Consider the following 57,500-nt stretch of genomic DNA (forward strand, 5'->3'; position numbering starts at 1 on the left):
CGCGCGGGCGACGAACAAGGCCGCCTCCAGCCTGTTCGCCGCGCTGGGCTTCGGCCTGTCGGGCGCGGCCTTCACCCTGGGCATGCTGCTGCTGGCGCGGGAGCTGCCGGTGGAGGCTTATGGCCGCTTCACCCTGGCCGTCGCCCTGTTCAATATCTTCGGCCTGCTGACGCCGCTGGGCGTCGATCAGTTGTTCCTGCGCGGGCCGATGCGCGCGGGTAAAGGATTGCTGGCTTTCCTGATCCTCTCCGGCCTTGTGGTGGGCGGACTGGTGGGCATGGTGGCAGGCCTGCTGGGCGGACTGCATCCGGCGGAGGCATGGCTGACCGCGCTGGCGATTGCCGGCGGCGGGCTGGTCGCGGCGACCAGCACCGGCCTTCGCGCGCGGGCCGTGCCCGGCGCCTCCATGCTGCTTGCGATTTCGGCCAGTTTCGTCCTGTTGCTGGCCGGGACCGCGGCCGTCGCCTTCGGCCTGAAGGACGGGACGGCGCCTCTTGCCATATTCGCCGCCGGAAACATCGTCTTCGGCGCGATCGGCTGGGGCCTTCTGCGCCGCAGGGCGAAGGACGGCGATGCCGTCCACCCGGCCCGCCGCTGGCGCGAGGCGGGATCGATGCTGGGCCTCGTCGCCCTCGGCACGGTGTCGCTTCAGGTCGAACGGATCATCATCCCGATCCCGCTGGACCTGAAGGAACTGGCGCTGTTCGGCGTGCTGGCGTCGGTCGCGATCTTCCCCTTCCGCCTGCTCGCGTCCGGCGTCGGCTTCACCCTCGCCCCGCGCCTGATCGGTGCGCAGCGGGCGCGCCGACAGGCCATCGTGCTGGCGGAGGCCAGGCCGCTGCTGGCGGTGATCGTCGCGGCGACGGCGGGCCTTGTCGCCTGCGGCCCGTGGATCGCCGCCATGGTGACCGGCGGCCTCTATGCCATCGGCCCGGCGCTGATCCTCGCCGCCTGCGCCAACGGCGTGGGGAAGGTCGCCATGGCCTTCCCCCGGGCGATGCTCACGGCGGCGGGATCGCCCGCCGATCTGGTGCTGCTCAACGGATGGGGCGTGGTGGGTCTGGCGCTCACGGTCTGCGGCGCGCTGGCCGGGGCCGCCTGCGGAATCAGCGGGCTTCTATGGGGCGCGACGCTGGGCGGCGCGATCCCGACGCTGTTCACCCTGCACCTCGCCTGGCGTCGGCTTGGAAAGGATTGAGAAATGACCACCCAGATGGGCTTTGCTGAGATGATGCAGTCGCTGCACGCCGGATCGGCGGCGCTCGACTACCGCAAGACCGGCCGGCTGCTGCGCGAGATGGAGGCGCAGGCCGGCGTGCACGTTGCATTGATGGGCAATGTCACGCTGGACCTTCTCACCCCCTTCCTGCGCGTGGAGGCGGCGAAGGTCGGCCAGATGTCTGCATTCCATGTCAGCCCGTTCGGCCAATATATGCAGGCCCTGCATGCCGAGGCGCTCCAGCGCTTCGACCCCCACGTCATCGTCCTGCTGCTGTCGGCGGAGGCGATGCGGCCCGACGCCTTCGAACGGTTCCACCAGCTTTCCGTTGAGGACCGTCATCGCCTGCGCGACGACATGATGGCGGAGGTCGAGGGCTGGATCGACAGCGCGGTCATGCGCACCGCGGCGACGCTCATGGTCGCCAATTTCCCCTGTCCTGCGAGTGCGCTGGGCGTCGCGGACCTCAGCAGCGATTATGGCGAGCGCGAATTCTTCCTGGACCTGAACCTGGCGCTGCTCCGCGCGGTGCGGGCGCGCCCCAGGGCCATGATGCTCGACGTGGTCGCAGCGATGGGCCGGGTCGGCACGCGCCAGGCGGTGGACCGCCGGATGCACTATGTCGCCGGACTGGGCTGGACGGAAGCGATGATGCGGGAATTCGGGGCGGTCTTCGCCCATGCGCTGGTCGGCGCGCTCGGCGCCGCGCGCAAATGCCTGGTGCTGGACCTCGACAACAGCCTGTGGGGCGGGGTGGCGGGCGAGGACGGCCCCCATGGCATCCGCGTCGGGCGCGGCGACATGGTGGGGGAGGCGTTCCGCGCCTTCCAGCTCAGGATCAAGGCGCTGAAGGAACGCGGCATCCTGCTCGCATTGTGCAGCAAGAACAATCCGGAAGATGTCGAGGAAGTGTTCCGCCTGCGTGACGACATGCCGCTGCAATTGTCGGACATGGCGGCGACGGCGATAGGCTGGGACAGCAAATATGCGGGTATCGGGAAGATCGCAAGGCAGCTCAACATCGGTCTGGACGCGTTGGTGTTCCTCGACGACAACGCGGCGGAGATTGCGGCCGTGCGGCAATATTGCCCGGAAGTCCATGCCGTGCTGCTGCCGTCCGACCCATCCGACTATGTCGACATATTGGACGCGCTGCCCTGGTTCGAAAAAAGCCGCTTGACGGCGGAGGACAGGGCCAGGACCGAACATTATGCGCTGGCCGCCAGGCGGGATGGGCTGTGCGCTTCCTGCGACCCGATGGACTATCTGCGCGACCTCGACATGCGCGCGGCGGTCCGCGACGCAGGACCGGCAGACCTGTTGAGAGTGCATCAGCTTTTCAACAAGACCAACCAGTTCAACCTGACCACCGCCCGCCCCACCATGGGGGAGGTGGAGGCGATGATGACCGATCCGGCATGGCAGCTTATCGTGGCGGATCTGCGCGACCGCTTCGGGCAATTGGGCACGGTCGGGATCTGCGCCCTGAGGCGGGAGGGCGCGGCGCTCCATATCGGGCATTTCCTGATGAGTTGCCGCGCCATGGGCCGGGGCCTGGAGCATGCCATGATGAACGAGGTCAAGCGCCGCTTTCTGGAAAGCGACGCCGCATCCCTGCACGGCACCTATGTTCCGACGGCCAAGAATGGCCCGGTGCGCGGCTTTTTCGACGATCAGGGCTTTGCCGCCAGCGATGGCGGCGACCGCACCGACTATGCGCTTTGCCGGGCGGATGTCGCGTTCAAGGATTGCGACTGGATCATGCTGGAGACGGAATAATGGCTGTGAACATGGACGACCTGCTGAACCTTGTCGGCGACATCATCGAAGTCGATCCGTCCCGGATCGGCCTGCGCCTCGACCGGGACGAGGTTCCGGGCTGGGATTCGCTGGCCCATCTGCGGATCATCACGGCGTTCGAGGCGCAATATGGTGTGCGCCTCAGCATGGATCAGATCGCCGAGATCCGCACGGTGGAACAATTGTCGCGGACATTGGGCGGGGCGTGACGCCATGCGCATGGGTGTCGCCATACGCCGCTTCGCCATTCCGGGCTTCGTGCACAGCCTCTACCATCTGTTCGCCGGGCGCGCGATCGTCAGCCCGCGCGCGGAAGTGGAATGGAGCAGGCTGCTGAAGATCGGCCGCAAGTCTCAGATCAGTTCCTTCGTGAAGATCAAGGCGAGCGAAGGGCCGGTGCGGATCGGGGAGCGGACCGACATAGGCTGCGGCGTGTTCATCGCCGGGCACAGCCATGGCATCGTCATCGGCGACGACTGCCTGATCAGCCCGAACGTCTCCATCATCGGCGTCAATTACCGCTATGACCGCGCCGACCAGCTGATTCGCGAACAGGGGTTGCAGTCGGGCGGCCCGACCAGCATCGGCAACAATGTCTGGATCGGCGCGGGCGCGGTGATCCTGGACAACAGCCAGATAGAGGATGGCGCGATCATCGCGCCCAATGCGGTGGTATCAGGCCGGGTGCCCGCCATGTCGATCATGTCGGGCAATCCCGCCAAGCTGGTGTTCACGCGCCGATGAGACTGTTCGTCACCGCCCGGCTCGACGACCTTTATGCACGGTGGACCCGCTGGCGCCTGCGGGCGGCGGGCGGCAAGGCGGGCCGGGCCTTGCGGGTGCGCGGCGGCGTGCCCTATCTCGCCGGACAACTGATCCTGGGGGAGGCTGTGCGCCTGCGCAACGAGCCCGTCCGCATCAGGCTGAAGACCGCCGGAAGCGGCCGGATCGTCCTGGGCGATCAGGTGTCACTCAACAGCGGCGTCACCATCTTCAGCGCCGCCAGCGTGGAGATCGGCGCCTTCAGCCGCATCGGGGATCATGCCAGCCTGTTCGACACCAGCTTTCATGCCGTGCATGAAGGGCATGCCGCCCGGCCCCGGCCGATCCGCATCGGCCGCAATGTCTGGATCGGGCGCAACGCCACGATCCTGCCGGGCGTGTCGATCGGGGATCACAGCGTCATCGCCGCGGGCGCCGTGGTGTTCCAGGATGTTCCCTCCCGCCAGCTCTGGCGCGGCAATCCGGCCAGTTTCGTCAAGCATGTCCGCGCGGGCGACGATTTCATAAGACAATAAGGGAAGCATCATGTCCGCAACCGCTGGCGGCATAGCCGGGAAAATCCGATCGGGCATGGCCTGGTCGCTGGTCGAAAGCTGGAGCGTGCAGGCGCTTCAGTTCCTCGCCTTCATGATCGTCGCCCGCTATGTCGACGCCGCGGCGCTGGGGGTGGTCGCCATGGCGCTGCTGGCGGGGCAGTTCTTCCAGATGACCGTGCTGTCGGGCATCAGCGCCCCTATGGTCAGCGCCGGGCGCGACGATCCCGACCTGGACGATACCGCCTTCTGGATCGCCTTCGCCCTGGGCGCGCTGATGCTGCTGCTCACCCTGGCCTGCGCCGGCGTTGCAGAGCGGGCGCTGGACCAGCCGGGCCTGGCATGGGTGCTGCGCTGGCTCAGCATCGCCAATTTCCTTTCCGCGCTGAACGTCGTGCCGCAGGCCTGGCTGACGCGGGCGCTGATGATGCGGCCGCTGGCGGTGCGATCCACCCTGTCGACCATGGCGGGCGCGCTGGTCGGCATTCCCATGGCCATGGCAGGCTATGGGCTGACGGCGCTGGTGATGCAGAATCTGGCGACCGCGCTGGTCGGCGCCGCGATCCTCTGGGCGGCGTGCCCCCGGCGGCCGCGCTTCCGCTTCGCGCGGCAGAAGGGACGGGAAATCTTCTTCTACAGCCGCCATGTGACGCTGACGGGCATCGCCAATTTCTTCAATTCCAACTCCGACGTGCTGATCGTGGGCGTCGTGCTGGGCGCGGCGGCGGCGGGCGTCTACACGGTCGGCAAGCGCGCGCTGCTGGCCGCCAACCTGCTGCTGGCGCGGGCCCTCTCCCGCGTGGCCTTCCCGGCCTTCTCCCAGCTCAAGCATGATCCGCCGCGACTGGCGGCGGCCTTCCTCAAGCTCGTATCCGCGACATCGCTGATCACCACCCCGGCCTTTGTCGGCATGGCGCTGGTGGCCGATCCCTTCATCCATCTCGTCTTCGGATCGCGCTGGGCGGGGGCGGTGCCGGTGATGCAATATCTCAGCCTCTTCGGCGCGCTCCAGGCGATCGGCATCTATAACCAGTCGCTCATGCTCGCCCTTGGCAAGCCGCAATGGCAGACGTGGCTCGCCGCGCTCTATGCCGTGGTGAACTGCACCCTCTTCTTCGTGACGGCGGATCAGGGGCCGGGCGCGATCGCCGCCGCCTTCACCCTGCGCGCCTGGCTGCTCTATCCGCTCTCCGTCCTGGGCGTGGTCCTGCTGCTGCCGATCGGCTGGGGCGATTATTGGCGCGCCGTTCGGCTGGGATTGTTCGCTTCCGCGGCCATGGCGGGATGCGTTCTGGGCGCGCGGCCCTTTCTCGTTCAGATGGCCCCGGCGGAAGTCCTGACCGTCACCATCCTTACCGGAGCGCTGGCCTATGGCGTTGCGCTCCTGTTGCTTGGGCGAAACGCCCTGGCGCAGCTCCTGATGTTCGCCCGGGGGCGCTATGGCGCGGCATAATCTATGTTAATATATTGCTCTTGCGCGGTTTTATTGCCGTAATGATGTAAAATTCCGTAGCAATACCTACTAGGCAATCCGTAACCATGCTGTTACCACTGTTGCAACGCAGCAATTCCCCTTAAGCTATTTCCCTTAGGAAGGGCTGGCTTAGGGGGATAAAGCATGAGCTGAGTCGGGCTGATCCCGGCGGCTCCAATAAAATAGGGTAAGCCAGGGTCGCAAGAAATAGTTCTGGGCTATAAGCGCGGAGTCAAAAGCTATGCTTGCAACCGATGCCGGGGAGCGCCTTCAACGGCGCTTCTCGCTGGCATTCCTGCGTAATGCGTCGCGGCGGTTCGCCCCCGCCGCGTGGATTGCCCCCGCCGCGTGGATGGGCGAAGTGCGCTGGAGCGGCGTCGGCAAATATATCGCATCGCTGCTCATTGTCTTCCTCGCCTCCTCGTGGATTTTCCGCAACGGCGTCGCGTCGCTGACTGCCGGGGACTATGCCGTCCTGACCCTGATCGTGATTTTCGTCGCGACCCTGATGGGGATCGGCCCGGGCGCGGTCACCACCACCGGCCTGCTGACGGTCATCTATGCCATTGTCGACGTGAATATCAGGGGCGGAAGCGGCGAGGACGGCCTGGCCTTCCTGCTGGTCATGGTGGCGGCCAATGGGGTGGCGCTGAAATCCACCTTCTGGCGTGCGCGGGCGGAGCGGCAGGGCGCCTATGTCAACCGCCTGACCGAGCAGTTGAAGCTGCTCACGGACGGATCGGTCAACTATGCCCTCTACATGACCGACGTGGAGGGGCGGGTCGTCCACTGGAACCGGGGCGCCGAACGCTTCACCGGCTGGGACAGCCGCGACATCCTGAATCGCCCGGTATCGCTGCTCTATTCCCAGCATCCCGACATGGAAGACAATATGGCCGAAGCCTTCGCCCTGGCCAAGGAGCATGGCAGTTGCGAATTCGACTGCCATTTCATCAGGAACGACCGCACCGGCTTCATGCAGAACTGCGTGGTGACGGCGCTGCGCGACAACAAGGGCCGGCTTCAGGGCTTCGCCAAGCTGGTGCGCGACGTGACGGCGGAACGGGCGCAGGAAGTCGCCCTGCAGGAACGCGAAGCGGAATTGCGGTCCATCCTGGAAACCGCGCCGGACGCGGTGTTCGTCGTCGATATTTCAGGGCGGATCGACTATATGAACAGCACCGCCCGCCGCATGTTCGGCTATAGCCTGTGCGAACTGGAAGGGGCGGAGTTCGACCATCTGCTGACCGGAGCGCAGCCGCCGCGAGAGGTTCGCGACGAGCCTCTCCATGTAGAGAGCGACAGGCCGCTATCCTATCCGCGCAGGCTAATCGGACGGCGCCGCAACGGCTCCAACTTTCCCATCGAGATGAGCTTCGTGAAGATGGAGGGCGCGCATGAGACGCACTATACCGCCTTCATCCGCGACCTCACCGAACAGGATGCGACCAAGGCGCGGCTGGAACTGCTCCAGACAGAGATGCTGCACGGCACCCGCTACAGCGCGATGGGCGCGATGGCGTCGATGCTGGCGCATGAGCTGAACCAGCCGCTGACCGCGCTCGCAGCCTATATGGAGGGCAGTTCGATCCTGCTGATGCGTGGGCAGGAGGCGGACCGACCGAAGCTGAACCGCATCTTCCGCTCCGCCGCGCAGGAGGCGGTGCGCGCCGGCGCGATCATGCGCCGCCTGCGCGATTTCGCCAGCGACGGCGAGGCGCAGCTGGAAATCCACGACGCGCAGGATGTGGTGCGCAGCAGCCTGGCGCTGATCGCCGCGATGGCGGAGGCGGCGGACGTCACCGTGGACATGGACGTTGCGCCGGGCACCGGATCGATCTTTGCCGATCCGATCCAGATTCAGCAGGTGATCGGCAATCTCTGCCGCAATGCCATCGACGCCATGCGCGAGGAGCCGGAACGGCGGCTGACCGTGCGGGTCGCGGCGGCGGACGAACTCACCACGCATTTTCTGGTTTCCGATACCGGATCGGGCATTCCGCCCGCGATCAGGGACCGGATTTTCGATGCCTTTGTCAGCAGCAAGGAAGAGGGGACCGGCGTCGGCCTTTCCATCTGTCGCACCATTGTCGAAGCCCATGGCGGACGGATCTGGCTGGAGCCGAGCGTCACGGGAAGCTGCTTCGGTTTCAGTCTCAGACGCAAGAAGGGAAACGCCATTGGAACCCACTAAGCTGATCCACATCGTGGATGACGAGGATTCGGTCCGCGCCGCGACGGCCTTCCTGCTGGAACTGGAGGGCTATACGGTCCGCACCTGGCAGCGCGGCACGCATTTTCTGGCGGCCGCCGCGAACGAGCCGCTGGGTTGCGTGATCATGGACCTGCGCATGCCGGAAATGGACGGGATAGAGGTGCAGCGGCGACTGAACGAGGCGGAACTCTATTTCCCCATCATCATGCTGACCGGCCATGGCGACATCGCCTCCACCGTGACGGCGATGAAGATGGGCGCGGTCGATTTCCTGGTGAAGCCGTTTGAGCGGGAGACGCTGCTGCGCGCGGTCGAAAATTGCTGGATGCTGTTCCAGGATACCGGGGCGCGCCGCCAGCGGGCAGTGCGCGCAGGGGCCATGGTGGAAAAGCTCACCCCCAGGGAGCGCGACGTGCTGTCGGGGCTGACCATGGGCCTGCCGAACAAGCATATCGCGCTGCAATTGGGCATCAGCCCGCGCACCGTGGAAATCCACCGCGCCAATCTGATGTCCAAGCTGGAGACGCGAAGCTTGTCCGATGCCTTGCGCGTGGCCTTTGCCGCCGGGATCGGCCGGCAACTGGATTGCTGAGAAACGCCGGCCGGCGATTGGCGGGCCGTTGCTTCCGCCCCGGATCGGGCAATCCCCCGAATGGATCGCCTTCAGCCGCCTTCTTCGGTCGGATGAGTCATTGGAGCGGTTCGACCGGCAATAGTCCCGGTCGAACCGCTCCACCGCGCCTGGATGCGAAGCCTTCGTCCTCCGATCCCTGGCGCGTCGACGCCTTTCCCACTCTCTCCTGAAACTTCAGCGCCGCCGTCCTGCCGGCGATCTGATCGTGAACAGGGCATCCTCGGGCGCCGCCCTGCTCTTGACGACCTGCAATTGCGATCCGCCATAGGGGGGGTGCGGCAGGCCCGCTTGCCTGTCCTGGCCCTCCATCCGGGCGGATGATTTCACCAGCCGCAGCGATGCCCGTTTCGCGCCCTGCGTCGACCGGCGCCATGTGCGTCCTCTCCGCTTTCGCCTGATAAGATCCCAGGTGAGATAGGGCAGCGAAATGACCAGAAGATAAAGCGATACCGGCAACCACAGGAGCGCGAATAGCCGATCCCGCCACCCGATCCTTACAATATTCCGCGACTTGTCCTGCAATCGCCAGAGATTACAGGACCCAAGCACCCATATCCCGGAGACGACCGCCATCGCGATAATCATTGCCATCCTGTTCCATCATCCAATCGCAGCTCTTTCGGCTGCGTCGCGAAGCTGTCCTGGATGAACTATAGATGAAAGGCGTCATCTGTCATCTACGCAGGAATACGCACCGGCCGGTATTTCGCGCTATCCCTCAACCCTCTGTATTCTCCCGGATTGCACGTAAAGCGACAATATGTCTGATTTGGCGCGGATAAGGATCAGGTCGCCGGAACAGATATTCTGCAACAACTGCGTTTCGATCGAATGCGTGCAACGGCACGGAGCATCCTCCAGGCGCGCAAAATGAGGTGTGCATGTCGAGAATTGACCTGGCGATGGCGACCCGTCCTGCCGGCGGACGGGGCCCTGCCGCGGCGCATCGCGCCGTGCGGATCTGTCTTTGCCTTGCCCTGGCGCTGTGGGACATGGTGGCGTTGACATGCGGGCTGAGCGTCGGGCTGGCGCTCGCGCCGGTGGATGCGGGGCTTCGCGACAGCGGCGCCTCCGTCGCGGCGCTGCTCATGGCCTATCTCATCATCGCCTTTCACAATCAGGCCTATGATCCCCGCGGCCTGACCAATGCGACGACCAGTTGCCGCAATGCCGCAAGGGCCTTTGCCGGCACGGTGCTGATCTTCTTCCTCGTGCTGTTCGCGGTGAAATCGACCTCGACCTTCTCGCGCAGCGCGGTGCTGGCGGGCCTGGGTTGCGCGGGCGGGCTGCTGCTGGCGCAACGGCTGTTGCTGAGCCGCCTTATCGAACGTTATTTCGGGGAGCGGCTGTTTGCCGAACTGTTGATCGTGGACGACTGTCCGATCCCGGAAAATCCGGGCCATATGGCCCTGGTGGACGCGCAGGCCATCGGCCTTCGCGCCGATCTGGACGACCCCTATATGCTGCACCGGCTGGGCATGTTGCTGCGCGATCACGACAGGGTGGTCGTCGCATGCCCTGCCGAGCGGCGGGTGACCTGGGCGCAGATGCTGAAGGGCGGCAATATATTGGGCGAGATCGTCTCTCCCGAAGTCGAATCCATGGCGCCGCTGACGGTCGGGCGCTGGCAGGACATGGCCACGCTGGTGGTGGCGCGAGGGCCGCTGAACCTCGCGAACCGGGCGACGAAGCGGCTTCTGGACCTGTTCGTCACCGTGCCTCTGCTGATCGGGCTGATGCCGCTGATGATCGCCGTTGCCGTTGCGATCAAGCTGGATTCGCCCGGCCCCGTCTTTTTCCGTCAGCAGCGGATCGGGCGGGGCAACACCCTGTTCAGCATCCTCAAATTCCGCAGCATGAAGGTGGAGCGATGCGACATGGACGGCGTACGCTCGGCCAGCCGGACGGACGACAGGATCACGCGGGTCGGCCGGTTCATCCGCCGGACCAGCATCGATGAATTGCCGCAGCTCATCAATGTCCTTCTGGGGGAGATGAGCCTTGTCGGACCAAGGCCTCATGCCATTGGATCGACGGCGGAGGACATATTGTTCTGGCGCGTCGACCGCCAATATTGGAAACGGCATGCGCTGAAACCCGGAATAACGGGTCTCGCGCAGATTCGCGGTTTCAGGGGCGCCACGGAAACCAGGGCGGATATTTTGCAGAGGGTGGAAGCCGATCTTGAATATATGAATGGATGGAGCCTGATGCGCGACATCGTGATCCTGTTCGGCACCGTCCAGATTCTGGTGCACAGAAACGCCTTCTGATCCCTTGGCAAGACTGCATTTCGGATCAATATCCCTCATTCAGCCGGAACTGGGACAAGGCGCGGCATGGCCTCGGCGCATCGCGGTGCGGGACGGGGCGACGGGGCACCTGCAATGAAGGCTCGACCATGTTCGATCTGATTGAATCAGATTGCCGCTCCGGATTTCTTGTTTTCCGCGGCTACTTGATCGGCGGATCAGCCCCTCCATTCCTAGGCAGCGTGGACAAATTAGAAAATGTTGTGAAATGGCCATGAGCGGACGTCATTTACCGTCACCCCGGACTTGGTCCGGGGTCCCGCTTTCTTTCTGAGTCCGCGCCCAGCCCAAGGCAGCGGGACCCCGGGTCAAGCCCGGGGTGACGAATAGGGGGGAGGGGTGACGAATAGGGGAATGACGGCTCCCCACCCAAATCACTCAGTCCGGCAAGTCTTGAATTTGTCCACGCTAGAATGGAGGGGCTGATCCGACGGTATGAGATCAACTCCTCCACTCCACTATGTTACCGCACCTTCTTGAGCATGCCGTGCATGTCGACCCACCGCACGAAGGCGTCGAACCAGCCGGTGCTGGTGGTCGCCTTGGGATACATGCCGAAGCCGTGGCCGCCCTGCTCGTATAGGTGGAATTCCACCGGCCGACGCGCCGTGCGCCAGTCGTCGATCAGCTTGAAGTCGCGATTGCCGAACAGCGGATCGTCGGCGGCGATGGCGGCGAACATCGGCGGCGCGTCCTGCGGCACGGTCATGCTGCCCAGCGGACCGTAGATATTGCCGATGAAGGCGGGCTTCGCTTCCGTGGCCGACAGCGTCGTCGCCATGGTCAGCATCGCGCCGGCGGAAAAGCCGATCATGCCGATCCGGTCGGGGTCGACATGCCATTGCGCAGCGCGGGCGCGGATCAGGCGGAAGGCTGCGGTGGAATCCGCCAGTTGCGGGGCAAGGTCTGTCGCCGCCGATGCGGGGGCGGGCAGCGGCGCCCTGGCCGCGCCGGAGAACATCTCCTGCATCGACCGTTCGAAACCCGCCATGTCGGCGGGCGTCTGGCGCAGCCGATATTTCAGCACGAAGGCGGCGACTCCCTTGGCCGCCAGCGCCCGCGCGACGTCATAGCCCTCATTGTCCATGGAAAGCGTGCGGAAGCCTCCGCCCGGCGCGACGACGACCGCCGCCCCCGACGCCTTGGCGGGATCGGGCAGGAAGGGGGTCAGCGTCGCGACGGTGACGTTGCGGGCAAAACGGCTGCCATATTGGCGGTGCCAGCTTTCCTTCGCCGTGGCGCCGGGGAGTGCGCCGGTGCCCAGTTCGATCGCGTCGGGCTGGGCCGGGGCGGCGATGGGCGTCATCCTGTCGTCCTGCGCCTGCCCCAGCGCCGGGGCGGCAAGCGCGCAGGCGGCGATGCCGATGGCGAGGGCGCGGGCCGCCGGGAAGCGGAACGGGCGGCGCGATGCCTTGCGGGCCGATAGATGCTTCATCTCATCCTCCTCTGATCATCATTTCCTATTGCAGGTCGAGCACGACCACCGACTTGGGCGGCAGCGCCACCCTCAGCGTGCCGCCGCTCACCTGCGCGCCGGTGAAGGCTGCAGGCTTCACCACCTCCGGCGCGTCGAAGCTGTTATGCGAATTGATCGCGGGGGCGGTCAGGATGCGGCCCGACACGTTCGCGGCGTTCAGCCCGTCCAGCTTCACCGTCACTGTATTCGTCTGGTTGGGATCGAGGTTGGACAGGCCGACATGGACCTTGCCGTCCCTGGCCCTGACCGCCGATCCGCTGACCGCCGGCATGACGAACCTGTCCTTGTTGTACCAGGGCGTGTCGATGTCGATCGGCAGCACCGTCGCATCCTGCCAGGGCTTGTACATTTCGAAGACATGATAGGTGGGGGTGAGCACCATCTTCCTGCCTTCGGTCAGGATCATCGCCTGCAGGACGTTCACCATCTGCGCGATGGCGGTCATGCGCACCCGGTCGGCATGTTTGGCGAAGATGTCGAGGTTGACGGAGGCGACCAGCGCGTCGCGCAGCGTGTTCTGCTGCCGCAGGAAGCCGGGATTGGTGCCGGGATCGGGCGCATACCATGTGCCCCATTCGTCCACCGCCAGGAAGACGCGCTTCTGCGGGTCATATTTGTCCATCACCTTGCTGTGCCCGGCGATCAGCTCGTCCATCTTCCAGGTGGCGGCCAGCGTGTCGGCCCAGCCGGTCTCGTCGAAATTGACCGGGTCGGCCTTGGGGGGCCAGCCGCCCTGGGGCAAAGTGTAGTAATGGAGCGACAGCGCATCCAGTTGCTTGGCCGCGTCGCGCATCATCACTTCGGTCCAGTTATAGTCGCCGCCGTTCGCGCCCGACGCGATCCGCACCAGCGTCTTGCCCGCGGGAACCTTCAGGAAGGTCGAATAGCGCTTCGTCACGTCGGCGGCATATTCGGCGCGCATGTTGCCGCCGCAGCCCCACAGCTCATTGCCGATGCCGAAGGCGGGCAGCGCCCAAGGCTGCTTGTGCCCGTTCTTCGCGCGCTCATCGGCCAGGCTGCCGGCGGGCGCGGTGATATATTCGACCCACTCCGCCATTTCCTGCGGCGTGCCGTTGCCGACATTGCCGGAAATATAGGCTTCCGCGCCGACCTGCCGCAGCAGTTCGAAATATTCATGCGTGCCAACGCTGTTGGGCTCGGTCACGCCGCCCCAATTGGTGTTGACCTTGACCGGGCGCTTGCCCTTGGGGCCGATCCCCTCCCGCCAGTGATATTCGTCGGCGAAGCAGCCGCCCGGCCAGCGGATCACCGGGACGGACAGGTTGCGCAGCGCCGCCACCACGTCGTTGCGGAAACCGTTGGTGTTGGGGATCGACCGATCGTTGCCGACCCACAGTCCGCCATAGATGCCATGGCCCAGATGCTCGGCGAATTGCGTGAAGATGCGGCGGTCATAGACCGGGCCGGGCCGGTCGGCATGGATGGTGGCGGTGGTCGGCCTGCCGTCGGTATCGGCGCTGGCGGTCGTCGCCGCCAATGCGCTGGCGCAGAGAAGCAAGGCGGCGGTCGTGCGGCGCAGGGTCTTGATCATGGTCGTCCTCTTCGGAAAATGGCGGCGGAACGGGCGAAACCTATTTGGGCAGCGGGATCATCCGGGCGATGCTGTAGCGGGCCTGCTGGACCTGCGCGCCGTCGTCCGGCTGGCCGCTGCCGATGCTGAGGCCATAATCGCCCGGTATCAGCCCGCGCTCCCCCGCCATGGTGACGAAGCTGAGGTCGCGGGGGCTCAAGGTGAATTCCACATTCCGGGTCTCGCCGGGCTTCAGCGTCACGCGCTGGAAGCCGCGCAGGGCAAGGTTGGGCGCGCCCTCGAACCGTGGCGGCGTGATGTAGAGTTGCGCGACATCGTCGCCCGCCCTTGCGCCCGTGTTCGTGATGGTGGTGCGGACCTTGAGGCCTTTCTCGACCGAACCGTCCACCGGCTCGACCGTCAGCGGCGCATAGCGGAAGCTGGTATAGCTGAGGCCGTGGCCGAAGGGGTAGACGGGCTTCCCCCTGAAATAGCGATAGGTGCGACCTTCCATTCCATAGTCGGTGAAGGGCGGCAGGTCATTGACGCTCCTGTAGAAGGTGACGGGCAGCCGTCCGCCCGGATCGGCCCTGCCCGACAGGACATTGCCGACCGCAAGCCCGCCCGACTGGCCCGGATACCAGGCTTCGACGATGGCGGCGGCATTCTCCTTCGCCCAGGACAGGTCGATGGCGCTGCCGTTCATGGCGACGATCACCAGCGGCTTGCCCAGCGCCCTGGCCTTTTCCAGGAAGGCGCGCTGGTCCGCGGGCAGGTCCAGCGTCGTCCTGTCGCCGCCGTCGAAACCCTCCACCTTGACGGGCATCTCCTCGCCCTCCAGGTCGGAGGTGAGGCCGACCACGGCGACCACGACGTCCGCATCCTTCGCGCCGGCCGTCAGATCACGGTCGAGATCGTCGGTGACGCGTTTCCAGAAGATCGCCGGGCTGGCGGCGACGCCGCTCTCGCCCTGCAGGCGGATGGCGTAGCGCTCGCCCTTGGTCATGCGCACGTCGACCAGCTTGAGCGGTTCCGCCCAGCGCGAATAGTCGCTGGCGGAGACGACGGGCTTGCCGTTCAGCGAGACGTCGCCCTTCACTCCTGTCAGGGCCAGCCGATAGAGGCCGGTTTCGGGCGCGACCAGATAGCCGCTCCAGCGGACCCGATGCTGGTCTGACACCTGTTTGAACTCGGCCGCCCGCGACACGATGCTGGTTTCGGTCCGCGTCAGCACCGGCCGGGCAGCAAACTGGTCCTTGCCCGCGGCGTTGAAATATTCGGCCTTGATCCCCGGCTTGCCGTCCGGCGTCAGCAGCGCGGTGCCGGGGACGAGGTCGCCGTCCGTGATCGATGGGCTGAAGGGGATCACGGTCACGGCACCCGCGCCCATGACCTGCTTCAGGCCCTCCGCGACCGAAATGGGCGGCGCGCTCTTGGCGGAGGAATAATTGCCGCGCAGCACGCGGGTCGCATCCGCCAAAGGCCCGGCCAGCGCGATCTTCGCGCCGGGCCTGAGCGGCAGGATGCCGTCATTCTTGAGCAGCACCAGGCTCTTTTCCGCGGTGTTCAGCGCCAGCGCCTGATGATCGGGCGTGCCGATCGCGCTCGGCGGGGTCGCGTTGGGCTTGCGGGAGGACAGGCCCGGCAGGTCGCCATTGCGGTATCGCGCGGAAAAGAGCCGGACGAGGGCGGCGTCGATGTCGCCCATGGCGATATGGCCCCGCGCCAGCGATTCCTTGTACCGATCGCCCAGGTCGGCGCGCCCGCCCAGCGTGGCGTTGTTGCATTCGCTGTCGACCCCGTGGCGCAGCGCGACGGCGACGCCGGTGGCGGCGTCGGGCGCATATTTGTGATGTTCGTAAATGTCGACCACGGCGTCGCAGTCGGACACGACATAGCCCTTGAAGCCCCATGCGCCCCGCAGATAATCCTTGAGCAGCATGTGGCTGCCGCAGGCCGGCTGCCCGTCGACGCGATTATAGGCGCACATGATCGACCCGGCCTTGCCCTCGACAATCGCGGCGCGGAAGGCGGGCAGGTAGGTGTCCTCCAGATCGCGGGGCGTGGCGAAGATATTGTCGGTATGGCGGCTGGGTTCCGGGCCGCTATGGACCGCGAAATGCTTGGGCGTGGCGACGACCAGGGGCAGGTCCGGATCGTCCCCCTGCATTCCCTGGACGAAGGCGACGCCGATCCGCGCCGTCAGATAGGGGTCTTCGCCATAGGTTTCCTGCCCCCGGCCCCAGCGCGGATCGCGGAAGATGTTGATGTTGGGCGACCATGTGTCGAGGCCCGTGCCGATCCGGCCGAGATGTCCCGTCCGCCGCCCCAGCGTATGCAGCGCGCGGACCTCCGTGCCGATGGCGGCGGCGACCTGCTGGATCAAGGGCGCGTCGAAGGTCGCGGCGAGGCCGATGGGTTCAGGGAAATTGGTCGTGGGCACCGCGCCGATCGCGCCGTGCAGGGACTCGGTCCACCAGTTATAGGCCGGGATGCCCAGGCGCGGAATGGCGGGCGCGACGTTCAGGAGCTGCCCGACCTTCTCGTCCAGCGTCAGCCTGTCGACGATGGCCCGTGCCTTGCCGTCGGCCTCCGCCCATATGTCGCTGGCCTGGGCATGGGCGATTGCCGAGGTCGCAAGGCACAATATTGCGCCGGCCGCGCGCAACGCGAAAGCGGTCTTCATGATCGTTTCCCCAAGGAGCGCGCCGTTTTCAGCGTCGCCTGGTAGTTCTTGCCCTGGTCGGTAGGGCGCGGGGGATGGCACTTCCCCCGCGCCCGGCGCGCTCAATGGGCCGCGCTGTCCTTCGCCGCCTTGGCGACGAAGGGATTGATGGTCCGGATCGTGCCGTCGGGATTGTAATGCAGTTCGGTCACCTTCACGTTGCGCAGGCGGGTCTGGCCCGACAACTGGCTGTCGGCATAGAACAGCCACCATTTCCCGTTCCATTCGACGATGGAATGATGGGTGGTCCAGCCTTCCACCGGCTCCAGGATGCGGCCCTTGTAGGTGAAGGGGCCATAGGGCGAATCGCCGACGGCATAGACCAGATAGTGGGTGTCGCCGGTCGAATAGCTGAAATAATATTTGCCCTTGTATTTGTGCATCCACGACGCCTCGAAGAAGCGGCGGTCATGGTCGCCGCCCAGCAGCGGCTTGCCCTTGTCGTCCAGGATCTGGATCGCGCGGGGCGTTTCGCTGAATTCCAGCATGTCGCTGGTCAGCTTCGCGACGCGGGGCGCCAGCGCGGGCTTGTCGTCCTGTCCCAAGTCGGTCTTCGACCCGTTGGGATCATATTTGCCGTCGACATTGCGCTGAAGCTGCCCGCCCCAGATGCCGCCGAAATAGATGTAGCTCGATCCGTCGTCATCGGTGAAGACGGCGGGATCGATCGAATAGCTGCCCTTGATCGGCTGCGGCTGCGCCTTGAACGGACCCATCGGGTCCTTCGACGTGGCGACGCCGATGCGGAAGGCGCCCGCCTTGTCCTTGGCGGGGAAGTAGAGATAATAGGTGCCGTTCTTGTACGCGGCGTCCGGCGCCCACATCTGCTTGTCGGCCCAGGGCACGTCCTTCACGTCCAGCGCCACCGGGCCGACCGTCACGGGGCCGCCGATCCTGTCCATCGACAGGATGCGATAGTCGCGCATCTCGAAATGGCCGCCCAGATCGTCCTCCGGCGTCGGCCCGTCGATGTCGTGGCTGGGATAGACGTAGATCTTCCCGTTCCACACATGGGCGGAGGGGTCGGCGGTGTAGATGTCCGTGACCAGCGGCTGCGACAGATATTCGGACGCATCGCGCTTCGCTGCGGCCTTCGGCTCGGCCTCGTTCGCCGTCTGCGGCTGCTGGCATCCGGCGGCGAGCAACAGGGCGGCGAGCGGCAGGACTTCCAATGGGCGCAACTTGATGGGCATGCTGATCCTCTCCGGTTATTGCTATTACGATAGCGCTACCATTTTGTGAAGGCAATCTTGTACGACAAATTATATGGCCGATGGCCATGCCGACGTCCAGCAGGCGGGCCGGTCAGACCGGCTGCAACCCATGGGTCACGATCTTGTCGATCAGGTCGCGATGGCGCGGCAGGCCGGCGCGCAGCTTCGCCGTCATGGCGGCGTTTTCCCGCCGCGCGCGATCCGCCAGATGGGCGTCGCGCGCCAGGGCGGGCCGGTCGACCTCCGTGCGGAAGCCCATGCCGTAGAGCACATATTGGTAGCTCGCCGCCGGGAAGACCTCCTCCACCCGGTCGAACTCGTCGAGGAACCAGGGCGATTGATAGCGCCACAGCAGCATCAGTTCCTGCAAACGATCGGGAATCGTCTCCTCCCGGACATTGTCACGCCAGAAATCGCTGTCTGTGCGCTTCGTCAGCACATAATGCAGCTTCAGGAAATCGATGATCCGGCCCCAGCGATAATGGGTCGTCGCGTTGAAGCGGGACGCGACGATGTCCATCACCTCGCGGCAGGCGGGCATCTGTTCGGCGATGATCTTGGCCGACAGTTCGATGAGGACGATGGCCGACGCCTCCAGCGGTTCGAGGAAGCCGGCCGCCAGCCCGACGGCGACGCAATTGCCCTTCCAGAAGGTTTCGCGATGGCCCGAACGGATCGGGATCTTCCGCGCGCTCAGCCCTTCGGCCGGCGGGCCGATATAGGCGCGCAGTTCCCGTTCCGCCTCTTCGTCCGAGATATGGTTGCTGGAATAGACATGGCCGATGCCGCGCCGGGTCGGCAGGCCGATGTCCCAGATCCAGCCCGCGCTCTGCGCGGTGGAAATGGTGTGGGACGCCATGGGGCTGTCGGGCCGATCATAGGGCACCTGCATCGCGAGCGCGGTGTCGCAGAACAGCACGTCGTTGCAGTCCCTGAACGGCACCTTCATCGCGCCTTCGATCAGCAGCGCCTTGAATCCGGTGCAGTCGACGAACAGGTCGCCTTCGATCTCGCCGGCCTGGGTGGTGCGGATGGCGCGGATGTCGCCATCCTCCTTCATCAGCACCTGCTCCACATCGGCCTGGACATGGCGCACGCCCAGCTTTTCGGTGCAATGGCGTTGCAGGAAGGGCGCGAACTTGCCCGCATCGAGATGATAGGCATAGTTGGCCAGCGCGTCATATTCGGCGGTGGCGATCGTCTTGGGCGCCAGGCCGTCGTCGCAGATGCGGCCCTGCGAACAGACGCTGTCGCAGAAACTTTCGTCTCCGTCGCCCGCCAGCCAATGGGGCGCCAGGTTCACCTGCCCGAAATTCTGGGGCAGCATCAGCGGGTGGTAATAGCCGTCGTCGGGCGTTCCCGTCGTCCATCGGGCGAAGCGCGCCCCTTGCTTGAACGCGGCGTCGCACTCGCGGAACAGGTCGGTTTCGGAAATGCCCATGCGCGACAGGGTGGTGCGCAGCGTCGGCCATGTCCCTTCGCCCACGCCGATGATCGGGGTGTTGGGGGATTCGACCAGGGTCACGGTGAAGCCGTTGCCGATGCGGCTGCGATGGCGGGCGGCGATCACGCCGGCGGTCAGCCATCCGGCGGTCCCGCCGCCGACGATCACGATGTTGCGGACGGGATGGATCATGTCGAAATTACCCATGAAAAGGGAGGGGATGTCAACCGACATCCCCTCCAGGGCGAGACAGGTTAGAAGCGGTAACGAACGCCTGCGGTGTACCGCCGGCCATAGGCATAGACGTCCAGCAACTGGTTGCTGAACCGACCATGGGTGCTGACCGTCTCATTGGTGAGGTTCAGCGCCTCGCCGAAGATGGTCAGTTGCTTCGTGATGTCGAAGCTGGTGCTGAGGTCGACCTGCAGCGCCTCGTTCACGAAGGTCGGTTCGGCGCCGAAGGCAGAATTGTTCTGCGCCTGGCCGAAGGCCTGCAGATACTTGTCGCGCCAGTTGACGGCGGCACGGATCTGAAAGCCGTTCTTGTCGTAGAAACCCACGAAGTTCGCGCTGTTGGCAAGGCCGGTCACCGCGAAACCGCTCTGCGACAGGTCGGTCCTGTCATAGGGCTTGTTCGTGTCGACGAAGGTGGCGTTGGCATTGAAACCGAAGCCGCTGTCGCCGAAGACATGCTGCCATGCCAGTTCCACGCCCTTGATCGTCGCGGACGGGCCGTTGACGCGCTGCGACACGGTGAAGACGGCCGGCTGGCCCGTCGTCGGATCGACCACGCCGTTGATGGTCTGGCGCTGCGTACCGGCAACGATGAAGTTCGACACGTCCTTGATGAAGAAGTTGACCGCCGCATAGGAGTTGCGCTGATAATACCATTCCGCCGCGAAGTCGAAATTGTCCGCAAGGAAAGGCTGCAATCTTGGATTGCCGCCGGTCGCGGTCAGCGCGCCGACGCGTTGGCCCACGCCGACGTTCAGCACGGGCGTCAGGGTGTTGAGCGAAGGACGGGTCAATGTGCGCGATGCGTCGAAGCGAAGGTGGAAATTGTCCGTCACCTCCAGCTTCAGGTCCAGACTGGGAAGCAGATAGGAATAGCTGCTCTTGGTCGAGATCGGCTGACTTTCGGAGAAGGTGACGTTGAGGAGCGTCGGGTCGGCGGCGCTGCCCGTAAGGGCAATGGGCAGGCGACCGACGCCGCTGGACGTCAGGTTGGTGATCTCCTCGCGAACGCCCGCATTGAAGCGGAACGGCATCCCCGCAATCTCATGTTCGAAATTCACGCTGACATAGGCGGACCAGGTTCGTTCCCTGATGTCCTGGACGCTGCCGGGATCGAGCGCGAGGTCGAAGGCTCCCGTGAAATTCGGCCCGACCGTGGGGTCGGCATAGTTGAAGCCCGGGATGTTCGTCGTCTGCGGATTGCCCAGGCCTTCCAGATATTCCTGATAGGCGCGGGGGTCATAGGCCAGCAGTTCCGGCGGCAGATTGCCGGAGAAGCCCGGAATCCAGTTGTTCAGGCTGATCGGACGACCATAGAGGCTGGTCGGGATCGGCACGCCCGTATTCCGGCCCGAAGGTGTGCCGTAGCCTGCATAGGCCTGCCAGAAATTATTGGCGAAGGTGTTGCGGTTCTCCAGCCTGAAGCGGTCCTCCATATAGCGGCCGCCGAACTTCACGCGGAAGCTGTCGTCCTCCCAGGTGCCGCCGAGACGGAATTGCTTGATCTCATCGGAGTTCTTCTGGACCGACCGCACGGTGACGTGCGAACCGATGATGGTGGGATCGCTCCAGCGCGACTGATCGCCGGCCGGGCCATAGGTCGTCAGTTCGGGGAAGCTGTTCTTGCTGTCGCCGGTCACGCGGACGCCCAGCGCCGTGCCGAGCAGGCCGCCATAGCCGATGTCGCCATTCTCGCTGCCGATGCGGTTGCCGGGGTTCTGCCGGCTCTTGGCGTAGGAGGCGTCGGCTTCGAACTTCAGATTGTCGGTCGCATCCCACTTCAGGTTGACGCCCACCTGATTGGTTTCCAGCAGACGGCTGTCGCGACCGGCCGTGAAGTCGGTCGGCGTGCCCGCCTGGATGAAATTGATCGTCGTGCCGTTCTCGTCCTGCTCCACATTGCGCAGGTCGCCCTGGTTGAACCACATGCCGAAACCGGAAATGTCGGTCACGATCTTCTGGCGCGAATAATTGTCGTCGATGGTCAGCAGCACGTCGTCCGAAGGCTGCCACTGGAAGGCGATGCGGCCGTCGATGCGTTCATCCTTGGTATAGCGCTGGTCGGCGCCATATTGCTGCTGATACCAGCCGACGACATTCTGCCGGTTGGTCGGGGTCGCCCAGGCGGCGGATTCAGTATCCGACGTCGGCGAACAGCTTGCGGCGGTGCTGCCTGCAAGCTGGCACGGCGCGAACCGGCCGCCCTGCCAACCCGAAACATAGACGCGGTTCACCTGGGTGTCGCGACGGGTATAGACCGCGTCGACAAGGATGCCCATGGTGTCGTCGGCAAAGGTGGTGCTGAACAGGCCGCCGATCGTCGGCACGATCTTGCCGGCATCATCCTGCACCGATCCGGCCGCACTCATCGCGACGCGAGTGCCGGGGCGATCGAAGGGCTTGGGGTAGGAAATATTGACGGTGGCGCCGATAGAACTGCTCGACAAGGAAACGTCGGGCGTCTTGAGGACTGCCAACTGACCCACGAAGTCCGATCCGACAGTGGTGAAGTCGACCGAGCGACCGCCGGTAGCCGTCGAAATCCTGCGGCCGTCGATAAGGGTTTCGTTGAAGTCTCCCGCGAAACCGCGAACGGTGATGCCGTCCGGCTCGCCGCGCGAACCGGCGCGATTGATCGACACGCCCGGCAGGCGCTGGAGCGACGCTGCGACGTTCGAATCCGGGAATTTGCCGATGTCCTCGGCCGAGATGACGTCGACGACGCCCGATGATTCGCGCTTGATGTCGAGGTTGCGCTGCAACGAGCCGCGAATGCCCGTGACGATGATGTCGGCCTCGCTCGCCGATGGGGCAGCGGCATCCTGCGCTGCCTCCTGCGCATGGACCGGCGTCGCGATGGCCAGGACCAGCAGGCTTGCCGTCGCGGCCAGCGCGGCACGGCCACGCCCCTGCTCGGCTTTGTTCATTCTATACGTCATGATCCTCCCCTTGTTCAGACAATCTCGCCCAAACGCCGCAGCACTATTGCCGCGGCGATCATGTTTTCTTGATCAGGGTGATTTGCCCCGCTTTTCTAAGCGGATTCGATCATCCTCACCCAGGTCTTCTTTTTGTCCGAGGAAAATGGTAGCGCTATCTAAACGCGTGATCAAGCGGAATTGTATGCGTAATCATAATAGGCCAGGATGCGGCCTCCGCATGGGGAAAAAGCCGTCCGAAGCGACAGGCCGGGCACGGCGACAGGATGGGAGAGGATATGGAAACGGTGGAATTGCTGAACAGCGAGCTTCACGCGGCCCTGCGGATGCGGCCCGCGCATCAGGGGGCCGATCCCTTCGTCAGGATCGTGGTAGGCGAATTTCCGGCGGCGGCCGTCGCCTGCCCGCTGCTGTTTTCCAAGCATGCGGAGACCGGCGCCTTCTATGCCGGCGCGCTCATGGGCTTCAGGAAGGGGGAATGGCTGATCGATTCGCCCGACGGTCGGCCGGCATTCCGGCCGCTGGAGGCGGACCGGGAGGGTTTCTTCGCCTTGGGGGAGAGCATCGCCTTCGACCCCGGCCATGACCGTTTCGCGGACCGTTTCGCCGGGCAGGAGGGCGAATCGCTGTTCGATGCGCAGGGGGCGCCGACCGCATCGCTCAAGGCGGTGCAGAGCGCGCTCGGCCGCCTGATGGCGAACGCGGAGGCGACCGACGCCTTCATCGCGGAGATGCTGGCCCATCGCCTGATCGAGCCGATCGACATCTCGCTCAACTTCGACGACGGGGAGCGGCTGCGACTCGACGGGCTCTATACGATCAGCCTCGACGCGCTCGGCGATCTCGACGACGCGGCGGCGCTCAAGCTGTTCCGCGCCGGCCATATGCAAAGCGCCTATGCGATGATCGGGTCGCTGCGGCATATCGCGCTGATGGCCCGCCGCCGCAACGAGCGGCTGGCCGTGCCGGCCTGAACATGGGCGACGCGGCGCCATCGGTCGAAGAGTTCGCCTCGGAGGACATGGGGTCGGCGGACGATCTTCGCGCGTTCGCCGCGCTGTGCAGGCCGGCCGTGATCCGGGGCAGGTTCAGCGACTGGCCGGCGGTGGCGGCGGGCCGGCAGGGCGGGGCGGCCGCGCTGTCCCATATCGCCCGGTTCGCCGCGGGATCGAGCGCCGAATATTTCACCGCCGGCGCCGAGCTTGGCGGGCGTTATCATTATGGCGAGGGGCCGGGCGGATTCAACTTCACGCGGGAGACGGCAAGCATCGGCGACGCGCTGGCGCGGATCGCCGCCAATGCGGAAAGCGGCGGCGAAACCGCCTATCTGGGATCGCTGCCGGCGGATTCCCATTTCCCCGGTTTCGCGGAGGAGAATCCCTGCGGCCTGCTGGGCACGGGCGTCCATCCGCGCCTGTGGATCGGCAACCGATCGACGGTCGCCTGCCATTATGACGGTTACGACAATCTTGCCTGCGTGGTGGCTGGACGGCGGCGCTTCACCCTCTATCCGCCGGACGCCATCGGCGATCTTTATGTCGGGCCGGTGGACCATACGCTGTCCGGCCAGCCCGTTTCCATGGCGGCCAGCGCGCCCGACGCGGCGACCGCCTATCCCCGTTTCGCGGCCGCGCGGGCGAGGGCCGTCGTCGTCGATCTCGCGCCGGGCGACGCGCTCTATCTGCCCAAGCTCTGGTGGCACCAGGTCGAGGCGCTGGATCATGTCAACATCCTCGCCAATTATTGGTGGGATGGATTCGCGGCGGGGCCGGACGCCCCCTATGCGGCGATGCTGCTGGCGATGATCGCCATTGCCGAGCGGCCAGGGCCCGAACGCGCCGCTTGGCGGGCCTATTTCGACCATTATGTCTTCCGCCCGGACGGGCATCCGCTGGCGCATTTGCCGGAGGAACGCCATGGCGTGCTGGGGCCGCTGGCGAAGGGCAATTACGGCCGCATCCGCACATTGGTCATGCGGATGCTGCGCGGCGGCTGAACCTGATCCCGCCCTTTCCCGTCCGTCTCGATTTCCGGAGCGGCGAAATGAACGGCTTTATGATGGTAGCGATAACAAAATAGGTTGCCGCCGCGGGAAAATGGATTATCCCTGCGTCCAACGGTCCGGCACAGGGCCGCGACAGGGAGGAGCGAACGGCCTATGTTTTCCCGCCATATCATCCGCGATTTGGGCTTGACCGTCAGCCTGGCCGCGCTGGGCGCGGCTCCGGTGTCGGCGGCGCCGCGTTTCGACCCGATGTTCGGCGATCATGCGGTGATCCAGCGCGATCATCCGGTGACGGTGACGGGCAGGTCAGATCCCGGCGAAGCCGTTTCGGTCACGCTGGCGGGTGAGGTCCGTCAGGTCCGCGCCGACAGGGAAGGCCGCTTCACGGCGCAGTTCGGCCCGCTCGCCACCGCAGGGCCGGTGACGCTGGACGCCCGTGCTCCCTCAGGCAGCGTGGTTGCGCAGGATGTCGCCGTGGGCGATGTCTTCCTCTGTTCGGGCCAGTCGAACATGGAACTGGAGGTCCGCAACGCGCAGGACGCGGTGGGGCAGATCCGCGCTTCGGCCGACGATCAGTTGCGCCTGATGCTGGTGCCGCGCGCCGTCGCCGACGATCCGTTGCGCGATTTCCGGCAGGCGCCGTCCTGGCGCCCGGCCGGACCCGACAGCGTCGCCGATTTTTCGGCGGCCTGCTATTATATGGCGCGGGAATTGCGCAAGACGGCGGGCGTGCCCATCGGCGCCATCGCCAGCAGTTGGGGCGGATCGCGGATCAGCCCGTGGATGGGGGCGCGGGCGCAGGCAGCCGTCGGCCAGGCGGCGCAGTCCGCGCTGGTATCGCTGCACGGGCGCGATCCCTTCGCGGCGGAGCGGGCGGCGAGCGCCGAATGGGAAAAATGGTGGCGCGGGGCGACCGGCGATGCCGTCGGCAAGGAACCCTGGCAGCCCGGCAGCGCCATCGCCTGGCAGGACGTGCCCCGCATCGGCCCTTGGGAGGAATGGGGCGTCCCAGCGCTGGCGGACTATAATGGCATGGTCTGGTTCCGCCGGGAGATCGAACTGACGGCGGCGCAGGCGAAGCAGCCTGCCACGCTTTCCCTGGGGCTGCTGGACGATGTCGGGCGGGTGTGGATCAACGGCAAGCCGGTGGCGATGAGCGCGCGAAGCTGGCAGCCGAGCAGCTTCGACGTGCCGCCCGGCGTGCTGAAGGCAGGGCGCAACGTGCTGATCGTCAATGTGCAGGACAATTATGCCAATGGCGGCCTGTCCGGCCCGGCGGAGGCCATGAAACTGGGGCTGGGGCAGGGCGGCGAACTGCCGCTGGGCGGGGGATGGCGCTATGCGGTCCCGGCGAGTTCGCCCGCGGGCGCGCCGCGCGTGCCCTGGGGCGACACGACCGGCTCCGGCACGCTCTATAACGGCATGATCGCGCCGCTTGGGTCGATAGGGCTGAAGGGCGTCGCCTGGTATCAGGGCGAATCGGATGTCGACCTGCCCGGCTATGCCGAGCGCATGAAGGCGATGATGGAGGATTGGCGGCGGCAGTTCGGCGCGCCGGACCTTGCCTTCGTCGCCGTCCAGCTCGCCGCTTACGGCCCGCCGGCGACGCAGCCGGTGGAAAGCGGTTGGGCGGCGATGCGCCAGGTGCAATATCAGGCGATGGCGTGGGATGCGCATGGCGGCCTTGCCACAGCCATCGACCTGGGCGACCCGTTCGACATCCATCCGGGCGAGAAGCAGGAGGTCGGCCGCCGCCTGGCACGGGCGATGCGCGCCGTCGCCTATGGCGATCCGGTGTCGCGCAGCGGGCCGCAGGCGGCGCGGGCAATGGCGACGACGGACGGCGGCGCGGCGGTGGAGTTCACCGGGCTGACGGGCGGGCTGCACATGCGCAGCGCGCGTCAGGCGATCGGCTTCGAACTGTGCGGAGCGGAGGCGGGAAGCTGCCGCTTCGTGCCCGGCCGGGTGGAAGGGACGCGCATCATGCTGGCGGGCGATGGCCGTCCGGCGACGCGTGTCCGCCATGCCTGGGCGGAATCGCCGGTCGTCAACCTCTATGACGAAGCGCCGCTGCCGGTCGGATCGTTCGAGCTGCCGATCACGCGCTGACGGGCGAAGGGGGATCAGCGCAGCAACGCCGCGTCCCCCCAGCTCACCGGCACGGCATTGCCCCTCACGCCGTCGGCGCGGGCGACCAGTTCCAGCAGCTTGATCCCCTTCACGTCCGCGGCGATGGCCTGGGCCGGCGCGCCCCGGCGCATGGGCGGCGTGCTGGCCAGCGGCCTGCCGTCGCCATAGAGGAAGAAGCGCACCGCCTGATCCCCGTCGAGCGCGCTGTCGTCCACGCCCACCTGCGCCGCGAAACGGGCGAAACCGGCGTTGCGCACTTCAAGCCGGCTGTTGGCGAGAATGCCGATGCCGGAGCCATAGGTCTTGCCCGCGATGACCAGCGGCTGGTTATAGGGGGTGAAGTCCGCCATCGCGCCGCCCCATCCGGCGTACATCGGCCGCTCGCCGATGCCGCGCGTGCCGCGCCAGTTGGGGATCGAACGATAGATGGTGGGATCGGGTTCGGGCTGGACCACGCCGTCCGCCGCCGGATTCACCATGCCGGGCTGTTCGGACAGGTAGAGGCCGTCGGCAAGCGTCCGGTCGCCCCTTGCCCGGAACACGACCGTTTCGCGGGGAGCGACGCGCAGCTTCATGTCGCGCATGAAGCTGCTCCTTTCCCCGGTCCAGAGATTGGCGAGCGCGATGGGGCGGTCGGCGCGGAACTTCAGGTGATCGGCGGTCAGGATCGCGTCCACCGGCGCAAGGCCGCGATTGAACAGGGCGACCGCCTTTTCGCCATTGGCCAGCGTCTTGACCAGGATCTGGAAGCCGTCCGCGTCGAAAGCCATGACCGCCTGGTTGCCGGCCTGGTCCTGGTTGAGCGCGATGATGTCGGCATTGCCGAAAATGTCGATCAGCGGCTGGGGCGTGGTGCGCAGGTCCGCGCCGATCAGCAGCGGCGCGTTCATCATCGCCCAGAGCGAGAAATGGGACTTCGCCTCGATCAGGTGGTTCGCGTCGAAATCGCCCTTGCCGATGAACAGCATGTCGGGATCGTTCCAGCTTCCCGGATGCGCGTACAGGGCACGGCGGGCGGCGCTGTCGTAATTGGTGAGCATTCGTCCCCAGTCCGGCGAAATGTCGTCGCTGGTGCGCGAGATGTTGCCGACATCCTTGCCCCAGCTCCGGACATTGGCGCTGCCCCAGATGCAGAGCGAGAGCATATAGTCGCCATCGGGATTATGCCTGGCGAGCGACTGGTTGATCTCGGCGAACAGCGCCTTGACCGCCGGGATGTTCGAACGGCTGATGCTGTGCTGGTCGATCAGCGGCGCGAGGGCGCGATATTGCCCGCTGCGCACCCGTTCGGCGTCTGGCGCATAGGCGCGGATGCCGCAACCGTCGACCTTGATAGCGTCGAAGCCCCAGTCGGCGAAGAAGAGGCGGATGTCCTGGTCCGTATGGCCGTAGAGGCCGACTTCGCGCTCGGCCACGCTGCCTTCGGGAAGCTGCTCGCTGCCGTCGGCATAGGCCTGTGAACAGATGTTGCGGCCGAGGTCGGAATAGATGCCGGCCTTGAACCCCATGGCGTGCAGGCGGTCTGTCAGCGGACGGAAACTGGGGTCGCCCTTGACCCGCGCGGAGGGGAATTTGTCGGTGCGGATCATCAGCCTGCCGTCGCTCGCCCGGCGCCTGATCCACCATCCATCGTCGATGTTGATGTAGCGATAGCCCTTGCGCGCGAGTCCGGCATCGCGGATGCGCTGCGCCGATCCCATCAGCTTTTCCTCGTCCACATGGGTGAAAAAGGCGTTCCAACTGTTCCAGCCCATGGGCGGCAGTTGCGCGCTGCCGGCCTGATAGGCGCTCCAGCGGCCGGTGGGGGCGAGCGGGTCCGCCATTTGGGCGGAGAGGGAGGTGCCGGCGCAGAGCGCGGCGAGCGGCAGGAGGAAGCGGTGCAGGGTCATGCGAAATCCTTGGGCGTCAGCGTGACCGGCGTTCCGGCCTTCAGGACAAGGGTGCGGCTCCCGGCGCCGAGGCGAAGGGTGCGGGGGCCGCCAAGTTCGGGGCGAAGGATGGCATGGTCGAGCCGCCCTTCGCGCCAGTGGAGGTCGACGGCGCAGCGGCCCCGCGCCCGCAGGCCGGCGACGCGGCCGGCAGGCCAGGCCCTGGGCAGCGCGGGGAGCAGGTCGATGATGTCGCCATGGCTGTCCATCAGCATTTCGACGATCCCTGCAGCGCCGCCGAAATTGCCGTCGATCTGGAAGGGCGGATGGGCGTCGAACATGTTGGGATAGGTGCGTTCCGGTCCCAGGAGGAAGCGCAATATGTCATGCGCGCGGTCCCCCTCGCGCAGCCGCGCCCAGAGGTTGATGCGCCAGGCCGTCGCCCAGCCGGTGGCGCGGTCGCCGCGTATCTCCAGCGTGCGGCGGGCCGCGGCCGCCAGGGCTGGCGTGCCGTCCGGCGTGATCTGGCGCGAGGGGTGGAGGCCGTATAGGTGGGAGACGTGCCGATGGTTCTGCTCCGGCGCGTCCGCATCCCAATCCTGCTGCCATTCCTGAAGCTGGCCCTGCCGCCCGATCCTGTATGGGGCCAGCCGGTCGCGCGCCGCCCGCATTTCGGCGACGAGCGAAGCGTCCCGGTCCAGGATCGCCGCGGCTTCCATCGTCCGGGTGAAAAGATCGCGCAATATCGCCATGTCCATCGTCGGCCCGGCGCAGATCGTGCCGCCATGGCCATGCGGATTTTCCGGACTCATCGACGGATTGGTGACGAGGAAGCCGCTGGCCGGGTCGCGCTGGAGCGTGTCGAGGAAGAAGCGCGCCGCGCCCGCCATCAGCGGGTAGACGGAGGCGAGATAGGCGCGGTCGCGATGATAGTCATAATGGTCCCAGAGATGCATGCACAGCCACGCGCCGCCGGTGGGCCACAGGCCGAATTGCGCGCCGTCGATGGGCGCTGTGGCGCGCCACAGGTCGGTATTGTGATGGGCCACCCAGCCGCGCGCGCCATACATGCTCCGCGCGGTGCGTTCGCCCGTGACGGCAAGGTCGCGCACCATTTCCACCAAGGGGACCACGCATTCGCCGAGCGCGGCCGGTTCGGCGGGCCAATAGTTCATCTGGGTGTTGATGTTGATCGTATATTTGGAGCCCCAGGGCGGGTCGAGGCTGTCGTTCCATAGCCCTTGCAGGTTGGCCGGCTGGCCGCCGGGACGCGACGAGCAGATCAGCAGATAGCGGGCATAGTGGAAATAGAGGGCGGCCAGCGCGGGATCGTCGCTGGTCTGTGAATCGGCGATGCGCCTGTCTGTGGGAAGCTGCGCCGCTGGCGCGCTGCCGAGGTCGAGGGTGACGCGGCGGAAGAGGCGCCGGTGCGCGTCGGCGGCGTCGGCTGCAATGGTTGCGAAGGAACGGTCCCTCGCCCTGGCCAGGGTCGCTGCGGTGCTGGCGACGGGATCGCCGCCGACATCGTCGAACCGCCTGAAGCCGGTCGCCATCGCGAGGAGGAGAGTGACCGACTTCGCACCCCTGATGCTGAGGCTTCCGTCGGCGCTGTGGGTGGCGTGGCCGCCCTCCACGCGGGCGGCCAGGCGGGCGGCGAAGCGGAGATTGCCATCTATCCCCTTGGAGGCGCCGTTGCGGCCAGTGAGCAGAAGGCCGTTGGCGCCGTCCGCCGCGACCTGAACGCCGCTCTGGGACGAGCGGAGGGAAATATCGACGTCGAGCCGGCCGGTCGAGGACAAGTGGACAGCAATCACATTGTCGGCGGGAGAGGCGATCGCCTGACGGACATGCGCGACGCCGCCGGCGGTGAAGCGGGTGGTCGCCGTCGCGCTGTCCAGATCGAGTTCGCGGTGATAGGCGGTCGCCTGCCCAACGCCCGGAAAGTCGAGGATCAGGTCGCCCAGCGTCTGATAGGGCATTTGCGCCAGCGGCTTTGCCATCAGCGTCTTGTCGGCCAGCGCTTCGGCCTCCGCGATCCTGCCCGCGAAGATGAGTTCGCGCACCTGGGGCAGGTTCGCCTTCGCCTCTGGATTGACCGGATCATAGGGTTGGCCAGCCCAGAGCGTGCCTTCGTTGAGTTGCAGCCTTTCCCGCGCCACTCCGCCGAACAGCATCGCGCCAAGGCGTCCGTTCCCGATCGGGAGCGCTTCCGTCCACGTCGCGGCGGGCTGCCGATACCAGAGCGTCAGCGGATGCGGCGCTGCGGGTTCGGCGTCTGCCCGTCGGGCGGCGGCAAGCGCGGCGGTGCCGGCGGCCATCGCCATCATGGTTTCGCGCCGGCTGAGGCTCATGGCCGCACGCCCTGCGGAAGCGGCATGAGGGTGAAGCTGTCGACATCGAGATAGCCGCCAGCCGGCGCGGGATTGTAGCAGGAAAGCGCGATCTGCTGCCCCTGGAAGGTGCCGGTGCGCCAGTCGAAGGCCAGCGGGAAGCTGCCGCCCACCTCCGTCCATTTCCGGTTGTCGAGGCTGTAGGCGACGCGGCCGACTTTTGCGTCGAAATCCATGTCGGTGCGCAGCCAGAGCATGCGGCCGGCGATGGACAGGGACGGGACGCGCACCTCCGTCCGGGGACCGCCCGTCGTGCTTTCGGTCAGCATCATGCGGAGCGACCGAGCGCCTTTCGCGCCGCCGACGACGGAGAGCTGGGCGCTATATTTGCCGAAGCTGCCCAGCCCGCAGACATCGCCCGCCCTGATGCCGGCCGTGTCCAGCTTCGCGACGGCGCGCATCTTGGGCCCCTGCGCCTTTTGCGTCAGCGTGTTGCGCGCGGTCCAGATGCCGTCGGCCTGCGTAGCGTGGAGGCGCAGGAAGCCGGGACGTTCCTTCAACGACCATTTGCCGTCGTCGGGATTATGGTTCCACTGCCACTGCAGGCCGAGCTTGCGGGACGAGAAATCGTCGGAAGAGGGCGGTTCGGCGAAGGGGTAGCCGGCGATCGGCTTGGGCGAGCGTTCCGGGACATGATCGGGCCGGTCGGGCGTGCCCCACCAGGGCCAGCCGTCCTTCCAGAAGATCGGGCTGATGTTCGTCATGCGGCCGATGGCGCCGGCGTCCACCATGACGAAGCCGTACCAGCTGCCGTCGGGCATATCCACGATCGCCCCCTGGTGGCCGCCGGTCCTGTCGTCGATGGAGGCCTTGGTCTCCCATGGTCCCCAGAGGCTGCGCGAGCGCGATACGGTCATCGCCAGCTTGCCGGGAATGGCGTTGAACAGATAGTACCAGCCATCGTGGCGGATGATCTTCGATCCTTCCGCGCCCTTGTTGTAATAGGCGACCTTCGCGGCGGTAACGGCCGTCAGGTCGTCGTTCAGCGTCAGCAGCGTCACCGTGCCGTCGCTGCCGATGGAGGTGCCGAGATAGGCGGTGCCGTCCGCGTCGATGAACAAGGCGGGATCGAAGGCCTCCCGGTCGAGTTCGCTGTAGGTCCACGGGTCCTCGATCTTCGCCGAGCGGTAGATCCGCGTCCTGTGCCCGACCGGCGTCACCGCGAGGTAGAACATGCCGTTGTGGCGACGCAGGCTCGCCGCATAGAAGCCGCGGCGATAGTCGCCGCCATCCTTCAAGTCATAGCGCGGGTCGCCGTCGAGCCGGTTCACGACATGGCTGGCGATCCGCCAGTTCACCAGATCCTTCGAGTGCAGGATGGTGATGCCCGGCGCATTGGCGAATGTCGTCGAGACGAAGTAGAAATCCTCCCCCACGCGGATGATGTCGGGGTCGGGATAATCGGCGAAGAGGACCGGGTTTCGATAGGTGCCGTCACCCTGGTCCGACCGCCAGACCTGCGCGGGCGCGGCGGCGGCGAGGCTGGCGGCAAGGGCCAGGGCGGCGGCACGGAACATGACCGGCCCTCTCACGACGCCGGCGTGTAGCGATAGGGGCCGACCACCGTTCCGACGAAACCGCCGGCTTTCCTGGTGCTGAGCAGCGTCGCGTCGAGACCCTCCTTGAGCGTCGCCTTCCGCCCGCCGACGGCATAGTCGAACGCCATCGTCCCGCCGGTCACGCGCATGGTGAGGGTGATGGGTCCGTTCGTGGCGACGGGGGCGGAGGCGACCAGCGTGTCGGCGTCGGCGGCGTCGCGGGTGTAGAGCGCGACCGCCGGCTTGCCGGCGATGCGGGTCAGGCCGAAGAAGAGGTTGCTGCGGTCGCTCTGCACCGCGGCGAGGCCGGCGCGGTCGCCGTCCTTTGTCGGCCTGTAGCGCAGCGTGGTCGAAAAAGTGGCGTTGGAATGCTGCTGGCGGCGGCCGATGAAGGCGGGGACGCCGCCAAGGTCGCCGACCGCCGCGCCGCTCTCCAGTTCCAGCGCCCCGCCCCTTAGCCGGTAGAAGGGCTTTCGCGGCGTGCGAATGCCGATCCATTGCATGGGCAGCGACTGGCCGTCGAATTCCTCGACATAGGAAAAGTCGCCGCTGGTGGGCAGCGGCGGTTTCGGCTGGGCGGGCAGGGCGGGGGCCTTGAGCGCATGCGGGATCGCCCGGCCCCTGGGCAGGATGATCGGCCAGCCGTCCTTCCATTCGACCGGCAGCAGGAAAGTCTCCCGCCCGATATTGTAATGATCGTCGGCGTCATAGGGACGCACGGCAAGGAACGTCGCCCACCAGTCGCCCTTCTGCGTTTGCACCAGTTCGGCATGGCCGGCCGATCCGATCATGTCCGGCCGGGCGGGGTCCAGGTCGCGCTGGGTCAGGATAGGGTTGCCCTCATAGGGGGTGTAGGGGCCGCGAAGTTCCTTTGCGCGGAACACGACCTGCGAATGGTTGACGCTGGTGCCGCCTTCGGCAGCGGTCAGGTAATAATAGCCGTCCTTGCGGAAGATATGCGGCCCCTCGATCCAGACGGGCTTTTTGCCGATGTCGACGCCGCCGTTGACGATCTGCGTGCTCTCCCCAACCATCCTGCCGGCGCGCCAGTCGAATTCCTGGATCCAGATGGCGCGATGGCCGTCATAGCGGGGCGGCTCGTCGGGGGCGCGGTTGTTGACGATATAGGCCTTGTCCCCTTCCCAGTAGATGGACGGGTCTATGCCCTCGAACGGCAGCCAGACCGGGTTAGACCAGGGCCCCGCCGGGTCTTTCGCCGTGATGACGAAATTGCCGCCGCATTCGACGCAGGTGTTGACGATGTAGAAGGTGCCGTCATGATGGCTGATGTCCGGCGCGAACACCGCCTGGGAAATGCGGCGGCCGTTGAAGTCCAATTGTTCCGGCCGGTCGATGGCGTTGCCGATCTGCGTCCAGTTCACCAGGTCTTTCGACTTGAAGATCGGCAGGCCCGGATAATGGGCGAAGGACGAATTCACGAGATAATAATCATCGCCCACCCGCATGACCGAAGGGTCCGGATAATAGCCGGTCAGGATCGGATTGCGATATTCGCCGGGCCTGACCGCGACCTGCTCCATCGATGTCCCCTCATAGGTGAAGCGGTCGAACCGGGCGGGGGCGGCCATCGCGGCGGTGGCGGCGGCCGGGAAAAGGGACAGCAGCGCGAAGGGCAGGGCCGAAAAGCGCGAGGTCCGGTGCGTCACGATCAATCTCTCCTCGAAGCGCCGGCCATGGGGCACGGTCGCGTGCATCCAGTTATGATAACGCTACCATACACATGTGTCGAGCGGAATGCCGGCCTTCGCGCATCGCCGCTTGCATCATGCCGCGCCTTTGTCAGCCCAGGATGATGCGCCGCGCCGTCCCTTCGGGATCGTCGACCATGCGGCATTGATTGTCGAAGATCATCGTCCGGCACCGGACGGCGTCGGTGGGCGTCCAGGCAAGTCCGGGCTGGCTGGGATTGCCGGTTCGGGCGAAATTGGCCCAGGCGGTGGCCATGGTGCGGGCCAGCTTCCGCGCTTCGGGCGTGTTGCCCGTGCCCTGGTCGCACAGCGCGCTATTGTCGAACACGAAGGCGAGATCGGCGGTGTGCCACGCGCCCGCGACGCCGTCCAGTTGGGGCGATTGCCACTGGAACAGATATTGGAACATGGGCGCGCTGCCCGGCCGCTTGTCGCGCAGGGCGACCATGGACTGGATGCGGTTGCGATAGCCGAGCGAAGCCACGCCGTAGGACAGGGTGCGGATCGCTTTCTCAGGATGGTCGCGCTTCATCTGGGCGATGAGCGCGTCGGCCCTTTGCGCGCCATATTGGCCGGCCAGTTCGGCGCGCCATTCGGCCTCGGTCGGGTTCTGGCCGAAGCGCATGCCTTCCTCGCTGGTGTTGCCGATCAGCATCGGCACGTCGCGCGACGCGTCCGGCGCGGCGTCGAAGAAGGAACGGACGGTTATGACCCGGCCGTCCAGGGTCGGGTTCCAGCCGACGCGGGGGCTGACGGAAGGGCCGCCGGCCGCGCGGGGACCGTTGATCTGGTCCGCCGCCTTGTTGCCTGCGGCGAACAGCGTCGCCCAGTCCATCTTCTGCAAGGCGCCGATGTCGCGGGGACCGACCCCCAGTTCCCTGACGACGCGGCGGGAGAATTCGCGCGATTGTTCCACCGTGGGGATATTGCCGCCGCCGCCCGACTGCGCCGCGGCGCGGTGGATCAGGCCCTTGCCCGACGGCATGCCCATCAGCGTCGTCACCTTCGACGCGCCGCCCGACTGGCCATAGATCATGATCCGGTCGGGATTGCCGCCGAAGGCCGCGATATTTTCCTGCACCCAGCGCAGCGCGGCGATGCAGTCGGTCATGCTGACATTGACCGACTCCGCATAGGGATCGCCCCCGACTTCGGTGAGGTCGAGGAAGCCCAGCACGTTGAGGCGATGGTTGATCGACACCTGCACCACATCATGGTGTCGCGCCATCTGCGCGCCGTCATGCGATGCAAGTTCGTAGGAGGAACCGAAGGCGAAGCCGCCGCCGTGGAAATAGACCATGACGGGCCGATTGCCCGACAAGGAGGGCGTCCAGATATTGAGCTTCAGCATGTCCTCGCCCAGGAAGCCGTCCGTCCATTGCTGGAGGAAGGTGTGTTCCTTCGCGCGAAAGCTGTGCAGCGTCTGGGGACAGTTCGCGCCATAGGCGAGCGCGGGATAGGGATCGGTCCACGCCTTGGGCGGCCTGGCGGGCAGCCAACGGTTCTCGCCCCCGGTATCGTCGCCATAGGGTATCCCCTTGAAGGTGAAGACGTCCCCGGCGACATAGCCGCGCACCGGCCCGTATCGCGTCCTTGCAATGGCATTGCGCGGCGTGGCGCAGCTTCCGGAACTGCCCGAAGCGCCGGCCGCGCGCGTGGCGGCAGCGGCTTCCCCGGCCAGCAGCGCGGCCGTGCCGCCCAGCGACGACGCCAACAGCGCCTGACGTCGATCGAAAAGCATGGCCCGTCCGGTCATCCTGCATCCCCTTGTCGATTATGATGCCGGCACTTTTCTGACCGGCGGCAAAATCCTATACGATCCGGGCGGCTCGTCAATAACTCCCACAAATAATTTCCAAGGCGCGTGTCCTTCCCGCTAATCCGTCGGATCGCGGAGCCTCAGTCCAGCGGGGCGTCGAACTCCTCCTCCCGATAGACGAAGCTGGCGAAGTCCGCCGGAGTGCCCCCGCCCGACAGATCCTGGCACGCCATGCCGATGAACGCGCCGGTGAAATTGGGCAGGCCGGGCAGGGTCACTTCGTCCGACAGGATGCTGGCGTCGTGGACATCCGGAAGCCTATGCCAGTCGGCCTCTCCATCGGCCCGCCAGGCGAAGGTCAGCCGGTCGCCGTCCACGTCGGCGCGCAGATCGATCGGATCGGGGGGCAATGCGTCCACCATGATGTCCAGGCTGTTGCCGGCCGGATTTTCCGGCGAGGCGCTCACGAGCTGAAGCTGCCGCCGGCCGTCCTCCGCGCTGACGCACAGATAATAGAATTTGGTGCTGTTGTAGTAATGGATGAGGCCGGCCGCCTGCTGGAAGCTGCGCGGCGCGAAGGAGAGGGAAGTCGTCGCGGTGAAGCGGAAAGCGGTTTGCCGTCGCGCCACGAGCGCCTGTTCGAACAGGCTGCCCACCGTTTCGCGGCCATAGAGGCGCAGGAAGCCGGGCCGCTCCCTCAGGCTGAAAAGCCTTTCGGGGGTCGGGCTGCGCAGCCATTGCAGATCCTGAGGCAGGTGGGGATCGTCGAAGCGGCCGTCCCAGGGTGCGGCGTTCCAGGAGGCGGGCGGCAGATTCGGCGCGGGCGGCGACGGATCGGGCCGCGCGTCCCCGGCAACGGTGCGCAACCAGCCATCCTCGCCCCACAGCATCGGCTGTATCGCGGTTTCGCGCCCCATGATGCAGCGTTCGCGCCCCGGCAAGGGACGGCCGCACAGATAGGCGAGCCAGGTGCTGCCGTCCGCCAGTTCCACCAGATCGCCATGGCCGGCGCGGGCGATGGGCACGTCCCTGCGGCCCGCGCTGGTCAGCACCGCCCCGTCCGGATGCACTTCATAGGGGCCGAGCAGGTCGGGCGAGCGGGCCATGACGACGGCATGGTCCCAGCCCGTTCCCCCTTCGGCGACGAGCAGATGATAGAAGCCGCCCCGCTTGTAGATATGCGGTCCTTCGGTAAAGCCGCGCTCCGTGCCCTTGAAGATCAGCGTCGGCTCGCCGACCAGTTTCAGCGTGGCGCGGTCCAGTTGCTGCGCCTGGATGCCGGCGAACCGGCCACGGCCGGGCCGGTGGTCCCACAGCATGTTGAGCATCCAGCTACGCCCGTCATCGTCGTGAAAGAGCGCCGGGTCGAAACCGCTGCTGTTGATGTGCGCCGCGTCCGACCATATGCCATCGATCGTCTCGCAGGTGACGACATGATTGGGGAAGTCGCGCAGCGACATGCCCTTCGCCCCATGGACCGTGGTTGCGCCGTAACGCTTGACGTCGGTGAAGACCAGCCAGAACCGGCCATCGGCATGGCTGAGGTCCGGGGCCCAGACACCGCAGCCGTCGGGATCGCCGCGCATGTCGAGTTGCCCGGCGCGTTCCAGCGGGCGGGCGACGAGCCGCCAGTTCACCAGGTCGCGGCTGTGGTGGATCTGCACGCCCGGATACCATTCGAAGGTGGACGTCGCGATGTAGAAATCCTCGCCCACGCGCAGGATCGAGGGATCGGGATTGAAGCCCCGCAAAATGGGGTTGGAAATGTTCGTCATCGCGGCTTGCGCACCATTGTCCACAAAATGGCGGCGCCGACCAGGTCGAGCACGCCGAGCAGGATGAAAAAGGGTTCATAGCCGACCCGGTCGACCATCTGCCCCAGCGAAAGGGAAAAGATCAGCACGCCCAGATTTCCGGCCAGCCCGGCCATGCCGGCCGCGGTCGCCACCTCGTTCCGGGCGAACAGGTCGGACGCCATGGTGATGACGGTCACGGACAGCGTCTGATGGGCGAAGCCGCCAAGGCAGAGCAAGGCGATCGCGGCATAGGGATTGGTGGCTAGGCCGACGAAGGCCATGCCCGTCATCAGCACGGCGCCCAGCGTGAAGGCCGCGCGGCGCGCATCGACAAGGTCGATCCCCCTGCGCTGGAGGAAGGCGACGACGGCCGGGCCGAACAGGCATCCAAGGTCCGCGGCCAGGAAGGGGAGCCAGGCGAACAGCGCGATCTGCCCCAGATCGAAGCCGCGCACGCGGGCAAGGTAAAGCGGCATCCAGAAGGACAGCATGCCCCAGACCGGATCGGCCAGCAGGCGGGGAAGCGCTATGCCCCAAAGGTCGCGCCGCCGCGCAAGGGCAAGCACGGAGGGCTTCTCCGGGCGCGCGGCCAGGCGCGCTTCCTGATTGTTCAGGATATAGTCGCGTTCCGCTTGGCCCAGGCGACGGTGCCGCGTCGGGCTGTTGTAATGGGCGAACCAGAGGACCGCCCAGATGAGGCCGATGCCGCCCGCCACGACGAAGGCCAGCCGCCAGCTATGCACCATCACCGCCCAGGCGACGAGGGGCGGGGCGAAGACCGCGCCGAAGGAAGCGCCGATATTGTAGATGCCGCCCGCGACGCCGCGCTCCCTGGCGGGGAACCATTCCGCCACCAGCTTCTGTCCGGCGGGCTGGGCCGATCCTTCCGCCAGGCCCAGCAGCCCGCGCAACGCGGCGAAGCCGAACCAGCCGTTCACCAGGCCGTGCGCCATGGTGATGACCGACCAGGCCGCGACGCAGATCGCGAACCCGACGCGCAGCCCAATGCTGTCGAGGAAATAGCCGGCCGCCGGCTGGAGCATCACGCCCAACTGGAACGCGCCGGTGATCCAGCCATATTCGACGCTGCTGATCTTCTGTTCGGTAAGGATCACGGGGGCGGCGACGCCCAGCACGGAACGCGAGAGATAGTTGATCACCATCGCGCCCACGAACAGGCCGATGATCGTCCAGCGGAATTTGCCGATCAGCGTAAGCATGGCGCCCAGCTTCTCAGCAAGCCACGGAATTGCCGCGTTTTTCGGGCAAGCAAGGCCGAACGGTCATCGTTCGACACCGCGCAATGCCGGCGTCCATGGTTCGAAGGCAACATCCTCTCCCGATAATCTTGCAGGGTTATTGGTGACGCGATGGCGGCATTGTTAGCGCTAACTAACAAACAGTCGAGTCTTTGTTGCGATCCGGCGTGGGCGAGGCGCCACGGCGGGCAGCCCCTTCCTTCCGTGGGCAGAATGTGGTAGCGCTCCCAAAACAAAAGGCGAGAGGGTTGGATGGCTGGGGAGGTTCTTTCTTCGCTGACGAGCATATTGGCACCCCACGGGCCGCCGGTCGGCGCGAAACTGTCGAGCTACGCGCCCGGCGACTACAGCATTCATTTCTTCCTGCAACTCGCGCTGATCGTCGTCGCGTGCAGGGGGGTGGGCTGGTTCTGCCGCAAGTTCCTGGCGCAACCCCAGGTGGTCGGGGAAATGATCGCCGGCGTGATCCTGGGGCCCTCGCTCTTCGGCCTCCTCGCGCCAGACCTGCAGGCGATGGTCTTCCCCAGGGAAACCGGCAATGTGCTTTACGCCGGGGCGCAATTCGGCGTGGCGCTCTACATGTTCCTCGTGGGCCTGACCCTGCGCCTGGATCATTTCCAGTCGAAGGTCCGGAACGCGGCGATGGTGTCGGGCGCGGGACTGTTCGCTCCCTTCGTCATGGCGATCCTGATCACGCCCTGGCTCCTGACCGTGCCCGGTCTCTTCGCGGAGGGCCTGGGCCGGGGTGGCGCGACCCTCTTCATGGGCGCATGCATTGCCCTGACCGCCTTTCCGATGCTGGCGCGCATCATCAACGAACGCGGCCTTGCCGACAGTCCTCTCGGCACGCTTTCGCTGACGGCCGGGGCGTTCGACGACGCGGCATCCTGGTGCGTGCTGGCCGTGGTCCTCGCCCTGTTCGGCGGCGGCAGCGGTGTGGCGGTGCTGGCGATCGTCGGCGCCTTCCTCTATGTCGGTTTCCTGCTGCTGTTCGGACGGCGCCTGTTCGCGCCGCTGGGCCGAGCGGTGGAAATGCAGGGCGAGATGAGCGCGACCGTGCTGGCGATCACGCTGGCGCTGTTCTGCCTGTCCGCCTTCATCATGGACGCGATCGGCATTCACGGCATATTCGGCGGCTTCATCCTGGGCGTGTTCATGCCGCGCGGCTTGTTCGTGGAGGAATTGAAGAGGAAGGTCGAACCGCTCGCCGTCGTCATATTGCTGCCGATGTTCTTCACCTATTCCGGGTTGAACACGCGGCTCGACATGGTGAACTCGTTTCCCTTCCTGCTCATTGCGATCGGCATATTGGTCGCGTCCATCCTCGCCAAGTTCGGCGCCTGCTACGCCGCGGCGCGCCTGTCGGGGGAGGACAATCGGACGGCCCTGGGGATCGGCGCGCTGATGAATTCGCGGGGGCTGATGGAACTCATCATCATCAATATCGGCATCCAGAAGGGCATTATCGAACCCGCCCTGTTCTCCATGCTGGTGTTGATGGCAATCGTCACCACCATGATGGCCGGGCCGCTGTTCGAGATAGTCTATGGAAGACGCGCGCGCGCGGAGGGAGAATTGGGGCGGCTGGGCGCCGCGACCTGATAGTCCCGTCGCTCGTCGCCGGAATCCATTCGACGTGCCGCGAAGTCATGCCCTTATGACGACTTCTCTCCGCTCGGCCGCCGAGCGATAGATCGCTTCGATCACGCGCATGTCGGCCAGGCCTTCCTCGCCCGGCACGATGGGGGTCGTGCCGCTGACGATGCATTCGGCCATATGGTCGAGCTGCCCGGCAAACTGGTTCTTGGCCGCGGCCGGCAGTGTGCGCGGGGTCGTGACGCCGTCCTTGCGGATCGACATGCGCTGCCCCTCATAGGGCGTTGCCGGTTCCATGTCGATCCAGCCCTGCGTGCCGATGACGCGATAGCCGTTATGGGAGGAGCTGTAGCTGGAGATGCAGTTGGCGACGATGCCGGAAGGAAAGCGCAGCAGGAAGCCGATGCGGTCCTCCACGGTCTTGAAGCGGGGATCGGATCTGTCGGTGGTTTCGACGGCGCTGACCGAAACCGGATCTTCCCCGGTCAGGTAACGGGCCGCGTTCAGGCTGTAGATGCCGATGTCCATCAACGATCCGCCGCCCGACAGCGGCCGGTCCAGCCGCCACTGGCCCGGCCGGGCCGGGAAACCATGTTCGGCGGTGATCAGGCGGGTGGGGCCGACATGGCCGCTGCGCGCCAGCTCGATGGCCAGCCGGTTATAGGGTTCGAAGCGCGAACGATAGCCGATCATCAGCTTCGTCCCCGCCTTGCGGCATGCGGCGATCATCGCCTCGCACTCCGCGACGGATACGGCCATCGGCTTCTCGCACATCACATGCTTGCCCGCCTGCGCGGCGCGGATGCTGTATTCGGCATGCATGCTGTTGGGCAGCACCACATAGACGACGTCGATGTCCGGATTGTCCCGGATGCGGTCGAAATCGGCATAGCTGTAGCGGTGGGTCGCCGCGATGCCATATTGCGCGCCATATTGGTCCAGCTTGGCCGGAGTGCCGCTGACCAGCGCCACCAGCCTCGCATGCTCGCAACCGGCGAAGTTCGGCATGATCTGGCGCGTGGCGTAGGAGCCTAGCCCGACAATGGCATAGCCGATCCTGCGCGTCGGCGCGGCGCCGGCACGCGTTCCCACGCCGGCCAGGACCATTCCGGCGCCAAGGCCGCCCAGAATTTCACGACGGGAAGTGGTCACGCGGCTCTCCCATGTCCTTTGGAGGGTGAATGCGGATTAACATCGGCGGTCGCGGCAACGAGTAGGGGGGCGACCGCCATGTTGGATTCGATAGCGCTAACATATCGGAATCGGTCGGACGGCTTCAAGCAAAATGCGATACTTCCCCGCCATTGGGGAAGAGGAAGGGCGGCGTTAACGGCGGCGATGGTTCCTCATCCCGTCGCGCCATGGCCTCCATGCGGTGAAGCCAGGATGCGGGGAACAGGGTCCGGTGCGCCGCGCCCGTGGAGCCGCGCAAAGCTGCCGGGCGGACAGCCCATCCGCTTGCGGAAGGCAGTGCTGAAGGCGCTGGCGGAGTCATAGCCGATTTCCTCCGCGATCCGGCCGAGGGGCTTGTCGCCCCGCAGCAAGGCCTGTTTGGCGACCGCCATGCGCCATCGCGCAAGATATTCTATCGGCCCGCAACCCAGCGCCTCGCCGAAGCGCGCGGCAAAGGCCGAACGCGACATGCCCGCCACGCTTGCGAGCCGCGCCACGGTCCAGGGGGCGGGAACATCCTGATGCATCGCCTGCAGGGCACGGGCCAGCGCGGGATCGCGCATCGCGCCGAGCAGGCCTGATTCCCCACCGACGCGCCGCCAGCGAAGCGCCTCCACCAGCAACATCTCCAGCAGGCGGCGGATGATCAGTTCCTTGCCGGGATGGCTGGACAGGCACTCGTCGGACAGCATGTCGACCAACTGGCCGAAACGCGTGGCGCGGCCTTGCGCGGCGGGGATATGGATCAGATCGGGAAGCAGCGACAGCAGGAGCGGGGCGTTGGCCCGCTCGAAGGCGAAACTGCCGCCCAGCGCGACGAAGTCCGGATCGCCTGACCGATCCCCGTGCCGCACCGCTTCGCTGCGGGGTTCCACCAAAATGCAGGGAAGACCCGGTTCGCTGCTCAAGGAAAAGGGCGGGGTGCTCGGCATCAGCAGGAAGTCGCCCTGCGCGAGCCGAAGCGGTGCGCGCCCTTCGAAAGCGACCCATGCTTCCCCCGCAAGGATGATCGTGAAGCCGGGCGCGTCATGCGCGTCATAGCGGACGCCCCATTGCCCGCGCGCCGTGATCGGCTTGGAGATGGCGGCGCTGGGCTGAAGCAGGGCGATGATGTCGCTCAGGGGATCCATGTTCTGGACGATCCGTAATTAGATATGGATCAGGAATTATAGATCGTCTTGTCCCGCCTGTCTATGAACGCGCATCGACATCAAGGAAGCAGGCAAATGAGCAAGACGATCCTGATCACCGGCACTTCGTCGGGCTATGGCAAGGCCACGGCGCTTCATTTCCTTTCTCGCGGATGGAATGTCATCGCGACCATGCGACGGCCCGATCCCGCCCTGTTCGGCCAGCATGCCGAACGCCTGCGGCTGCTGCCGCTGGACGTCACCAGCGAGGACAGCATAGCCGCGCTGGTCGAGGCCGCCGGACCCGTCGACATTGTGGTCAACAATGCGGGGATAGGCGGCGTCGGCGCTTTCGAAGCCATGCCGATGAGCCTGATCCGCCAGCTTTTCGAAACCAACAGCATCGGCGCCATGGCAATGTGCCGCGCATTCATACCGCAGATGCGCGAGCGCGGGGCGGGCGCGATCGTCAACGTGACGTCCACCGTCGCGCTGGGCGCCTTCCCGCTCGCGGCGGCCTATAGCGCGACCAAGCATGCCGTGGAGGGATTCACGGCCTCCCTGGCGCATGAACTCGCCTATTTCGGCGTCCGGGTGAAACTCGTCGAGCCGGGCTATGCGCCGACCACCCGCTTCGGGGCGAACGCCATCATTCCCGTGACCGACCTGCTGCCCGGCCGCTACGCCGATTTCGCGCAACCGGTCCTCGCGGCCTTCGCCGCGCCTGCGCTGACGACCAGGGAGAGCGACGTCGCCGAAGCCGTCTGGAACGCCGTCCACGACAGGACGGGTCAGCTCCGCTTCCCGGCCGGAGCCGATGCGGTGGCGCTGGCGGAGGGGCGCTGATCCCCTGCCTGCGGCCGCGCTCCCCAACTCAGCAACACGCCGCCCAGGATCAGGGCCATGCCGGCCAGATGATAGCCGAACAGCGGTTCCCCCAAGATCAGGGCGGCCAGCACGGCGCCGAACAGCGGCAACAGGCTGATCGTCTGCCCGGCCGCGCCGGCGCCCACATGGCTGACCGCGGCGTTGAACGACATATAGGCGATGATCGAGGGGAAGATCGCGACATAGGCGATGGCGGCCGCCACGCTTCCGCTCCAGTGCATCCGCGCAATCGCCTGCGCTTCGCCCAGGGCGCCGATGCCCATCGCCAGCGCGCCGATGGCGAAGGTCACGAACAGGAAGGCCAGGGGGTCGATCGCCGGACGCAGGCGCAGGCAGGCGGTATAGACCGCCCATGCGCCGCAGCCGCACAGCACCAGCAGATCCCCCATGCCCAGGCGCAGCCGCAGGATTTCCGCCAACTCGCCCTTGAACACGATGAACGTCACCCCCAGCGTCGACAGCGCTATGCCCGCGACCTGGCGCAATGGCGCCCTGTCGCCGAAGGCGATGCGGCTGATGATGACGACGAATGTCGGGATCAGCCCCTGCAGCAGCAGGCCGTTGGCCGCCGTCGTATGGCGCAGCCCCGAATAGAGGAAGCCGTTGAACGCGGCGACGCCCGCCAGCCCCAGGAACAGGATCGCGCCCCAATGGCGGCGGATCAACGCGCGCTGCGCCATGACGCGGCGCCATGCGAAGGGGGCGATGATCAGCAGCGCCAGCATCCAGCGGCTGAAGGCCAGTGTCAGCGGCGGAATCTCTCCCCGCATGGCCCGGCCGACTATCGCATTGCCCGCCCACAGCGCCATGGTCATGCCCAGCATGGCATAGGCCCGCATCTGCGAACTCAAGTCCGGCCGCCTTTTCCTTCAGCGTTCGTCGCCCGGCTCCCCGACATGTATCCACATTGGGAAGATGACGAACCGAAGCTGGCGGTTCTTCGTGAGCATTGGAAGCAGTTGAGCACCCGAAGCGCGAATAAACGCCATTTGCAGGTCGTCAAGGCGCAATGTCGATAAGGGCTTCAGATTGCGGAGAGGAAATGAAAGGGACGGCAGCGCCATGGCGCCGCCGTCCCTTCCTCGGTCTGGTTCAGCAACTGGAATTGCGGTCGATGGCGCGGCCGGCCAGGGCGCCGGCGCCCGCGCCGATGATGGTGCCGGGCGCCCGGTCCCCGCGGGTATCGATCGCGCGGCCCAGCAGAGCCCCGGCGACGCCGCCCAGTAGCAGGCCGGTCGTGCCGCCCGACTTGCGGCAGCGATAGCCCCGGTCGTCGCGATAGGAACGATAGTCGCGGCGGTCGGAATAGCGAACCCGATCATGCCGGTCATAGCGGTGCCAGCCGCCGTCGCGGGCGAAGGAAGTGGCCGGAACCGCGGCGGAAAGGGTCGCGGCGGCGGCGGCGATGGCGAGCATGGTCTTGCGAATGGTCATGACTGGTCTCCTCTTGCCTTGTCGTTGACCGCCTTATTCCATGCCGCGCATGCGCCAATGCTGAACCGCTTTGTTATCAAAGGTTAAGCTGGCGATCCGATGTCATGCCGGCCCGGTGCTGCCGCGCACGACCAGGGCGTGGGGCAGCATCAGGCGGGATTCCGGCCCGGCGCTTTTCTTTCGGAAGGATGGGTCGACCAATATGTCGACCGCGGCGGCGGCCATTTCCGCCTTGGGCTGGCGGATGGTCGTGATCTGCGGCCAGGCCGCGCGCGAAGAGGCCGAATCGTCGAAGCCAGCGACGGACAGCGATTGCGGCACGGCAATGCCCAGTTTCATCGCGGTGATGAGGACGCCCAGCGCCATGTCGTCATTGCAGGCGAAGATCGCGCTCGGGCGGTCGGCGCGGTCCAGCAACGCTTCCCCCAGTTCCAGCCCCGAACGGAAACTGAAGTCGCCGCGCAGCACCGCATCTTCATCGACCGCAATCCCCGCCTGCGCCATCGCCGCGCGAAAGCCCTTCTCCCGCCGGGCGGACGCGCTGTGGCTGATCGGCCCCTGGACCAGGCCAATATGGCGATGGCCCAGGCCGATCAGATAGTCCGTCATTTCCCGCGCAGCGCCGCAATCGTCCATGCGCACCGCGCCCGAATCGGGCGGCTCGGCGGAAGGAGCGATCAGCACATGGGGCACGCCGGATTCGCGGAACAGGTCGATCAGTTCCGCAGAATCGCAGATGGGCGGGGCGACGATCGCGCCGTCCAGCCTCAGGCTGGCGATGCTGGCGCGGACATGATCCTTCCAGTCCGGCTGGTTCAGTTCGACCGGCTCCACCACCAGATGATAGCTGCGCTCCCGGCATCGCAGCAGCGCCCCATGCTGCACGTCGGCGGCATAGCCCGACACGGGATCGTCGATGAACAGGCCCAGCAGGTAGGAGCGGGAGCTGGAAAGGCTGCGGGCGAAGGCGTTGGGCCGGTAATTGAGTTCCGCCACCACGCGCTGCACCGCTTCCCTGATTTCGGGACGGACATGATCCTCCCCATTGATCACGCGCGATACGGTCTTGGGGGAAACGCCGGCGCGGGCCGCGACGTCCTTGATCGTGACGGTAGTCATGGGCGGGTCTCCTGCGGCCGCGCGCACAGGGCGGCGAACCGGGCGATGAAGGCGTAGCAGGCGGCGGGCAGGACCAGCGCGGGCAGCAATGCCGTCGCATCCGCCAGCGCCCCCGTCAGCAGCGGAACGATGGCGCCGCCGACCACCGCCATGCACAGCCACATGGAGGCGACGGGCGCCTGCCGCTCGTCCTCGGGCAGGGCGAGCGCGTAGATCGTAGGGTACATGACGGCATTGCACAGGCCGACGGCCAGCAGGGCGCCCGCGCCCGCGACGCCGGGCAGGGCGATGGCCGCCATGGTAAGGATGACCGCGCCCAGGGAGACGGCGGTCAGCAGCCGAGCCTCCGCGATCCGCCGCATCGCCCAGGCGCCCAGGAAGCGCCCCGCCATCGCGCCGCCCCAATAGAGGCTGACCAGTTGCCCGGCGAGGACAGGCGCGGCGTCCAGCCGGTCGGGCCGCATCAGCACGGCGGGCAGCAGCGCCCCTATCGCCACTTCCGCCCCGACATAGACGAAGATCGCCGCCGTGCCCCAGCGCAGGCGGGGGGACCGCATCACCCGGAACATCTGCCCGATGGCGGCGAAGCGGCGCGGCCCGTCCCCCTCCAGCAAGGTGCGATTGCGGAAATAGGCGAAGGCCAGCAGCCCCGTGACCAGCGCCGTTCCGGTGAAGGGCAGGGTCGCGCCGACATGCCGCGCCGCCTGCGCGTCCAGTTCGCCGAGCAGCAGCGGCGCGCTCAGCAGCGGACCCAATACGGTGCCCAATGAATTGAAGCCCTGGAGCAGCGTCAGCCGGCGCGCCGCGCCCCGCGATGGTCCGATCACGGCGACGACGGTGTTGGACGCGATCTGGAGGAAGGTCTGCCCCGCCGAAACCAGAAGCAGCGCCCCCAGCACCATGGCGAAGGACAAGGCGTTCTGCGCCAGGGTGAGCGCAAGGCATCCCGCCGTGATCACGGCCAGCCCCGCGACGATGGCGCGCATGTAACCGGCGCGCACGATGGCCCAGGTGATCGGCAGCGCGAAAAGCATGTAGCTGGAATGGAAGGCGAGCTGGACCAGCAGCGCCCCTTTGTAATCCAGATCCAGCATCAGCTTGAGCCGCGGCACCAGCAGGCTGACGGACGAGGTCAGGAAGCCGCCGATGAAGAACACGCCGATGGACAGCCGGAAAAGCCGGGCGGCGACCTGTTCAGGTCCGGAAAGGGGCGAGGATGACGTAACGGCCACCATGGGAAAGAGGCTTCGATTGAACCTTTGTGGAAGGAGAGTGAAGCCGCAAAGCCGTTCCGGCGCAACATGGCAATATATGACAACGATGTCAAAAATCATGTTGACATCGTTGTCAGGCTTGGGTCAATAGGCGCCCACAAACCATGTGGATCCAGGGAGAGAGATGATGAAAAGCATTGCGCTGGCCGCAGGCACCGCGCTTGCATCCGCAACCTTGTGGATGACCCCCGCTTTCGCGCAGGAAGCAGCCGCCCCCCAGGCGGCGGCCCAGCCCGATTATGGCAGCGATATCATCGTGACGGCCACCCGCCGCGAAACCACGCTGCAATCCACCCCCATCGCCGTGTCCGCCTTCGGCCAGGCGCAGCTCGACCGGCAGCAGGTGAAGGACGTCACCGACCTCGCCCGATTCGTCCCCTCGCTCCAGTTCAACCAGCAGGGCGACCAGTCGGCGGTGCTGCTGACGCTGCGCGGCATCGGCAATGACAGCGCCTATACCGAAGTGGCCGACCCCGAAGTCGCCATCTATGTCGACGGCATCTATTCGCCCCGTTCGCAGGGCGCCTCCGTGCTGATGTACGACATGGAGCGCGTCGAAGTGCTGCGCGGCCCGCAGGGCACGCTGTTCGGCCGCAACGCGACGGTCGGCGCATTGAGCCTCATCTCCGCCAAGCCGAAGCTGGGCGAATTCGGCGGCAATGTGGAGGTCGTCGCGGGCAATTACGACCGTCTGGGCGTGCGCGGCGCGATCAACATCCCCGTCACCGACACGCTGGCCTTCCGCGTCGCCTTCGTCACCGACCGGCATGACGGCTATGCCGATTTCCAGCCCGCGCCCGACGTTCCGGGCATCAACCGCTCGGCCTTCGTCACCACCGGCAAGAAATATTATGCCGCCGACCAGCAGTCGGGCCGCGTCTCCATGCTCTGGCAGCCCGGCGAACGCTTTAGCTGGAACCTGTCGGCGGAAGGTTTCCTGGACAATGGCGCGCCGGTCATCGGCCTGCTTCAGACGCCGCGCCCCGGCACGAAGCGCTGGTCGACGCTCAGCGACACCGCGCCCGACACGGACCGCTATTCGGTCGCCGTCCGCAGCACGATGAACTATGACGTCACCGACGGCATCCAGTTGAGCTATATCGCGGGCTGGTCGCGCATCGGCGGATCGACTCAGACGGACGCCGACGCGGGCGCGCTGCCCCCGACGGGGCAGGTCGACGCGGACGGCAACGACCTGCCGCTCGGCGCCTTCGGGGAAAACCGCACGCTTTCCTCCCGCTATGATTTCCAGAGCCATGAGCTTCAGGTGAAGTCGACCGGCGAACAGGCCATCGACTGGATATTGGGCGCCTATTACAGCCATGAAAAGAACCGCATCCGCTTCGACATCGACCAGCGGAACGGCTATCGCGACGGCAGCTTCAGTTGGGCGGGCAGCTTCATCCAGGCCAATCGCCAGATCGACAGCCGCGCCGTCTTCGGCCAGGCGGTCGGGCACGTCAGCGACGCGATCCGCGTCACCGGCGGCCTGCGCTACACCTCCGACAAGAAGGAGGATATCGGCGGCCGCAACGTGACCTTCTCCGGCTGCCCCGCGACCCTGCCCCCCGGCGCGTGCCAGGGCGGCATCTTCGGCGCCTATCCGAATGCCACGGCGGACGAACTGGTGACGCTGCTGCCCGGCTTCTCCATCTCCAGCAACGACGTGAAGGGCAAGTGGGACAAGCTCACCTATCTCGCCCGCGTCGACGCCGACCTGGCGGAAGATGTGCTGGGCTATGCCAGCATCTCCACCGGCTTCAAGTCCGGCAATATCCAGGACAATGCCGGTCTCACCGATCCGGAAACGCTCACCAACTATGAAGTCGGCCTGAAGTCGCGCTTCCTCGACCGCCGCGTCACGCTGAACCTCGCCGCTTATTACAGCGACTTCAAGGGCTATCAGGTGAACCAGGCCGTCACCTTCCGCGACGATCAGGGCAATGTGGTGCGCAGCCAGATGATCACCCAGAATGCGAAGGGCGCGAAGGCCTATGGCCTGGAGGCCGAATTGTCGGCGAACCTCACCGACAATGACCGGCTGCAATTCTCCGGCACGCTCCAGAAGACCAAGCTGGAGGAACTGGAGAGCGTCGACGGCCGCCTCTATGACGGCGGCAAGCTGTCCTCCATCGCGCAGCTCAAGGGCAATGAACTGGCGCACGCTCCCCGCTTCTCGGCCACGCTCAGCTATGAGCATGACTTCGAACTGGCGAGCGGCGCGAAGATCACCCCGCGCTTCACCACCCATTATGAGACGAAGAGCTGGCTGAGCTACTTCAACGGCGACGCCAACCCCTTCGTCAATCCCAACGATCCCGCCGACAATATGCCGAATCGCGGCACCAACGGCACCGATTGGGACCGGCAGAAGGCCTATTTCCGCTCCGACGCATCGATCCGCTTCGTGTCGCCGGACCAGAAATATTCGGTGGAGGCCTTCGTCCAGAATATCGAGAATGGAAAGATCCGCACCGGCGCCGGAGCCTTCGGCGCGCCGCGCTACGACCCGGTGTTCCTCTCCAACCTCCAGCCCCCGCGCACCTGGGGCGTCCGGGCCCGCGCCAACTTCTAGAGACGGCCTTTCGATGATGACCGGCATGCCCCCCTGGCCGGATCGTCATCACGGGCGGCGGATGGCCCGACGGCCCTCCGCCGCCCCCATATACCCAAATCGAAGAGTATCCCGATGACGCGCAAGCTGCTGATCGCCTCCCTCCTGCTGGGCGTAGCGGGCATGGCCCACGCCCGGACGCCTCCCTCCACCGTCGCGGGCAGCAACCGCGCCCTGCCGGCGGAGGCGCGCGCGCAGGCGCTGGTCGCCGCCATGACGCGGGAGGAGAAGCTGGCGATCATCCACGGCTATTTCCCGCCACTGGCCAAGCCCGCCGAACCCATCGCCATGATCCCGTCGGCGGGGCACATCCCCGGCATCCCGCGCCTTGGCATCCCCACCCTGCGGGAAAGCGACGCCAGCCTGGGCGTCGCCAACCAGGTCGAGCAGCGGAAGGGCGACACGGCGACCGCGCTGCCCGCCAGCCTCGCCACCGCCGCGACCTTCAACCCGGCGCTCGCCTATGCTGGCGGCGCGATGATCGGGGCGGAGGCGCGGGCCAAGAGCTTCAACATCCTGCTCGCGGGCGGCGTCAACCTGACCCGCGATCCGTGGAACGGCCGCAATTTCGAATATCTGGGCGAAGACCCGCTGCTGGCCGGGGTGATGGCGGGCGAACATATTCGCGGCGTCCAGAGCAACCATATCGTCTCCACCATCAAGCATTTCGCGCTGAATTCGCAGGAAACCGGCCGCACCGTGCTGGACGCCCGCATCGGCAAGGCGGCGCTGCGCGAAAGCGACCTGCTCGCCTTCCAGATCGCGACGGAGATCGGCGATCCCGCCTCCGTCATGTGCGCCTATAACAAGGTGAACGGCGACTATGCCTGCGAAAATGACTGGCTGCTCAACAGCGTCCTGAAACAGGATTGGGGTTATAAGGGCTGGGTCATGTCCGACTGGGGCGCGGTCCATTCGACGGAAAAGGCGGCGCTCGCCGGTCTGGACCAGGAATCCGGGCAGGAACTGGACGACGCCATCTATTTCGGCCAGCCGTTCGCGGATGCGCTGGCCGCAGGCCGCATCCCGGCGGGGCGACTGGACGACATGGTGCGGCGCATCCTCTACGGCGTCATCGCCAGCGGCCTGATGGACGACCCGGTGCCGGAAAGCCCGCGCCAGATCGACTATGCCACCCATGCCGACATCGCCCAGCGCGCGGCGGAGGAGGGCATCGTCCTGTTGAAGAATGAGGGCGACCTGCTGCCGCTCGCGAAGAGCGCGCGGCGGATCGTCCTGATCGGTGGCCATGCCGATGTGGGAGTGCTGTCGGGCGGCGGATCGTCACAGGTCCGCTCCGTCGGCGGGGCGCCGGTCGAAATTCCGCTGACGAAGGGGGCGGCGGCCTCCTTCGCCCGCATGACGTGGCACGCTTCCTCGCCGCTGAACGCGATCCGCGCCCTCGCCCCGCAGGCGGAGGTCAGCTATGTCGACGGCAGCGACCCACGCGCAGCGGCGGAGGCGGCGCGGCGCGCCGACCTCGCCATCGTCTTCGGCTGGCAATGGCAGACCGAGGCGCAAGACCCCGAAACCATGCGCCTGCCCGGCAATCAGGACGCGCTGATCGACGCGGTCGCCACCGCCAACCGCAGGACCATCGTCGTGCTGGAAACCGGCGGCCCGGTGGAGATGCCCTGGATCGCCAGGGTTCCGGCGCTGGTGCAGGCCTGGTATCCCGGCCAGCGCGGTGGCGAAGCCATCGCCAACATCCTCTTCGGCGACGTCGCGCCTTCGGGCCGCCTGCCGATCACCTTCCCGGTGCGCGCCGATCAGGCGCCGCGCCCGGAACCGGCGGGCCTTGCCGAACTGCACGCGGCAGAGGCCCGCCGGGACGCGGGGGACAAGACCAATTACGGCATGACCGGCGGCGTCGCCCCCTTCGCCGTCGACTATCCCGAAGGGGCGGAGGTCGGCTATCGCTGGTATGCGATGAAGGGCATGAAGCCGCTTTTCCCCTTCGGCCATGGCCTGACCTATACCCGCTTCGCCTACGCCAATCTTCAGGTGCAGGACGGCGCGGCCCTGACCGTCAGCTTCGACGTGACCAATGCGGGCAGCCGCGCGGGCGCGGACGTGCCGCAACTCTATGTGCAGGCGCGGGGCAGCGCGGGCATCGCCGCCTGGCGGCTGGCGGGCTTCGACAAGCTCAGCCTGTCCCCCGGCGAAACCCGCCGCGTCACCATGACCGTCGACCCGCGCCTGATCGCCCGGTTCGAGGAAGTGAAGGGCTGGCGGCTGGACGGTGGCGACTATGCGCTGGCGGTCGGCCATCATGCAGGCGACGCGACGCTCAAGGGCGTGGCGAAACTCGATGCCATGAGCCTGAAACCGTGATGAGGCACAGCCCCATCGCATTACGTGCTCCTGCGAAGGCAGGAGCCCAGTTGCGACGGCAGAACTGGGTTCCTGCCTTCGCAGGAACACTCTGTACCTTGCCTCTTGCGTAATCCGCGCGAATAAGCGCCTTCATAACAGGAGACGACATGACCACCGGCCTTTCGCCCGTTTCCCTGACCGCGCTGACGCTCCTGCTCGCCACCGCCGCCACCGCGCAGCAGCCCGCCGCCTCCATCGCGCACCCCCAGCTCTGGCCGAAGGTCGCCGCCCAACCCAAACGCGACCCCGCCGTCGAACGCCGCGTCGAAGCCCTGCTGAAATCCATGTCGGTGGAGGACAAGGTCGGCCAGATCATTCAGGTCGACATCGGCTCCATCACCCCCGCCGACGTGCGGACATACAAGATCGGCTCGGTCCTGAACGGCGGCAATAGCGGCCCCTATGGCGACGAATATGCCTCCCCCGCCAAATGGCTCCAACTGGCCGACGAATATTATGACGCCTCCATGGCGCGCGCGGACAAAGGCCCGAAAATCCCGATCATCTGGGGCACCGACTCCGTCCACGGCAACAACAACATCGTCGGCGCCACGCTCTTCCCCCACAATATCGGCCTGGGCGCCGCCCGCGACCCCGATCTGATCCGCGAAATCGGCCGCATCACCGCGCTGGAGACGGCGGCGGCGGGCCTCGACTGGACCTTCGCCCCGACGCTGGCGGTGGTGCAGGACGACCGCTGGGGCCGCACCTATGAAAGCTATGGCGAAGAACCCCGGATCGCCGCCGACTATGCCGGCGCGATGATAGAGGGCGTGCAGGGCAGGGTCGGCACCAAGGACTTCCTCGCCCCCGACCATCTCATCGCCACCACCAAGCATTTCCTGGGCGACGGCGGCACCGGCGGCCGCGACCAGGGCGACACCAAAGTGCCCGAAGAGGTGCTGCGCGACGTCCATCTGGGCGGCTACCCCGCCGCGATCGAGGCGGGCACCCAATCGGTCATGGCCAGCTTCTCAAGCTGGAACGGCGAGAAGATGAGTGGCAACGCATCGCTGCTGACCGGCGTGCTGAAGGACCGCATGGGTTTCGACGGCTTCGTCGTCGGCGACTGGAACAGCCATGGCCAGGTGCCGGGCTGCTCCAATGAGGATTGCCCGCAGGCGATCAACGCCGGGCTGGACATGTTCATGTATTCCGGCCCCGGCTGGAAACAGCTTTACGACAATACGCTGCGCGAAGCGAAGGACGGCACGATCCCGGCGGCGCGGCTCGACGATGCGGTGCGCCGCATCCTGCGCGTCAAGGTCCGCGCCGGAACCTTCGACCGGGGTCGCCCCTCCGCCCGCGCCTTCGCGGGCAAATTCGACGCCATCGGCTCCCCCGGCCACCGCGCCGTCGCCCGCCGCGCCGTGCGCGAATCGCTGGTGCTGCTCAAGAATGAGGGCGTCCTGCCGCTCAAGCCCAATGCCAATATCCTCGTCGCGGGGGAGGCGGCCGACAGCATCAGCCAGCAGGCGGGCGGCTGGTCGATCACCTGGCAGGGGATCGACGTCCCCAATTCCGCCTTCCCCAACGCCCAGTCGATCTGGAAGGGGATAGAGGAGACGGTGAAGGCAGGCGGCGGCACGGCGCGCTACGCCCCCGACGGCCGCTTCACGCAGAGGCCGGATGCCGCCATCCTCGTCTTCGGCGAAAAACCCTATGCCGAATTCAAGGGCGACGTGCCCAATCTGGAATATAGCCCCGGCGACAAGCGCGACCTGGAGACGCTGCGCCGCTTCAAGGCGGCGGGCGTGCCGGTCGTGGCGGTGTTCCTGTCGGGCCGCCCGCTCTGGGTGAATGCGGAACTCAATGCGTCGGACGCCTTCGTCGTCGCCTTCCTGCCCGGCAGCGAGGGCGGCGGCGTGGCCGACCTGCTGTTCGCCGGACCCGACGGCAAGCCGCGCCACGATTTCCGGGGCAAGCTCAGCTTCTCCTGGCCCAAGCGCCCCGACCAATATGCGCTGAACCGCCGCGACGCGGGCTATGACCCGCTCTTCCCCTTCGGCTACGGCCTCAGCTACGCCCGGCCGGGTAAGGTCGGCAAGCTGGACGAGAGCCGCCCCGCGGGCATGGCGGCCGCCACCCCCGGCACCTTCTACGGTCGCGGCCAGACGCCGCCGGGCTGGTCCATAGAGGCGGAGGGCGTCACCCAGAGCGGCGTCGACCGCCGCGCGCAGGAGGACAGCCGCCGCTTCGTCTGGAAGGGGGCGGGGCAGGTCGCCTTCGCCGCCCCCCGCGCCGTCGACCTCTCCCGCGAGAGCAACGGCGAAATCAGCCTGGTGGTCGAATATAAGGTGGACGCCAAACCGGCGGGCAAGCTGACCGCTGGCCTGCAAGGCGGCGGCAAGACCGTCGAACTGCCGATAACAAACAGTATTGCCGCCGCCAGGGCAGGGGAGTGGACCCGGCTCGCCGTCCCGCTGCAATGTTTCGCCAAGCGCGGCGCGGACATGCGGGCCGTCACCGCGCCGCTGGTGCTGCGATCCGACGGCGCGGCCGACATCAGCATTTCCGACGTGAAGCTGGACTATGTCAGCATGCCGATGGACGCCTGCGGCGACGCGGTGCCGGGCGGAGAGTAAGGAACGCCGTCGATAAGACAGGTTAGGCCCGACCTCTTTGCACAGGATACCCTCCGAAGATCGCGCGTTGACGCCATCGTAAGAGGAGATCGACATGCAGAATGATGGACAGCGCGACGAATCGTCCCAGGACCCGGCGGAGGGCCGCAACGATGTGCCACCGCCGGAAAAGGGCTCGCCCCGCGGCGAAGCGGATCAGGCCGACGATGAAGCTGCGGAGCGCGTCGAGAAAGCCGAGGACGGCGACCCCAATCCCTTGGCCCCGCCGGTCAACACCGAAGCCGGAAGCTAAGGCAGCGCGGACAAATTCGGAATGTCGGGAAATGGCACTTCCCGTCACCCCGGACTTGATCCGGAATCCCGCTGCCTTGACCAGGCGCGGACTCAGAAAGAAAGCGGAACCCCGGGTCAAGCCCGGGGTGACGAATAGGCGAATGGCCGCTTCTCGCCCCAGATCACTCCGGCGACTCATGCATTTGTCCGCGCCTCCCGACGCCTGATCCGGTCAACCGGAGAGCAACGGGTAACGCAGGCGCCAATCGTCCAGCAGGGTTTCGATCGCGGCGATTTCCTGAAAGGTTCCGATCGGCGCGGCGGCCCAGTTGCAATGCGGATGCGTCGCGCGGCTGTAGAGCCGGATCGGCCCCACCAGCCGGCGCCAATGATGCTTGCTGCGTCCGTGATCGCGCACCAGGCGGGCGACGATCAACTCGACGAGTTTGTCAGCCGTCATTTTCTTTTCCCTCGGCGCAAGGCCATTGTCCCGGCAACGCCAGATAGGCCTCCAACTCGCGCCAGTGCCGATCCCATCCGGGACCGCGCCGTTCCTCCGGCACATGGGCTTCCACCATGCGCCTCGCCCGCGCCACGACATTGTCGCCGGGCGCGCGCAAACGGTCGAGAATGTCCCTGATGCCGTCCGTCATGAAGGTCGCCGCCGCATGCTCTGCTGATAGGGGCAGGAGCGCAGGCCTTCAACCTTCCCGGCGCGCTGGGTCGGCCGCCCATCAAGCACGCTTTCGGTTCGTCGCGAAGCAGTAACGCCCATCCGCAAAATATGCGCTCCCTATTGTCAATCATTATGATAGAGAATAACTTTGCGGGCAGGAGGTTCTTCCATGCGTCCAAATGCCACCGAACTGATCGCTTCCGCGACGATCCTGACCGTGCCCGGCCTGATGAACAGCGGGCCGGGGCATTGGCAGACGATCTGGGAAGCCGAGCTGCCCCATTGCCGTCGCGCCGAACTGGGCAGCTGGGACGCGCCGCAGCGCAATAGCTGGATCGGCCATCTCAACCATGCGATCGATCGCGTCGACGGGCCGGTCATCCTCGCGGCCCACAGCCTGGGATGTCATGCCGTTGCCTGGTGGGCCGCGTTCGAATGCCGGGAATGGAGCGAGAAGATCGCCGGAGCCTTGCTCGTCGCCCCGCCGGAACTCGATTCGGGCGCCGTCGATCCGCGCTTGCGCGGTTTCGCGCCTACGCCCAAGGCGTTGCTGCCTTTCCCCTCGATCCTCGTCGCCAGTCGCAACGATCCCTATATCTCGTTCGGTCGGGCGCGGCTGCTTGCGCAATTCTGGGGCAGCCGCTTCGCCGATGCGGGGGAGGCGGGGCACATCAACGCCGATTCCGCGCTGGGCGACTGGGCATTCGGGCGGTTCCTGCTCTCCGGCCTCGGCCAACCATTCGAAGAACAGGACATGGATAGCCAGCAGATCGCCGGAGAGCGGGAACGCAGCGCGGAGGCGACCCTGCTCTACGGCGTCTGACCTGGCGGGGATCGCCATCGGCCTGATCAAAGCCGGATCTTCATCCCCAGACGTATCGTCCGTGGCTCGACCACCCGGCTGAGCCGCCCTTCCTGCGGGCCGGCCGCGTCGAAGGCTGGAATATAGGATTCGTAGTGATAAGCGATGTCCTTGTCCCGGCTGTCGAAGATATTGAGCAGGTCTCCATAAAGCTCGATCCGCTTGCCCTTCCACGCGCCGCGGGCGCTGACGATGGTGCTGCCCTTGTCGCGCGCGCTATTGTCCTCGATCAGCGGATAAGGCCCCAGATGCCGCAACCGCAGGCTCGTCTCCCAGCGCCCCAGCACGACCGCCACGCCCGCCGAAGCGGCATTTTCGAACGCATTGGGAATCCTGTCCCCATTGTCGTAGCGCGAATGGCTGGCGGTGTAATTGCCGTCCAGCGCCAGCCAGGGCAGCGGCCGCCAGAAGGCGACGATCTCATAGCCGTGCCGCTTGCTGGCGCCGGTCGGCTCGACCGCGTTGCTGTCGCCGACGAAGCGCAGTTCGCTGCCGACATTCAGCCACCAATA

At 66.2% G+C, this 57,500-nt stretch carries 44 protein-coding genes (1 of these 44 running past the window's edge); 20 read left to right on the forward strand and 24 right to left on the reverse strand.

What is annotated here, in order from left to right:
* From L286_RS31985 to L286_RS32020, 8 genes are all read left to right on the forward strand, one after another.
* Window positions 1-1,198 (forward strand): hypothetical protein (locus L286_RS31985; protein ID WP_021223275.1); only part of this gene is annotated, 1,198 nt, incomplete at its 5' end.
* 3 nt (window positions 1,199-1,201) lie between these two features.
* A complete protein-coding gene (locus L286_RS31990; RefSeq protein ID WP_020819737.1) occupies window positions 1,202-2,998 on the forward strand; it encodes an HAD-IIIC family phosphatase in 1,797 nt (598 codons plus the stop codon).
* Window positions 2,998-3,228 carry an acyl carrier protein gene (locus tag L286_RS31995; protein ID WP_020819738.1) on the forward strand — a complete coding sequence of 77 codons (231 nt, stop codon included), beginning with the start codon at window positions 2,998-3,000 and terminating at the stop codon, window positions 3,226-3,228. The genes L286_RS31990 and L286_RS31995 overlap by 1 nt, the downstream gene beginning before the upstream one ends.
* A 4-nt stretch (window positions 3,229-3,232) precedes the next feature.
* Window positions 3,233-3,763 (forward strand): acyltransferase, encoded by a 531-nt coding sequence (locus tag L286_RS32000; protein ID WP_020819739.1) that lies wholly within the window; start codon window positions 3,233-3,235, stop codon window positions 3,761-3,763.
* Window positions 3,760-4,317 carry an acyltransferase gene (locus L286_RS32005; RefSeq protein ID WP_013053803.1) on the forward strand — a complete coding sequence of 186 codons (558 nt, stop codon included), beginning with the start codon at window positions 3,760-3,762 and terminating at the stop codon, window positions 4,315-4,317. Before L286_RS32000 ends, L286_RS32005 begins: the two co-directional genes overlap by 4 nt.
* Before the next feature lie 10 nt (window positions 4,318-4,327).
* Window positions 4,328-5,788 (forward strand): lipopolysaccharide biosynthesis protein, encoded by a 1,461-nt coding sequence (locus L286_RS32010; RefSeq protein ID WP_020819740.1) that lies wholly within the window; start codon window positions 4,328-4,330, stop codon window positions 5,786-5,788.
* Window positions 5,789-6,050: 262 nt separating this feature from the next.
* Window positions 6,051-8,003: a PAS domain-containing sensor histidine kinase gene (locus L286_RS32015; protein WP_020819741.1), complete on the forward strand. Its 1,953-nt coding sequence runs from the start codon at window positions 6,051-6,053 to the stop codon at window positions 8,001-8,003.
* Window positions 7,990-8,616: a response regulator transcription factor gene (locus L286_RS32020; RefSeq protein WP_020819742.1), complete on the forward strand. Its 627-nt coding sequence runs from the start codon at window positions 7,990-7,992 to the stop codon at window positions 8,614-8,616. The genes L286_RS32015 and L286_RS32020 overlap by 14 nt, the downstream gene beginning before the upstream one ends.
* A gap of 216 nt (window positions 8,617-8,832) precedes the next feature.
* Here the strand turns inward: L286_RS32020 and L286_RS32025 are convergent, their stop codons facing one another.
* Window positions 8,833-9,249, reverse strand: coding sequence for a hypothetical protein (locus tag L286_RS32025; RefSeq protein WP_125445806.1), 417 nt, complete (start codon window positions 9,247-9,249; stop codon window positions 8,833-8,835).
* Window positions 9,250-9,539: 290 nt separating this feature from the next.
* On the opposite strand from L286_RS32025, the gene L286_RS49255 reads away from it, so the two are divergent.
* Together L286_RS49255 and L286_RS49520 are read left to right on the forward strand one after the other, a co-directional pair.
* Window positions 9,540-10,931 carry a sugar transferase gene (locus L286_RS49255; RefSeq protein WP_031286355.1) on the forward strand — a complete coding sequence of 464 codons (1,392 nt, stop codon included), beginning with the start codon at window positions 9,540-9,542 and terminating at the stop codon, window positions 10,929-10,931.
* A 128-nt stretch (window positions 10,932-11,059) separates the two neighbouring features.
* Entirely contained in the window at window positions 11,060-11,188 is a 129-nt protein-coding gene (locus tag L286_RS49520) for a hypothetical protein (RefSeq protein WP_268745331.1), read from the forward strand.
* A gap of 245 nt (window positions 11,189-11,433) precedes the next feature.
* Here the strand turns inward: L286_RS49520 and L286_RS32035 are convergent, their stop codons facing one another.
* The 6 genes from L286_RS32035 to L286_RS32060 all read right to left on the reverse strand — a co-directional run bounded on the left by L286_RS32035 (window position 11,434) and on the right by L286_RS32060 (window position 22,522).
* The gene (locus L286_RS32035) at window positions 11,434-12,405 is read right to left on the reverse strand and encodes an alpha/beta hydrolase (protein ID WP_020819745.1); all 972 of its coding nucleotides are present in this window, start codon (window positions 12,403-12,405) and stop codon (window positions 11,434-11,436) included.
* Window positions 12,406-12,430: 25 nt separating this feature from the next.
* Window positions 12,431-13,999 (reverse strand): alpha-N-arabinofuranosidase, encoded by a 1,569-nt coding sequence (locus L286_RS32040; RefSeq protein ID WP_020819746.1) that lies wholly within the window; start codon window positions 13,997-13,999, stop codon window positions 12,431-12,433.
* A 40-nt stretch (window positions 14,000-14,039) separates the two neighbouring features.
* Entirely contained in the window at window positions 14,040-16,664 is a 2,625-nt protein-coding gene (locus L286_RS32045) for a glycoside hydrolase family 3 C-terminal domain-containing protein (protein WP_020819747.1), read from the reverse strand.
* A 101-nt stretch (window positions 16,665-16,765) separates the two neighbouring features.
* On the reverse strand, window positions 16,766-17,896 hold the full coding sequence (locus tag L286_RS32050) for a glycoside hydrolase family 43 protein (protein WP_020819748.1): 1,131 nt from the start codon (window positions 17,894-17,896) through the stop codon (window positions 16,766-16,768).
* 112 nt (window positions 17,897-18,008) lie between these two features.
* Window positions 18,009-19,595, reverse strand: coding sequence for a tryptophan halogenase family protein (locus tag L286_RS32055; RefSeq protein WP_020819749.1), 1,587 nt, complete (start codon window positions 19,593-19,595; stop codon window positions 18,009-18,011).
* Window positions 19,596-19,615: 20 nt separating this feature from the next.
* Window positions 19,616-22,522 carry a TonB-dependent receptor gene (locus L286_RS32060; RefSeq protein ID WP_020819750.1) on the reverse strand — a complete coding sequence of 969 codons (2,907 nt, stop codon included), beginning with the start codon at window positions 22,520-22,522 and terminating at the stop codon, window positions 19,616-19,618.
* Between the two features lie 278 nt (window positions 22,523-22,800).
* Here L286_RS32060 and L286_RS32065 point away from each other — a divergent pair, with 278 nt between their 5' ends.
* The 3 genes from L286_RS32065 (at window position 22,801) to L286_RS32075 (ending at window position 26,648) form a co-directional block, all read left to right on the forward strand.
* Window positions 22,801-23,508: a SapC family protein gene (locus L286_RS32065; RefSeq protein ID WP_031286358.1), complete on the forward strand. Its 708-nt coding sequence runs from the start codon at window positions 22,801-22,803 to the stop codon at window positions 23,506-23,508.
* 2 nt (window positions 23,509-23,510) lie between these two features.
* The gene (locus L286_RS32070; protein WP_020819752.1) at window positions 23,511-24,530 is read left to right on the forward strand and encodes a cupin-like domain-containing protein; all 1,020 of its coding nucleotides are present in this window, start codon (window positions 23,511-23,513) and stop codon (window positions 24,528-24,530) included.
* Window positions 24,531-24,692: 162 nt separating this feature from the next.
* Window positions 24,693-26,648, forward strand: a complete 1,956-nt coding sequence (locus tag L286_RS32075) for a sialate O-acetylesterase (RefSeq protein ID WP_020819753.1) — start codon at window positions 24,693-24,695, stop codon at window positions 26,646-26,648.
* 14 nt (window positions 26,649-26,662) lie between these two features.
* Here L286_RS32075 and L286_RS32080 read toward each other — a convergent pair whose 3' ends face one another.
* From L286_RS32080 to L286_RS32110, 7 genes are all read right to left on the reverse strand, one after another.
* Entirely contained in the window at window positions 26,663-28,558 is a 1,896-nt protein-coding gene (locus L286_RS32080; protein WP_020819754.1) for an NPCBM/NEW2 domain-containing protein, read from the reverse strand.
* On the reverse strand, window positions 28,555-30,888 hold the full coding sequence (locus L286_RS32085; RefSeq protein WP_020819755.1) for a glycoside hydrolase family 95 protein: 2,334 nt from the start codon (window positions 30,886-30,888) through the stop codon (window positions 28,555-28,557). The genes L286_RS32080 and L286_RS32085 overlap by 4 nt, the downstream gene beginning before the upstream one ends.
* Window positions 30,885-32,444, reverse strand: coding sequence for a glycoside hydrolase family 43 protein (locus L286_RS32090; RefSeq protein WP_020819756.1), 1,560 nt, complete (start codon window positions 32,442-32,444; stop codon window positions 30,885-30,887). The genes L286_RS32085 and L286_RS32090 overlap by 4 nt, the downstream gene beginning before the upstream one ends.
* An 11-nt stretch (window positions 32,445-32,455) precedes the next feature.
* A complete protein-coding gene (locus L286_RS32095; protein ID WP_020819757.1) occupies window positions 32,456-34,180 on the reverse strand; it encodes a glycoside hydrolase family 43 protein in 1,725 nt (574 codons plus the stop codon).
* An 85-nt stretch (window positions 34,181-34,265) separates the two neighbouring features.
* Window positions 34,266-35,930, reverse strand: a complete 1,665-nt coding sequence (locus L286_RS32100) for a carboxylesterase/lipase family protein (protein WP_020819758.1) — start codon at window positions 35,928-35,930, stop codon at window positions 34,266-34,268.
* Between the two features lie 143 nt (window positions 35,931-36,073).
* A complete protein-coding gene (locus tag L286_RS32105; protein ID WP_020819759.1) occupies window positions 36,074-37,708 on the reverse strand; it encodes a glycoside hydrolase family 43 protein in 1,635 nt (544 codons plus the stop codon).
* On the reverse strand, window positions 37,705-38,949 hold the full coding sequence (locus L286_RS32110) for an MFS transporter (protein ID WP_020819760.1): 1,245 nt from the start codon (window positions 38,947-38,949) through the stop codon (window positions 37,705-37,707). The genes L286_RS32105 and L286_RS32110 overlap by 4 nt, the downstream gene beginning before the upstream one ends.
* Before the next feature lie 291 nt (window positions 38,950-39,240).
* Here L286_RS32110 and L286_RS32115 point away from each other — a divergent pair, with 291 nt between their 5' ends.
* A complete protein-coding gene (locus tag L286_RS32115) occupies window positions 39,241-40,590 on the forward strand; it encodes a cation:proton antiporter (RefSeq protein ID WP_020819761.1) in 1,350 nt (449 codons plus the stop codon).
* A 45-nt stretch (window positions 40,591-40,635) separates the two neighbouring features.
* Here the strand turns inward: L286_RS32115 and L286_RS32120 are convergent, their stop codons facing one another.
* Together L286_RS32120 and L286_RS32125 are read right to left on the reverse strand one after the other, a co-directional pair.
* A complete protein-coding gene (locus tag L286_RS32120) occupies window positions 40,636-41,736 on the reverse strand; it encodes a Gfo/Idh/MocA family protein (protein ID WP_025160501.1) in 1,101 nt (366 codons plus the stop codon).
* Between the two features lie 194 nt (window positions 41,737-41,930).
* A complete protein-coding gene (locus tag L286_RS32125) occupies window positions 41,931-42,887 on the reverse strand; it encodes an AraC family transcriptional regulator (RefSeq protein ID WP_020819763.1) in 957 nt (318 codons plus the stop codon).
* A 96-nt stretch (window positions 42,888-42,983) separates the two neighbouring features.
* Between L286_RS32125 and L286_RS32130 the strand changes: the two genes are divergently transcribed.
* On the forward strand, window positions 42,984-43,733 hold the full coding sequence (locus L286_RS32130) for an SDR family oxidoreductase (protein ID WP_020819764.1): 750 nt from the start codon (window positions 42,984-42,986) through the stop codon (window positions 43,731-43,733).
* Here L286_RS32130 and L286_RS32135 read toward each other — a convergent pair.
* The 5 genes from L286_RS32135 to L286_RS32150 form a co-directional block, all read right to left on the reverse strand.
* Window positions 43,679-44,614: a DMT family transporter gene (locus tag L286_RS32135; protein ID WP_020819765.1), complete on the reverse strand. Its 936-nt coding sequence runs from the start codon at window positions 44,612-44,614 to the stop codon at window positions 43,679-43,681. The two genes, L286_RS32130 and L286_RS32135, sit on opposite strands and share 55 nt — an antisense overlap.
* Before the next feature lie 30 nt (window positions 44,615-44,644).
* Window positions 44,645-44,839, reverse strand: coding sequence for a hypothetical protein (locus tag L286_RS48410; protein WP_020819766.1), 195 nt, complete (start codon window positions 44,837-44,839; stop codon window positions 44,645-44,647).
* 28 nt (window positions 44,840-44,867) lie between these two features.
* Window positions 44,868-45,209: a glycine zipper 2TM domain-containing protein gene (locus tag L286_RS32140; protein ID WP_020819767.1), complete on the reverse strand. Its 342-nt coding sequence runs from the start codon at window positions 45,207-45,209 to the stop codon at window positions 44,868-44,870.
* A gap of 102 nt (window positions 45,210-45,311) precedes the next feature.
* On the reverse strand, window positions 45,312-46,328 hold the full coding sequence (locus L286_RS32145) for a LacI family DNA-binding transcriptional regulator (RefSeq protein ID WP_013053833.1): 1,017 nt from the start codon (window positions 46,326-46,328) through the stop codon (window positions 45,312-45,314).
* Window positions 46,325-47,563: an MFS transporter gene (locus L286_RS32150; RefSeq protein ID WP_020819769.1), complete on the reverse strand. Its 1,239-nt coding sequence runs from the start codon at window positions 47,561-47,563 to the stop codon at window positions 46,325-46,327. The genes L286_RS32145 and L286_RS32150 overlap by 4 nt, the downstream gene beginning before the upstream one ends.
* A gap of 163 nt (window positions 47,564-47,726) precedes the next feature.
* Between L286_RS32150 and L286_RS32155 the strand changes: the two genes are divergently transcribed.
* The 4 genes from L286_RS32155 to L286_RS32170 all read left to right on the forward strand — a co-directional run bounded on the left by L286_RS32155 (window position 47,727) and on the right by L286_RS32170 (window position 55,469).
* Window positions 47,727-50,177, forward strand: a complete 2,451-nt coding sequence (locus tag L286_RS32155; RefSeq protein WP_020819770.1) for a TonB-dependent receptor — start codon at window positions 47,727-47,729, stop codon at window positions 50,175-50,177.
* A gap of 114 nt (window positions 50,178-50,291) precedes the next feature.
* The gene (locus tag L286_RS32160) at window positions 50,292-52,550 is read left to right on the forward strand and encodes a beta-glucosidase family protein (RefSeq protein WP_020819771.1); all 2,259 of its coding nucleotides are present in this window, start codon (window positions 50,292-50,294) and stop codon (window positions 52,548-52,550) included.
* 149 nt (window positions 52,551-52,699) lie between these two features.
* Window positions 52,700-55,177: a glycoside hydrolase family 3 protein gene (locus L286_RS32165; RefSeq protein WP_020819772.1), complete on the forward strand. Its 2,478-nt coding sequence runs from the start codon at window positions 52,700-52,702 to the stop codon at window positions 55,175-55,177.
* A gap of 94 nt (window positions 55,178-55,271) precedes the next feature.
* On the forward strand, window positions 55,272-55,469 hold the full coding sequence (locus L286_RS32170) for a hypothetical protein (protein WP_020819773.1): 198 nt from the start codon (window positions 55,272-55,274) through the stop codon (window positions 55,467-55,469).
* A gap of 213 nt (window positions 55,470-55,682) precedes the next feature.
* On the opposite strand, the gene L286_RS32175 is transcribed toward L286_RS32170, so the two are convergent.
* The gene (locus tag L286_RS32175; protein WP_020819774.1) at window positions 55,683-55,910 is read right to left on the reverse strand and encodes a hypothetical protein; all 228 of its coding nucleotides are present in this window, start codon (window positions 55,908-55,910) and stop codon (window positions 55,683-55,685) included.
* Window positions 55,900-56,103 carry a hypothetical protein gene (locus tag L286_RS32180; RefSeq protein ID WP_013053840.1) on the reverse strand — a complete coding sequence of 68 codons (204 nt, stop codon included), beginning with the start codon at window positions 56,101-56,103 and terminating at the stop codon, window positions 55,900-55,902. Before L286_RS32180 ends, L286_RS32175 begins: the two co-directional genes overlap by 11 nt.
* A 192-nt stretch (window positions 56,104-56,295) precedes the next feature.
* Here L286_RS32180 and L286_RS32185 point away from each other — a divergent pair, with 192 nt between their 5' ends.
* On the forward strand, window positions 56,296-56,949 hold the full coding sequence (locus tag L286_RS32185) for an RBBP9/YdeN family alpha/beta hydrolase (RefSeq protein ID WP_020819775.1): 654 nt from the start codon (window positions 56,296-56,298) through the stop codon (window positions 56,947-56,949).
* 26 nt (window positions 56,950-56,975) lie between these two features.
* Here L286_RS32185 and L286_RS32190 read toward each other — a convergent pair whose 3' ends face one another.
* Window positions 56,976-57,500, reverse strand: the final stretch of a protein-coding gene (locus tag L286_RS32190; RefSeq protein WP_021223282.1) for a TonB-dependent receptor. 1,461 nt of this gene lie beyond the right edge of the window; 525 of the gene's 1,986 nt are visible here — the last part of the coding sequence; the start codon falls outside the window, past its right edge — the gene reads right to left on this strand; the stop codon is at window positions 56,976-56,978.

Origin of the sequence: Sphingobium sp. HDIP04 (genome assembly GCF_000445085.1) — a bacterium.
GTDB lineage: Bacteria > Pseudomonadota > Alphaproteobacteria > Sphingomonadales > Sphingomonadaceae > Sphingobium > Sphingobium indicum.

Bases quoted from the DNA above. Each gene is read 5' to 3' on its own strand.
- L286_RS31990 (WP_020819737.1), top strand. From the start codon at position 1,202: ATGACCACCCAGATGGGCTTTGCTGAGATGATGCAGTCGCTGCACGCC.
- L286_RS31995 (WP_020819738.1), top strand. From the start codon at position 2,998: ATGGCTGTGAACATGGACGACCTGCTGAACCTTGTCGGCGACATCATC.
- L286_RS32000 (WP_020819739.1), top strand. From the start codon at position 3,233: ATGCGCATGGGTGTCGCCATACGCCGCTTCGCCATTCCGGGCTTCGTG.
- L286_RS32005 (WP_013053803.1), top strand. From the start codon at position 3,760: ATGAGACTGTTCGTCACCGCCCGGCTCGACGACCTTTATGCACGGTGG.
- L286_RS32010 (WP_020819740.1), top strand. From the start codon at position 4,328: ATGTCCGCAACCGCTGGCGGCATAGCCGGGAAAATCCGATCGGGCATG.
- L286_RS32015 (WP_020819741.1), top strand. From the start codon at position 6,051: ATGCTTGCAACCGATGCCGGGGAGCGCCTTCAACGGCGCTTCTCGCTG.
- L286_RS32025 (WP_125445806.1), bottom strand. From the start codon at position 9,249: ATGGCAATGATTATCGCGATGGCGGTCGTCTCCGGGATATGGGTGCTT.
- L286_RS49255 (WP_031286355.1), top strand. From the start codon at position 9,540: ATGTCGAGAATTGACCTGGCGATGGCGACCCGTCCTGCCGGCGGACGG.
- L286_RS49520 (WP_268745331.1), top strand. From the start codon at position 11,060: ATGTTCGATCTGATTGAATCAGATTGCCGCTCCGGATTTCTTGTTTTC.
- L286_RS32035 (WP_020819745.1), bottom strand. From the start codon at position 12,405: ATGAAGCATCTATCGGCCCGCAAGGCATCGCGCCGCCCGTTCCGCTTC.
- L286_RS32040 (WP_020819746.1), bottom strand. From the start codon at position 13,999: ATGATCAAGACCCTGCGCCGCACGACCGCCGCCTTGCTTCTCTGCGCC.
- L286_RS32045 (WP_020819747.1), bottom strand. From the start codon at position 16,664: ATGAAGACCGCTTTCGCGTTGCGCGCGGCCGGCGCAATATTGTGCCTT.
- L286_RS32050 (WP_020819748.1), bottom strand. From the start codon at position 17,896: ATGCCCATCAAGTTGCGCCCATTGGAAGTCCTGCCGCTCGCCGCCCTG.
- L286_RS32055 (WP_020819749.1), bottom strand. From the start codon at position 19,595: ATGTCGGTTGACATCCCCTCCCTTTTCATGGGTAATTTCGACATGATC.
- L286_RS32060 (WP_020819750.1), bottom strand. From the start codon at position 22,522: ATGAACAAAGCCGAGCAGGGGCGTGGCCGTGCCGCGCTGGCCGCGACG.
- L286_RS32065 (WP_031286358.1), top strand. From the start codon at position 22,801: ATGGGAGAGGATATGGAAACGGTGGAATTGCTGAACAGCGAGCTTCAC.
- L286_RS32070 (WP_020819752.1), top strand. From the start codon at position 23,511: ATGGGCGACGCGGCGCCATCGGTCGAAGAGTTCGCCTCGGAGGACATG.
- L286_RS32075 (WP_020819753.1), top strand. From the start codon at position 24,693: ATGTTTTCCCGCCATATCATCCGCGATTTGGGCTTGACCGTCAGCCTG.
- L286_RS32080 (WP_020819754.1), bottom strand. From the start codon at position 28,558: ATGACCCTGCACCGCTTCCTCCTGCCGCTCGCCGCGCTCTGCGCCGGC.
- L286_RS32085 (WP_020819755.1), bottom strand. From the start codon at position 30,888: ATGAGCCTCAGCCGGCGCGAAACCATGATGGCGATGGCCGCCGGCACC.
- L286_RS32090 (WP_020819756.1), bottom strand. From the start codon at position 32,444: ATGTTCCGTGCCGCCGCCCTGGCCCTTGCCGCCAGCCTCGCCGCCGCC.
- L286_RS32095 (WP_020819757.1), bottom strand. From the start codon at position 34,180: ATGCACGCGACCGTGCCCCATGGCCGGCGCTTCGAGGAGAGATTGATC.
- L286_RS32100 (WP_020819758.1), bottom strand. From the start codon at position 35,930: ATGACCGGACGGGCCATGCTTTTCGATCGACGTCAGGCGCTGTTGGCG.
- L286_RS32105 (WP_020819759.1), bottom strand. From the start codon at position 37,708: ATGACGAACATTTCCAACCCCATTTTGCGGGGCTTCAATCCCGATCCC.
- L286_RS32110 (WP_020819760.1), bottom strand. From the start codon at position 38,949: ATGCTTACGCTGATCGGCAAATTCCGCTGGACGATCATCGGCCTGTTC.
- L286_RS32115 (WP_020819761.1), top strand. From the start codon at position 39,241: ATGGCTGGGGAGGTTCTTTCTTCGCTGACGAGCATATTGGCACCCCAC.
- L286_RS32125 (WP_020819763.1), bottom strand. From the start codon at position 42,887: ATGGATCCCCTGAGCGACATCATCGCCCTGCTTCAGCCCAGCGCCGCC.
- L286_RS32130 (WP_020819764.1), top strand. From the start codon at position 42,984: ATGAGCAAGACGATCCTGATCACCGGCACTTCGTCGGGCTATGGCAAG.
- L286_RS32135 (WP_020819765.1), bottom strand. From the start codon at position 44,614: ATGCGGGCCTATGCCATGCTGGGCATGACCATGGCGCTGTGGGCGGGC.
- L286_RS48410 (WP_020819766.1), bottom strand. From the start codon at position 44,839: ATGGCGCTGCCGTCCCTTTCATTTCCTCTCCGCAATCTGAAGCCCTTA.
- L286_RS32140 (WP_020819767.1), bottom strand. From the start codon at position 45,209: ATGACCATTCGCAAGACCATGCTCGCCATCGCCGCCGCCGCCGCGACC.
- L286_RS32145 (WP_013053833.1), bottom strand. From the start codon at position 46,328: ATGACTACCGTCACGATCAAGGACGTCGCGGCCCGCGCCGGCGTTTCC.
- L286_RS32150 (WP_020819769.1), bottom strand. From the start codon at position 47,563: ATGGTGGCCGTTACGTCATCCTCGCCCCTTTCCGGACCTGAACAGGTC.
- L286_RS32155 (WP_020819770.1), top strand. From the start codon at position 47,727: ATGATGAAAAGCATTGCGCTGGCCGCAGGCACCGCGCTTGCATCCGCA.
- L286_RS32160 (WP_020819771.1), top strand. From the start codon at position 50,292: ATGACGCGCAAGCTGCTGATCGCCTCCCTCCTGCTGGGCGTAGCGGGC.
- L286_RS32165 (WP_020819772.1), top strand. From the start codon at position 52,700: ATGACCACCGGCCTTTCGCCCGTTTCCCTGACCGCGCTGACGCTCCTG.
- L286_RS32170 (WP_020819773.1), top strand. From the start codon at position 55,272: ATGCAGAATGATGGACAGCGCGACGAATCGTCCCAGGACCCGGCGGAG.
- L286_RS32175 (WP_020819774.1), bottom strand. From the start codon at position 55,910: ATGACGGCTGACAAACTCGTCGAGTTGATCGTCGCCCGCCTGGTGCGC.
- L286_RS32180 (WP_013053840.1), bottom strand. From the start codon at position 56,103: ATGACGGACGGCATCAGGGACATTCTCGACCGTTTGCGCGCGCCCGGC.
- L286_RS32185 (WP_020819775.1), top strand. From the start codon at position 56,296: ATGCGTCCAAATGCCACCGAACTGATCGCTTCCGCGACGATCCTGACC.